This window comes from Arthrobacter sp. 05N429 (assembly GCF_056397045.1).
The window spans coordinates 505,768-560,767 of sequence record NZ_JBFTMQ010000001.1; the positions used below are offsets into that span (position 1 = coordinate 505,768).

A 55,000-nucleotide genomic window follows, 5' to 3' on the forward strand; every position below is an offset into this window, starting at 1 on the left:
TGAACCCCGGCGCTGACCACTCCGGCGCTCTGCCGGGCGGAAGGGATTTTAGGCCAATAAATGCCCTAGCGTTTAGAATGGATGAAGGTGCCCTGTGCCAAAGGGGCGTATCCGTCGTGCGTTCCGGTTGGAAATGTCGCGATACAACAGCTGACTTCACCACTGAATCGAGCAATAACGCATGTCTGAAACCACCACCAACACTGCGGTAGCCACTGCATCGCGCAGTGACCTGCGCAACGTCGCGATCGTGGCCCACGTTGACCACGGCAAGACCACGCTGGTCGACGCCATGCTCAAGCAGACCAACTCCTTTGCCGAGCACAACCACCTCGAAGACCGCGTCATGGACTCCGGTGACCTCGAGCGTGAAAAGGGCATCACGATCCTGGCCAAGAACACCACCGTGGCCTACAACGGACCGTCCTCCAAGGGCGAGACCATCACCATCAACGTCATCGACACCCCCGGCCACGCCGACTTCGGTGGCGAGGTCGAGCGCGGCCTGTCCATGGTCGACGGCGTTGTCCTCCTCGTTGACGCCTCTGAGGGCCCGCTGCCCCAGACCCGCTTCGTCCTCCGCAAGGCCCTCGCCGCCCACCTGCCGGTGATCCTGCTGGTCAACAAGACCGACCGCCCCGACGCGCGGATCGAAGAAGTTGTGCACGAGTCCATGGACCTGCTCCTGGGCCTGGCCTCCGACCTCGCCGACGAAGTTCCGGACCTCGACCTGGACAAGATCCTCAACGTCCCCGTCGTCTACGCCGCAGCCAAGGTTGGCCGCGCCTCCCTCGAGCAGCCCGCCGACGGCTCCGCTCCGGAGAACGAGGACCTGGAGCCGCTGTTCCAGGCCATCATCGAGCACATCCCGGCTCCGACGTACAACCCGAACGGTGTCCTGCAGGCGCACGTCACCAACCTGGACGCCTCCCCGTTCCTCGGCCGCCTCGCCCTGCTGCGCATCTACAACGGCACCCTGCGCAAGGGCCAGACCGTTGCCTGGGCCCGCGCCAACGGTGAGCTCAAGAACGTCAAGATCACCGAACTCCTCGCCACGAAGGCACTTGACCGCGTCCCGACCGATTCCGCCGGCCCCGGCGAGATCGTCGCCGTCGCCGGCATCGAGGAAATCACCATCGGTGAGACCCTGACCGACGCCGAGAACCCGCAGCCGCTGCCGCTGATCACCGTTGACGACCCGGCCATCTCGATGACCATCGGTATCAACACCTCCCCGCTGGCCGGCAAGGTCAAGGGCGCCAAGGTCACGGCCCGCCAGGTCAAGGACCGCCTGGACAAGGAACTGATCGGTAACGTCTCCATCAAGGTGCTCCCCACCGAGCGCCCCGACGCCTGGGAAGTCCAGGGACGTGGCGAGCTCGCGCTGGCCATCCTGGTCGAGCAGATGCGCCGCGAAGGCTTCGAGCTGACCGTCGGCAAGCCGCAGGTTGTCACCCGGACCGTTGACGGCAAGATCCACGAGCCGATGGAGCACATGACCATCGACGTGCCGGAAGAGTACCTCGGCGCCGTCACGCAGCTCATGGCCGCCCGCAAGGGCCGCATGACCAACATGGCCAACCACGGCACCGGCTGGTGCCGGATGGAGTTCATCGTTCCGGCCCGTGGCCTGATCGGTTTCCGCACCAAGTTCCTCACGGACACCCGCGGCGCCGGCATCGCAGCCTCGATCTCCGAGGGCTACGAGCCGTGGGCCGGCCCGATCGAGTACCGCACCAACGGTTCCATGATCGCCGACCGCGCCGGTGTTGTGACGCCGTTCGCCATGATCAACCTGCAGGAGCGCGGTTCCTTCTTCGTGAAGCCGACCTCCGAGGTGTACGAGGGCATGATCGTCGGCGAGAACTCCCGCGCCGACGACATGGACGTCAACATCACCAAGGAAAAGAAGCTCACCAACATGCGTGCGGCTTCCTCCGACACCTTCGAAAACCTGACGCCCCCGCGCGACCTCACCCTCGAAGAGTCCCTCGAATTCGCCCGCGAAGACGAGTGCGTTGAAGTTACCCCGGACTCCATCCGTATCCGCAAGGTCATCCTGGACACGAACGAGCGTGCCAAGGCCAACCGCGCCCGCGCGAAGGTCTAGTTTCCGCGTCCTGCGCTGAACAACGGGTCATTTGTGAATAAGAGAGCTGCCGGTATGGCAGGCGGTATTGCCGCCGCCGTGCCGGCAGCTCTTTTTGTTGCCCTCGCCGGCACGGTGCTGCACGGCCAGGACGTGCTCGTCGCCGGCGTCGAGGTGCCGTGGGGCGCCGCCGCCGCCCTGGTGCTGCTGGGCGCCGTCGAGCTGTGGCTCGGTGCCGCGTTCCGTTCCCCGCTTCCGACGGCGGCCTGCGGCGTCCTCTGCTACGCGCTGGCGGGCTGGTGGTCCACCCTCGGGGATGGCAAGCGCCTGATCATCGGCGACCTGGCCGGGAATCTCTGGATCTACGGCATCGCGGTGGTCACCCTCGTCATGCTGGCCTGGTGCCGCCGCTACAGGGAAACCCAGGCCTAGGGACCGCCGTCGTCCCGCGGCACCTCGGCCGTCCCACGGGACATGCCCATTATTCATCCCCGCCACGGGACATGCCGTTCGTTCATCCGCGCCACGGGACATGCCCACTCTTCACGGCTTCCCGTGGACATGGCGGCACTATGTCCATCGACGGCAGCCTCCGGGGGACATGCTCAATTTCCCCACCCGGGGGACATGCTCATTTGTGGCGGACGCGGGTGGGCATAGGGGCTGTATGTCCGCCTCCGACGCCGGCCGCGGGACATGCCCAGTGCTGGCCGCGGACCTGCCCCCAGCCTGGCCGCAGGGACATGTTCCTGGCCTTCCCCGAACAAGGGGCATGCCGTTTTGCACATAGCAGCGCCGGGCTCTGTTCCGCCCCCACGCTGCGGCGCCACCATGTCCGCATGGTCAATGTCATTAAAGTGCTTTCAACCTACGACGGCGTCGCCCGCGCCAAACACCTCGCTGCCGCGGGCGTCTCGGACGTCCAGCTCAGGTCGGCGCTGGCAAGCGGCGCAGTCTCCCGCGTGGCGCGCGGCGTCTACGCGCTGCCCGACGCCGATGCCCAGCTCACGGCCATTCGATCACTGCCGGCGGAACCCGCGTGCGTCACGGCAGCGCAAATCAGAGGACTCTGGGTCCTCGAGCCGCCCGGCCAGCCACATATTGCAGTCCCTCACAGCCGGCACTACCCAGGATTTGTCTGCCACCGGTCCGCCGCGCCGCCAACCCTGCTGGACACCGTGGTGCAAAGCCTTCGATGCCTGCCGGAACTCGACGGCCTCGTCATTGCCGAGTCAGCTGTCGTCGTCAAAGGCGTAACCCTCGCCGAGCTGCGGCAGCGGCTGACCGGCCGCAACGACGCGCGGGAGCGTCGAACGGTGAGCAGCATCGTCCCCCAATCGCAGTCCATCATCGAGTGTATGGCCCGGTACTGGCTACGGAGGGCCGGGTTCCATGTGGAGTCCCAGGTCAACATCCCGGGAATGGGCCATCTTGATCTCATGGTCGATGGCAGGCTCGGCATCGAGACCGACGGGGCAGGTTTCCATATGGACCGGACAAGCTTCGAGGAGGACCGGCGCCGGTGGAACGTCACCACGCGGCTCGGCATCCCGACCCTTGTGGTCAGCTACCCGTTACTCCTGAACCGGCCGGACGAGTTCATCGCCATGGTCCGCGAGGCACTAAACCGGCTCTCCGCGGCCGCATAACAATGGACATGCCCAGCTGGATCGCGACCGGCCCGAGGGGCATGTCCACTCTTCGCAGTCCCCGCTGGACATATCACTCGGTTCGCGGCCAAACCCAAATGAGCATGTCGACTGCTGACATTGGGGAGCGGACATAGTGGCATTATGTCCACTCGCCGAGGCCGGGGGAGAGCATGTCCGGGCGGAGGGCAACGAGGGGGTGGACAGAGGGGAGCGCATGTCCTTGGTTTGTGGCCGGGACCGCGGGGCTTGTCCAGTGGTGGCGGCGGAGGATGTACATAGCGGGGTTATGTCCAATGGCCGGCGCTAGGGGAGGGCATGTCCTCCGGGAGTGGTCCGCGGGGCCCGCCGCGGCGGCGCTGGCGGGACCTGCTTGGCGGCCACCACCAGCGGCAGGGGAATCACGACGTCGGACCGCCGGGTCCGCACGGTGCAGTCGCCGTCGGTGCGTGCCACCAGCTCGCCCAGCGCGTCCGTCATCCCGCCCTCGATCCGGTACCGGACCACCACCCGGGTGCCAATGCCGACGGCGGCCAGGAACGCTTGGGGCGGCGGCATCGAGGAACTCACTTGTTCATACTAGGTCCGGTAGATTCAAGAGTGCGGACCCGTGTGACGCCCGGCTAGGTTCGCGGGAACAGGCTGGGAGATAATAGGCTCAGAAGTCAGCAGCCGGCGCTCAGGCCGGGAGCAGTGATCCGGCGGTCGCCGGAACCAACGTGGAGAGGCCAGGGACGTGACGTACGTAATCGCGCAGCCGTGTGTAGATGTCAAAGACAAGGCATGTATTGAAGAGTGCCCCGTCGACTGCATCTATGAGGGCGAGCGTTCCCTGTACATCCATCCCGACGAGTGCGTGGACTGCGGTGCCTGCGAGCCGGTCTGCCCCGTCGAAGCGATCTACTACGAGGATGACACCCCCGAAGAATGGGCCGACTACTACAAGGCCAACGTTGAATTCTTCGATGTCCTGGGGTCCCCGGGCGGGGCCGCGAAGGTCGGCAACACCCACACCGACCACCCGATGATCGCTGCGCTTCCGCCGCAGAACCAAGAGAGCTAGGGCGGGTCGCCGGTGACCTCTGCGCTGCGCAGCTTCGGCCTCAGCCTGCCCGACTATCCGTGGGAAGCCATGGCGCCGTACCTCGCCAGGGCCGCCGAACACCCCGGGGGAGCAGCCAACCTGTCCATCGGAACCCCGGTGGACGCCACCCCCGAGGTGGTGCAGGACGCCCTGCGCGCAGCAGCCAACGCCCCCGGCTACCCCACGGTCCACGGCACGGCCGGGCTGCGGGAAGCCATCGCGGCGTGGTTTGAACGCCGCCGCGGCGTTCCCGGCCTGGACCCGCAGGACATTATGCCCACGGTCGGCTCCAAGGAACTCGTGGCCTGGCTCCCGTTCCTGCTGGGCCTCAAACCGGGCGACGTCGTCGTCCGCCCCACGGTCGCGTACCCCACGTACGACATCGGCGCCACGTTCGCCGGCGCGGAGCACATCGCCGCGGACGACCTGGATGAGCTCGACGCCGCCACCCGGGCGCGGGTGCGCCTGGTCTGGGTCAACTCCCCGGCAAACCCGACGGGCAGCGTCCGCGACGCCGAATCGCTGCGCCGGATCGTCCGGCAGGCCCGGGAACTCGGCGCCGTCGTGGCCTCGGACGAGTGCTACGCCGAACTCGGCTGGGGCGAATGGGATGTCCAGCGCGGCGGCACGCCGGTGCCCAGCATCCTGGACCCGCGCGTCGCGGAGGGCTCCCATGAGGGCCTCCTGGCGGTGTACTCGCTGAGCAAGCAGTCCAACCTGGCCGGCTACCGCGCTGCCTTTGTCGCCGGGGACCCCGCCATCATGGCGAACCTCGTCAACAGCCGCAAACACGCGGGCATGATCGTCCCGTACCCCGTGCAGGAAGCCATGCGGGTGGCCCTCGGCGACGACGCCCATGTCCAGGCCCAGAAGGATCTCTACCGCGGACGCCGGGAACGGATCGTGCCTGCGCTGGAGCGCTTCGGACTGGCCATCCACGAGTCGCGGGCCGGACTCTACCTCTGGGCCACCGCGGGCGAAGCCACCTGGGATACGGTCGGCCGGCTCGCGGACCGCGGGATCGTCGTCGGCCCGGGCGTGTTCTACGGCGACGCCGGCAACGGATTCGTCCGCGTCGCGCTGACGGCCAGTGACGAGCGGATCGACGCCGCGGCGGCCCGTCTGGCCACAGGGCCGTAACAATGCTGTGACGCGTACCACAACTGGCGCGTTTTAGGTGGTTCCGGAGGGCCTTGGATTAGTGCCACCCGGAAACTGCCGGTAGTTTTTAACTGACTATCAATGGTGGCTTTCCACAAGAAGGCAGCGCAGCCGTTGGAATCCGTGTCTAAAACAGGTTCCGTGGGCGGCTTCACCAGAAGTTGGACCAGCTTTCTACAGAGGCCCCGACGCCTCAGAGGAGACTCCATGACTGAGACCACCAGCGCAACCCTGCGCCATGCCGGCGGCGAGCTCGAACTCCCGCGCATCCAGGTTGTAGAAGGAAACGAAGGCTACGACGTTTCCAAGCTGCTGAAGCAGACCGGCGCCGTTGCCTTTGACCCCGGCTTCATGAACACCGCCGCAACCACCTCCGCCATCACCTACATCGACGGCGACGCCGGTGTCCTGCGGTACCGCGGCTACCCGATCGAGCAGCTCGCCCAGCACTCAAGCTTCCTCGAAGTTTCCTACCTGCTGATCTACGGCAACCTGCCGAGCGCCACGGAGCTGGAAGCGTTCGACCAGCGGATCCGCCACCACACCCTGCTGCACGAAGAGTTGAAGGGCTTCTTCAGCGGCTTCCCGCGCGACGCCCACCCGATGCCCGTGCTGTCCTCGGCCGTGTCCGCGCTCTCCACGTTCTACCAGGACTCGCTGGACCCCTTCAACGCCGAGCAGGTGGAAGTTTCCACCTACCGCCTGCTGGCCAAGATGCCGGTCATCGCCGCCTACGCCCTGAAGAAGAGCATTGGCCAGCCCATGCTCTACCCGGACAATTCCCACAACCTCGTGGAAAACTTCCTGCGCCTGAGCTTCGGCCTGCCTGCCGAGCAGTACGAGGTGGACCCGGTGGTCGCCAAGGCGCTGGACCTGCTCCTGATCCTGCACGCCGACCACGAGCAGAACTGTTCCACCTCCACGGTCCGGCTGGTCGGCTCCTCCAACGCGAACCTCTTCGCCTCCGTGTCCGCCGGCATCAACGCCCTCTTCGGCCCCGCCCACGGCGGCGCCAACGAGGCCGTGCTGAAGATGCTGCGCCAGATCCAGGCCGACGGCACCAGGCCCGAGGATTACATGGAAAAGGTCAAGAACAAGGAGGACGGCGTCCGCCTCATGGGCTTCGGGCACCGCGTCTACAAGAACTATGACCCGCGCGCCAAGATCGTCAAGGCCACGGCCCACGAGATCCTCACGAAGCTCGGCGGCAACGACGAACTCCTCGACATCGCCCTGCGCCTCGAAGAGAAGGCCCTGAATGATGACTACTTCATCCAGCGCAAGCTCTACCCGAACGTGGACTTCTACACCGGCCTGATCTACAAGGCCATGGGCTTCCCGGAGAAGATGTTCACCGTGCTCTTCGCGATCGGACGCCTTCCGGGCTGGATCGCACAGTGGCGCGAAATGATCAGCGACCCCAACACCAAAATCGGCCGCCCGCGCCAGCTTTACATCGGCGAGCCGGAGCGCAACTACCCTTCGGTGTAGTCCGCCACCACCACGGCAGCACGACGCCGGCCGCGCACCTTTCGAAGGTGCGCGGCCGGCGTCGTTGTGTCCGGGAGCAGCGCCGGGGACGGGAAATTTCGGTATTTGTGCAGGTGGGAAGCCTGCCGGCCGGTGTGGCCCGCCGCCGTCGGTGCACATCCGTGCTAAAAAAGACTAATGCCCAAATTTGTCGACGCCGCTTTGCGGCGCCAGGAAGTGGTCGAAGCGGTCTTCCGGATCGTCGCAGCAGACGGACTCGAAAGGGCTTCGCTCCGCGAAGTCGCGGACGAGGCGGAACTGGCCGTCGGATCGGTCCGGCACTATTTCGCCAGCAGTGATGAACTCCTGGCCCACTCCTTCGGCGTCGTCGTGGACCGGATCGTTGGCCGCCTGACAGTCGCGGATGACCGCCTCGCGGAGGCGCAGCCCGGCACCCCGGAACACCACCAGGGCGTGTTAACCCTGCTGGGTGAGCTGCTTCCCCTCGATGAGGAACGCGCGGTCGACGCCTGTGTCTGGATGGCGTTCAAAAACGCGGCCAGGACCAAGCCGTTCCTGGCCGCGGAAGCCGATCGGAGCCACCGCGCCGTCGCTGCGATCGTCGGGAGGCTCGTGATGGAGGTGTCGTCCGCCGCCAACACCGGAGCTGTGGACCAGCAGCGGCTGGTCACCGAGGCGGAGCGGCTGCTGGCCACCCTGGACGGGCTCACCATGCACGCCCTCCTGCAGCCCGAATGGATGACCGCGCAGATGTGCGGCGACGTGCTGGAGTCCCATCTCAGCGGACTGGGCAGCTACGCTGGCAGACATTAACGTGCGTTTGCTTGAGTAATAGACTGGGAACGTACGTCTTGCCAAGGGAGGCAATTGGATGCACCACACAGGCGGGCCGGGCTGGCGGATCACCATGGACACTTCGGGTCCGATGCTCATTGCACTTTACGTTCGCGACGCCGCCGGCCTGGACAGTGCTGGGCATCCGGCACTCTGCCACGCGGCACCGAAGATCCGTCCTGCGGACCACGGCCACCTCATTGCCGAGGTAGGCGGTCAGAGCGCGCTGAAGACCGAGTGGGAAGCCTGGTGGGAGCAGCTCCTGAAGGCGCATCCCGAGATGTCGCCGGAACTGGGCCCGCCCGGCTTCCGGAGCTTCAGCAATTCCCCCGCCCTCCGGCGTGTGCTGCAGGCGCATTTCGGGGCTGCCCTGTCGTGGGCCCGGGAGCGCCGCGGCGAGTACCTGGCCCTGGAAGCCGAACGCGAGGCCGCCGGCGGCGTGCAGTTGCTCCAGGACATGGTGGATGACCGGCTGCTCGAAGTCGGCCGGGCCGCCAACGACTTCTCTTTGACCATCATCGAGCTGCCACTGGCAGAGCCGCGGGCCTGGTATCTGGAGCCCGACAAAATCATCATGAGCTCCGACCTGCTGTCCCAGCCCGAACTTTTCCGCAGCTACGTGCAGCCCGTGGTGGACCTGCTGGTCTGAGCGGCTTACTGCGCCGGTGCGTCGGCGACAGTGATCCGGACCTGGCCCGCCGGCACCTCGGAGGGCTGCCAGCCGTTGCGGTCCTGCCGCGTCCAGCGGCGGCCATCCGCGTGGACGTCAATGATGGACAGCGCTTTGGCGTTGGCAACCGCCCACTGCGCCACGGCCCAGGCCCGGGGCCCCTCGGCATCCAGCACGAGGGTGCTGCCATCCAGGGAAGCCGGATCGCCGCCGAAGGCCGCGGCCAGCCGTTCCTGCACTACGGCCGGGTCTCCTGCCTCCTCGGGGGCGCGCAGCGAGCAGTCGAGGCCGGCGGCGGTCTGGCCGGTCAGCGAGGAAGCGAAGGCGCGGGCCATGACCTCGTGCTGGGCGTAGGCGTCGGGGTACGCGGAGCGCTGGACACGCTGGGCGGCGTCGGTGATGTCCAGCGTCTGGTAGCCGGGAACCTTCACGAGGGCATCGTAGAAGGCGTTGCTGGCGTGGTAGGGGTCCATCACCTGCTCCATGGTGCCCCAGCCCTGCGAGGGGCGCTGCTGGAAGAGCCCGCGGGAGTCCGGGCCGGCCTGGTCGCCGTGGCTGATGTTCCGGATCTTGGATTCCTGCATGGCCGTGGCCAGCGCGATGCTGGCTGCCCTGGCCGGGAGCCCGCGGCGGACGGCGACGGCGGTAATGAGGCCGGCGTTGGCGGCCTGGTCCGTCGCGAGTTCGGCGCTGCCGCCGCCGGCAGCCGTGCATCGTTCGCTGACGAGGACCTCGGACCGCTGCACGAAGGCAACCGCCGTGTAGATGCCGCCCACGACCATCGCCAGGGTCAGCAGCAGCACGATCCAACGGCGCAAGCTGCCTCTGCGTGCCACGAAACGACTCCCTCAGGCCCTTCCGGGCCGGTGCATTCTTCTAACGGTTCGGCTTTCCGCACCCAACCTTAGTTGGTGTGCAGCGCCTCGTTGAGTTCGACGGTCTGCCCCTTGCGCGGGAGGACCTCGACCTGGCCGGTGGAGGAGTTGCGGCGGAAGAGCAGGTTGGGGACACCGGAGAGCTCGACGGCCTTGACGATCTGGCTGGTGTCCTCGCCGTCGGCGTCCTTGGCCCCGACGACGCGGACGCGGGTTCCGGCGGTGACGTAGAGGCCGGCCTCGACGACGGAGTCGTCGCCGATGCTGATGCCCACGCCCGAGTTGGCGCCCAGCAGCACACGTTCGCCCAGGGAGATCTTTTCCTTGCCGCCGCCGGACAGGGTGCCCATGATCGAGGCGCCGCCGCCGACGTCGGACCCGTCACCGGTGACGACGCCGGCGGAGATGCGGCCTTCCACCATCGACGTGCCCAGGGTGCCCGCGTTGAAGTTGACGAAGCCTTCATGCATGACGGTGGTGCCCTCGGCCAGGTGCGCGCCGAGGCGGACCCGGTCGGCGTCGGCGATCCGGACGCCGGAGGGGATGACGTAGTCCACCATGCGGGGGAACTTGTCCACGCCGTAGACGGTGACGGCGCCGCGCCTGCGCAGCCGGGCGCGGGTCAGTTCGAAGCCTTCGACGGCGGCGGGCCCGAAGTTGGTCCACACGACGTTGGGGAGCTTGCCGAAGATCCCGTCCAGGTTGATGCTGTTGGGCTGCACCAGGCGGTGCGAGAGGAGGTGGAGGCGCAGGTAGGCGTCAGCAGTGTCGGCCGGTGCCTCGTCGAGGTGGATCTGCACGAACACGACCTGCTGCTCGGTGCCCCGGTCGGCGTCGGCCCCGGTGCTGGCGATGTCGAGCAGCGACTGGTCCGCGTTGGCCACGTCGCGGAGGTTCTCCGCTGCTGTTCCGAGTGCCGGTGCCGGGTACCAGACGTCCAGCACGGTGGCTGCACCGTTGCCGGTGGCGATTGTGGCGACGCCATAGCCATAGGCGGAGCGGGTGTCTGCGGGCACAGCGGAAGAAGCGGTTTCAGTCATGCCACAAGTCTATAGACGGCGCCCGCCCACCCCGAAACCCGTGACGAATGGGCAGGGGCCCGGGCAGGACAGCGGATAAAGTGGGACGGTGACTGCCCCGGACTTGAACGCGAACCCGAACTCCCGCCCCCACGCCGCCCGCCTGGACCTGCACCAGGACGTGGCGCTGCTGACCGCCAGGCTCCTCGACATCAACAGCGTTTCCGGTGCGGAGGGGGAGCTGGCCGACGCCGTGGAGCATGCCCTCCGCTCGATCCCGCAGCTGGAGCTGGTCCGCGACGGCGATTCGATCATCGCCCGCACCAACCTGGGCCGTGCCGAGCGCGTCATCCTGGCCGGCCACCTGGATACGGTACCCCTGCCGGCCACGGAAGGATCCCTTGGGACGGTCCCGTCGTACTGGCCCTCAGGAGCGCCCGGCGAGGGGATCCTCTACGGCCGCGGTGCCACCGACATGAAGGGCGGCGTCGCGGTGCAGCTGGCACTGGCCGCGGCCTTGTTCGACGGCGGGGCGGAGCCGGACAAGGACGTCACCTTTGTCTTCTACGACCACGAGGAAGTCGAGGCCGTCAAGAGCGGGCTTGGCCGGCTGGTCCGCAACCACGGCGGTCTCCTGGGCGGCGACTTCGCGATCCTGCTGGAACCCACGGACGGAACGGTGGAGGGCGGGTGCAACGGCACCATCCGCTTCGAAGCGACAACGGTGGGCGAAGCCGCGCATTCCGCCCGGGCCTGGATGGGCAGCAACGCGATCCACGCCGCGGCCCCGATCCTGGCCCGGCTTGCCGCGTACGAGCCCCGGACCGTCACCGTGGACGGCCTGGACTACCGGGAAAGCCTCAACGCCGTGAAGGTCAACGGCGGGACCGCCGGCAACGTCATCCCGGACCGGTGCGTCGTGGAGATCAACTATCGGTTCGCCCCGGACAAGACTCCTGACGAGGCGGAACAGCACGTTCGGGAACTGCTGGAAGGGTTCGACGTCGTCCGCACCGACAGCGCCGCCGGCGCCCGTCCCGGCCTCACCCACCCCGCCGCGGCGTCCTTCGTCGCCGCCGTCGGTGCCGAGCCGAAGCCGAAGTACGGCTGGACCGACGTCGCACGTTTCAGCGAGCTGGGCATCCCGGCGGTGAACTTCGGGCCCGGCGACCCCCTGCTGGCGCACAAGGACAACGAACACGTCGACGCCGATGCGATCCGCGAATGCCTGCGGGCGCTGCGGAGCTGGCTTACGGACTAGGGCCGGAGCTGATACCGCAGGTACCGCAACAGCAACACAAAAGGTCCGGAACCCCTCTCGGGATTCCGGACCTTTCTGTGTCAGGAGCAGCCTGCTGGCTGCGGATTACTTGGCGGGGATCCCGGCGACGGGAACGTGCACCACGCCGCCGGCGGCCTTCTTGGAGCCGCGCCTCTCGATCCAGATCGCCAGGCGGGACACGGAGAAGTTGATGGCAATGTAGATTGCCGCCGCCACGAAGAACACCGGGAACAGGTAATCCGGTCCGAGGAAGTCGGCCATGATCTGTACTTTGCGGAGCAGTTCCTCGTAGGACACGATGTAGCCCAGCGAGGTGTCCTTCAGGAGCACCACGAGCTGCGCCACGAGGGACGGCAGCATGCGCCGGATCGCCTGCGGCAGTTCAATGCTGCGCCGCGAGGCGAAGCTGGTGAGACCGATCGCGAGGCCGGCTTCACGCTGGCCCTTCGGCAGGGACTGGATGCCGGCGCGGATGATCTCGGCGAAGATCGCCGAGTTGTACAGCACCAGGCCGGCGACGACGGCGGTGAAGGAACCGGTCGCAAACACTAGCAGCACGAAGAACATCATGAGGACCACGGGCATGCCGCGCAGGAATTCCAGCACGATCCGGGTGGGGATGCGGATCCAGGCGACGTCGGAGATGCGCATGAGGCACAGCACCAGGCCCAGCGGGAACGCGATGACCGCGGCGACCGCGGCGGCGGTGAGGGTGGCGCCGATGCCGTTGCCGATCAGCACCCAGACATCCGGAATCTGGAAGACGGCCCAGCGTTCTGGTTCGAAGATGCCCTGCTGGGCGAGGATGGAGATGGCCCACCAGAGCAGCCCGGCAATCGCGACGACGCCGATGACGGAGCCGATCAGGGAGACACGGCGGGCCTTGGGGCCGGGGACGTCGTAAAGGACCGAAGTCATCGGGCAATCGCCACCTTTCGTTCAACCAGGTTGGCGAAGTAGCCAAGCGGGACGGTTATCAGCAGGTAGAAGAACGCGACACCGACGAGGACCCATAGCACGGCGTCGCCGTTGGCATTGGCGAGCTGACGGCCGGTGCCGAAGAGCTCCAGGACGTAGAAGGCGCCGGCCACCGAGGAGTTCTTCACCAGGGCGATGAGGATGTTGATCATGGGCGGGATCACCGTGCGCAGGGCCTGCGGCAGGATGATCAAGGTGAGGACCTGGCTGAACTTCATGCCGATGCTGCGGGCGGCTTCGGCCTGTCCGACCGGGACGCTGTTGACGCCGGAGCGCACCGCTTCGGCGATGAAGGCCGAGGTGTAGGCGCTCAGCGCGATGATGGCGGCGACCTCGAACTGCTGGAACGTCACCCCAAGCCGGGGAAGGACCACTGCGGCGAAGAAGAACGCGATAGTCAGCGGGGTGTTCCGGACGATCTCCACGTACGTCATGCTGAAGCCGCGCAGGGCGGCGATGGGCGAGACGCGGGCTGCTGCGAGCAGGGTTCCGAAAATCAGTGCGAAGATCCCCGAGACCACGGACAGGAAGAGGGTTCTGAGAAAACCGTCCCAATACGCGGGGAGGTTATCAATGATGACGTCCATAGGTTCCTTAGGCTGCCTTGACGGGAGTGGTGCGGGAGACGGGAATGGCGGTTGCCGGGGCCGCGTCGGGCGCGTGCCCCGGCAACCGCCACACCTGCCTAGTAACGGTTGATCGTGGGAAGTGCGGGAGTGGTCTTGATGACCGTTCCGGCGGTGGTTTCCCAGGCCTTCTTGTAGGAACCGTCCTTTTCGGAGGCTTCCAGCTGGTCGTTGATCCACATGCGGAACGCGGTGTCGTCCTTCTTCAGGCCGATGCCGTAGGGCTCCTTGGTGAAGGTCTGATCCGAGGCCAGCTTGAAGGCGTCCGGTTCCTTGGACACGAAACCGGCAAGGATGACGTTGTCGGTGGTGATCGCTTCGACCTGCTTGTTGCGCAGCGGCTCGAGGCAGGCGGAGTAGGTGGCAGCCGGGACGAGGACTGCTCCGTACTTCTCGACGATCGTGGCGGCCGGGGTGGAACCGGTCACGGAGCAGACGTTCTTGCCCTTGACGTCTTCGGGCTTGGTGATGGTGGTGTTGTCCTTGTTCACCATCAGGGCCTGGCCGGCCTCGTAGTACGGTCCGGCGAAGTCGACTTCGGTCTTGCGCTTGTCGTTGATCGTGTAGGTGGCGACGATCATGTCGACCTTGCCCTGCTTGATGAACTGCTCGCGGTTGGCGGAGACGGTCTCCACCCACTCGATCTTGTCGGCGGGGATGCCGAGCTTTGCGGCGATCAGCTTGCCGATTTCCACGTCGAAACCGATGGGCTTGCCGTCGAGGCCCTTCTGGCCGAACAGCGGCTGGTCGAACTTGGTGCCGATGACGATTTTGCCGGCGGATGAAAGCTTGGCCATGGTGGTATCGGCCGCGAAGCTCGGCTTCTCGGCGACAGGCGGGTTGGACGTGGTGCTGCTGCCGCCGCAGGCGCTCAGGCTGAGTGCCAGAGCCGCGGACGCGGCAACCAGAAGGGATTTCCTTCGGGTCAAAAATGCCTTCATGACATTCCTTTCATTGGACGGCCGCCTTGCGGCGGCCAGGGTGCGAACTCGTCAGGGATCAGTGGGTCAGCAGCTTGGAGAGGAAGTCCTTGGCGCGGCTGGTCTTGGGGTGGTTGAAGAACTCGTCGGGGGTGTCATCCTCGACGATCTGGCCGGCGTCCATGAAGATCACGCGGTCAGCGGCCTTGCGGGCGAAGCCCATCTCGTGGGTGACCACGATCATGGTCATGCCTTCCTTGGCCAGCTGGATCATGACGTCGAGGACTTCGTTGATCATTTCCGGGTCCAGGGCGGAGGTGGGCTCATCGAAGAGCATGACCTTCGGTTTCATGGCCAGGGCGCGGGCAATGGCCACGCGCTGCTGCTGCCCGCCGGAGAGCTGCGCCGGCAGTTTGGGGGCCTGGTGCCCGACGCCGACGCGTTCCAGCAGCGCCATGGCGTCCTTGTCGGCTTCGGTCTTCGAGAGGCCCTTGACCTTGATGGGGCCGAGGGTGACGTTCTCGAGGATCGTCTTGTGGGCGAAGAGGTTGAACGACTGGAAGACCATGCCGACGTCGGCCCGCAGCTTGGCGAGTTCCTTGCCCTCTTCGGGCAGTTCCTTGCCGTCGATCTTGATGACGCCGTCGTCGATGGTCTCCAGACGGTTGATGGCCCGGCAAAGTGTCGACTTGCCGGAACCCGACGGTCCGATGACAACAACAACCTCGCCCTTGCGGACGTTCAGGTTGATGTCCTTCAGGACGTGCAACTGGCCGTAATGCTTATTGACGGCGTTCAGGGAGACGAGCGCGTCGCCGGGCACTTGAGTAGTCATAAGAAGAATCTAGCGAACATTACGGGTTTATGACCGCAATCACTCCTACTTCCTACGGATCGTGATTCAAGAGATACCTGCAGGTCAGACTGCTTGAGAGGGGATCCGGCAGCGGGTGGTGCCGGACGGGCGATCCGGTGCCGCCGCCCGCGCACCAGTGCCGCGCCGGACGGGCGCGGGCGAATTTCCGCGCTAACCTGTGGGCATGAGTACCGATCCGCAGCCCCAGGGAGCCACAGCACCAGCCGGAAAGTCCGCCGGGAAGCCGGCCGGGGGGAAGGCTGGCCAGAGCGCCGGGCCGGCCGGCGGTAAGACCTCCGCCGAACCCCGCGACACGCCGCCCCCTGCCGGGATCCGGCATAAGGGGCCGCTGGAGCTGCGGCGCAAGGCCGCCAAGGTGACGATGTCGGACCGGACCCTGCTGGACACGAAGGGGCCCGGCCAGTTCGTCCACACGGACCCGTGGCGCGTATTGAGGATCCAGAGCGAGTTCGTCGAAGGGTTCGGCGCCCTGGCCGACCTTGGCCCGGCCGTCAGCGTCTTCGGCTCGGCACGGACCGTGCCCGGCAGCCAGAACTACGAACTCGCCGTCGAAGTCGGGCGCCAACTGGCCGAAGCCGGGCTGGCCGTCATCACCGGTGGCGGTCCCGGCTCGATGGAGGCCGCCAACAAGGGGGCGGTGCAGGGCAACGGGGTGTCAGTGGGGCTCGGCATCGAACTGCCCTTCGAGCAGGGGATGAACCAGTGGGTGGACCTGGGGATCAACTTCCGGTACTTCTTCGCCCGCAAGACCATGTTCGTCAAATACGCCCAAGGCTTCATCGTGCTGCCGGGCGGCCTCGGAACCCTGGACGAACTCTTCGAAGCAATGGTCCTCGTCCAGACCCGCAAGGTGACGTCCTTCCCGATTGTCCTGCTCGGAACGGCGTTCTGGAGCCCGATGGTGGAATGGATCCAGACCACGCTCGTTGCCGAAGGCATGGTGTCCGAGGAGGACCTGGACCTGCTGCAGGTTGTGGACGATCCGGCGCTCGCCGTGGAGCTGGTGGTGGAAGGGGCCGCCCGGCACCGGAACCCCAACGGCAGCAGCACCGGCAACGGGACCGGGCCCGCAAACCCCGGCGGCACGCGGGGCTGACAGCCCACCCGCCGGACCCGCCGCCGTCTGGCACGATGGGGGAGTGAGTTTCTTCCTGGTCTTCCTTGCGATTGCGCTGGTCGGCGCCGCGTTTCTCCTCGGTACCGGCAGGGCCTCGAAAGTCTTCCGCGGCCGACGCGGGGCGGACGGGCGGGGCCTGCGCGCCCTTGATGACGGCTTTGACCAGCCGGTCGCCAACCTCCCGCCCGTGCTGCTGCCGGCCAAGGTGGAACCGTCCGACGTCGACCGTCTCCGTTTCGCCGTGGGCCTGCGGGGGTACCGGATGGACCAGGTGGACCAGGTGCTTGACGAATTGCGGGACCAGCTCGCCGCCAGGGACCGGCGCGTAGCGGATCTGTCCGCCGAACTGGGACGCCTCCGGGACGAACCCGAGCAGGCTCCGTGAGCGGTGAACACCCCCGGGCGGAGGCGCCGGAAACTGTACCGCGGCAACACCGCGACGTTTTGGGAGCCCGGGCCGGGAGCCCGGCGCTGCAAGGCCCTACCGCTGCGGCCTGGGGCGTGGCCGCAGCAGCCGGCGCCCGCGTCGCGCGCTGGCCCTGGTGGGTCCAGGTGGGCGGACTCTATGTGGCGGCCCGGCTCGTCAGCGCCTGCATCTTTATGGCCGCCGCCCTGCACCAGGGCGTCAACCCCTGGTTTCCCGCCAAGCCGGACTATTGGTCCTTCGTCAATATCTGGGATGCCCGCTGGTACGGCGAGGTCCTCCAGAACGGCTACCCGGATGTCCTCCCGACCGACGGGGCGGGCAATGTGCAGGAGAACGCCTGGGCGTTCTACGCGCTGTTTCCGTTCCTGGGCCGGGCGGTCGCCGGGCTGACCGGCATGCACCCGGCGTTCACGCTCACGCTCATCGCCATGGTGTCCGGGCTGGGTGCGGCGCTGGTCATCTACCGACTGTTCCGGCTCAGGGCGTCGCACCGCACGGCGCTCTGGGCCACCGTGTTCGTGGCCACCTTTCCTGTCTCGCCGGTGCTCCAGGTGCCGTACGCCGAGTCCCTGAACCTGCTCCTGCTGGCCGCCGCCCTGCTGCTGGTGGTGGAACGCCGCTACCTGTGGGCGATGCCCGTCGTTGTGCTGCTGTGCCTGTCCCGGCCGACCGGCGTTCCGTTCGCGGCGACGGTGGGGCTGCTGTTCCTGTACCGGCTGTGGCAGGCCTACTCCGCCGGCCGGGAACGCGCACGCGGGGAGGCCCCCGGCGTGCGGGAAGCCGGGCAGCCCGGGCCTGTGCCGCACAGCGGCCGCCAGCTCTGGTCGCTGGCGGGGCTGACGGCGGTCAGCGGAATCGGCGCCCTTCTGTGGCCGGCCATCGCCTGGGCCGTCACCGGCGACATCCAGGCCTACACGAAGACCGAGACCGTGTGGCGCGGGCACGACCTGGTGCCGTTCAAGCCCTGGTTCGACACCGGCATCCTGCTCTTCGGCCCGGTACTGGGGGTGCTGGCGCCGTTCCTCTTCGTGGCACTGTTCACCCTGTTGATGATGTGCCGCCCGGTGCGCGCGTTGGGCATGGAGTTGCGGCTCTGGTGCGCCTGCTACATGGGCTACCTGCTGCTTTTTCTGCACCCGCAGACCAGCACGTTCCGGATGCTGCTCCCGCTCTTCCCGCTGGCCCTCAGCGCGGCACTCATCTCCCGGTCCCGCGCATACCGCGGCACGGTGGTCATCATGTTCCTGCTGCTGCAGATTGTCTGGATCGTCTGGCTGTGGGCCTGGGCGCCGCTGCCCGGCGGAGGGGACTATCCGCCGTGACGCGCGGCACCTTTTCCGGCTGCCGGCCCGGCCCCGCGCGGCGCGTCGGAAAGTCCAACGATTAGCTACAGCCGCGTTGTTACGCGATAATAGAAGGTAAGCAAGGACAAGAAGCAAACTGAGTATATGGCCCTGATGGCTTCCATCACGGCCCGCCGGGCAGCTTGATTGACTAAGCGGACGCAGCCCGGCCGGGCTGGTATGTCACTGGACTAATGGAGGGGATATTCCTTATGGCGGCTATGAAACCACGCACCGGCGACGGCCCGATGGAAGTTACCAAAGAAGGGCGCAGCTTGATCATGCGCGTCCCGCTCGAAGGCGGCGGGCGGCTCGTGGTCGAACTCAACTCCGCCGAAGCTACCAATTTGAAGGAATGCCTCGTCGGCGTTACCGAGTAGCCTCACTGCACGTTTTGACAGAGGGCGGGGTCCGCAGCCGGATGGCAGCGGACCCCGCCCTCTTTTTCGTGTCAGGCGTCTTTTGTGCCCGCTACTTCTTGACGGCGACCAGCAGGCCGTCGCCGGTGGGCAGCATGGCCGACGCGAGGCGGTCGTCTTCGCGGATCGACTTGCCCACCTGGCGGAGCACCACGGTGGTGGCCTCGCGGGCGGCCGGGTTGGCAACCCGGTCCTTGTCCAGCGCATCGTTGACGATCAGCAGGCCGCCGGACTTGAGCAGGCGGATGGCCTGTTCCACATAGCCAGGGTAGTTCGGCTTGTCGGCGTCGATGAAGACAAGATCATAGGCGCCGTCCGTCAGCCGGGGGAGGACGTCGCGGGCCCGGCCGGAAATGGTCCGCGTGCGGTTGGCCGGGCTGCCCGCTTCCTGGAACGCCTCGCGCGCGGCTTTCAGGTGCTCGACGTCGACGTCGATGGTGGTCAGCACGGCCTGCGGACCCAGTCCGCGCAGGATGCAGACGCCGGAGACGCCCGCGCCGGTGCCGATTTCGACCGCCGTCTGGGCCTTGGACGCCGCGGCCAGGACGGTCAGGACGGCTCCGACGCCCGGGCCAACCGGGGTCACGCCCAGTTCAAAGGACCGTTCGCGCGCGTGCAACAGAACCTCATCCTCGGCAGGCAGATCTTCTGCGTAGGACCAGCTCGTGGACTTATCGGCGCTCATGGAACTTCGCTTTCTGGGCGGCAGGGGAGTGTTTCCACCAGCCTACTGTGTCAGGTGGTGCCCGGCCGGGAGGCGCCCCCGCTGCGGAACGTGATGGCGGTCCCCGCGCGCATGCGGACACGGGGCTGCCGGCCGGCGCGGACGTGGCGGTGCGGCCTGCCGGTTCTGCCGTGGGCAGAAGGTGCCCGGGCGTCAGGTAATTCCCAGCTTATTTTGAAATGATGGAGATCCGCTCATCCGCGTGGTGATCGGCGCCGAATCAAGGGTGCAGGAGCTTGCAGCCGCAAGCACCGTCCACGGCGTAGGCACCATCCACGAGGGGAGCGGACAATGTCGGCACTGGCAGCTGTCCCTGCAACTGAAGAGTCCCAGCCTGCGGCGGAAACCGAGTGGGTCCGGCCCACCTGGGAGGAAGTGGTGACCAACCACTCCGCGAAGGTGTACCGCCTCGCGTACCGGCTCACCGGCAACAAGTACGACGCCGAGGACCTCACCCAGGAGGTGTTCGTCCGCGTCTTCCGCTCACTCGAGAACTTCAAGCCGGGCACCCTGGACGGATGGCTGCACCGGATCACCACCAACCTTTTCCTGGACCAGGCCCGGCGCAAGAGCCGGATCCGCTTCGACGCGCTGGCGGACGACGCCGAGTCGCGTTTGCCCGGACGCGAGCCGGGCCCGGAACAGAGCTTCGAATTCAACAACCTTGACGTCGATGTGCAGGCCGCACTGGAAGAGCTCCCCCCGGACTTCCGCGCCGCCGTCGTGCTGTGCGACCTTGAGGGGCTGTCCTACGACGAGGTGGCCGTGGCCTTGGGCATCAAGCTCGGAACTGTCCGCTCCAGGATCCACCGCGGCCGCACCATGCTGCGGGAGAAGCTGGCGCACCGCGACCCGCGGCCGCAGCAGGCCAAGACCTCGCTGAAGCCGCGGCTGAAGATGCCACGCATCGCCGGTCTCCTCTGAACCAGGCGATGCGTCTGTTCGAGCGACTGTTGGGCTGCCGCGATCCGCGGCGCCGGCACCTGGAGTCCTGTGAGGAGTGCCGGCAACAGCTGCGCCGGGAACGCCAGTACCTGGAGCGGCTGCGTGGCGCCGAGGTGCCCGTGGCCAGCGACGACCTGACGGCCCGCCTGCTGGCCCGCACCGAGGAACTGGCCCGTACCGGGGCGATGGCAAACACAGCACAGCCGGATCCCCGCCGGCCGTCTGCGCCGGGTGCCCGCGGCTTCACTCCCGCACTGCGGGCCGCCGTGCTGGTGGCCGGCAGCGCGGCAGCCGCCGCCGCCCTGCTCGGCGGGTCGGCCTATGTGATGGGCGGGGACACCGCCCCACAGGCGGCCGGCACACCGGCATCAGCCTTCCTGCAGCGGGACCTTGCCGTCTCCACGCCCGCTGCCGCCGGGGCGGGCGCCGGGACCCCCGCCGGCTGGAGCCTCACCGGCGGACCTGATTTCACTCCGGCGGGAGCTCTCACGGCGGCGCAGCTCGCGACCCTGCGCTCCGAGGGCTGGACCTGCCCCGAGCTCCGCGAACTCGGCTACCACCTGGTCTGGGCACGGGGAGGGATACTGGCCGGCGTCGACGTCGTGGAACTGCGCCTCACCGACGGCAGGAACTTCGCCACCATCCTCGAACAGCACGGTGAACTGCCCGGGCAGCCCGGCGCGCCGGAGAGCGGGCCGCGAGCCTCCCCTCCGGTCAATGTGCTCACGGGCCATCCCGCGACGTCGGACGGCTTCACCTCCGCGGTTGTCCCGGGCGGTGCTGCGACGGGCGCAGAGGCGGACGCCGGGAGAGCCGCAGGGCCCGGCAACGGGATCCTGTGGGTCAACCATGGTCCCCCCTTCGCTGCCATTTACCAGAAAGCCGATGCCACCTTCACCTACGTCTCGGACGAGCCCTCGGAGCAGGCCGACGACGGCGTGGCCGCCCTGGTGCACGCCGGCGCCGGGGCAAAGGCGGCCGCCGGAAACGCGGCCGGGTCCGGCGCGGGGGACAACTTCGCCACCCGGCTGGAGCGCGGTCTGGGCAGGATCGTGGAGCTGCTGGCCCCGTGACCGGAGGGTCCGCCGACGGCCGGCGCCGTGTGTCACGGCCGAATCGTCCCAGCTCCGGTTGAAAGGGTAATCTTCCTACAGTGCTTGGAATCAATGGACCGGAGTTCTTACTTCTGCTGATCATCGGACTTCTGGTGATTGGCCCCAGCAGGCTGCCCGAATACACCCAGAAACTGGCCAACATCGTCAAGGAAGTCCGCCGGATGGCATCCGGGGCGCGGGAGCAAATCAAGGAAGAAGTCGGCATCGATATCGATGACGTCGACTGGAAGAAATATGATCCCCGGCAGTACGACCCGCGCCGGATCATCAAGGAAGCGCTGCTGGACGATGACACCAAGCCGGTCAGCGCCGGCGCCCCGGCCGCGGCAGCCACGGCGGTTGCTGCCTCCGCGGCCGCGGAACGCCGTCCGGCCCGTGTGATGGAGCGCCTCGCCGACGGCGAGCCGGCGCCCTTCGACTCTGAGGCGACTTAGCGGGGCTGCAGGCCCAGGGACATTCCCCTCAGCCCCCGCGGGACCGCGGCGAGCTTCCCGGCGATGTCCAGCAGCGCCACGGCCGACGGGGTCTCGGGGCGGCCCAGCACCAGGGGCACCCCGGCGTCCCCGCCCTCCCGGAGGAGGATGTCCAGCGGGATCTGGCCCAGCAGCGGGACGTCGGTGCCCACCGTCGCGGACAGCCGCTCGGCCAGCACGGCGCCGCCGCCGCTGCCGAACAGTTCCATCCGGCCGCCGTCGGGCATTTCCAGGTACGACATGTTTTCCACGACGCCGGCGACGCTCTGGCCGGTCTGGGTCGCGATGGCGCCCGCCCGCTCGGCAACATCCGCTGCCGCGGCCTGGGGTGTGGTCACCACGAGGATCTGTGCCTTCGGCAGCAGCTGGGCCACGGAGATCGCGATGTCGCCCGTGCCGGGCGGAAGGTCCAGGAAGAGGGCGTCGAGGTCGCCGAAGTAGACGTCGGTGAGGAACTGTTCCAGGGCGCGGTGCAGCATCGGGCCCCGCCAGGCGACCGGCTGGTTGCCGGTGACGAACATGCCGATGGAGATGACTTTGACGCCGTAGGCCACCGGCGGCAGGATCATGTCGTCCACCCGGGTGGGGGCCTGCGTGATGCCCATCAGCGCCGGAACGGAGAACCCGTAGACATCCGCGTCAACGATCCCCACACGGAGCCCCTGGGCGGCGAGAGCGCATGCCAGGTTGACGGTGACGGAGGACTTGCCCACCCCGCCCTTGCCGCTCGCGACGGCGTACACCTTGGTCAGCGAGCCGGGCTCGTTGAACGGGATCCCGCGCTGTCCGCCGGGGCCCCGGAGCTGTTCCTTGAGGGCGTCGCGCTGCTCCTGCGTCATGACCTTGAGCTCGACGTCGACGCCGGTGACGCCGGGCACGGCGGCCAGCGCCGCCTCGCAATCAGCGGTGATGGTGCCGCGCAGGGGGCAGCCGGCGATGGTCAGCAGCACGGCGATCCGCACCCGGCCGCCCTCGGAGACCTCCACGGAGTCCACCATGCCCAGCTCGGTGATGGGACGGCGGAGCTCGGGATCGATCACGGTGGCAAGGGCGGCGTGCACGGCCTGCTCCAAGGCCGTGGCCGGGGACGTGCCGGGCGTGCTGGTTCCCTCGATACTGCTGTCCTGGGTGGGGTTCATGCGGTGAATGCTCAGCTTTCGGGGGAAGCAGGGTGTGCCGGGGCACCGGCGGTGTCCGCGGTCCCGTGCAGGGTGTCCGGCGCGGCGCCGGCTTTTTTGCGGGTGTTGGGGTCGTTCCTGCTGCCGGCCTTGACCCGGGGGATTTGCTGGGTCCGGGGGCTGCGCTGCTTGTCGCGGCGTTCCTTCAGCTTTTCCTTGACCTTGTCCCGCGGCGACTCGTGCGCGCCGGCGGAGGGGTCGTGGGTGCGCAGTTCCTCCTGCGCTTCGAGCATGTCCTCGAGCAGGCTGCGCAGTTCGGCCCGGACGTAGTCGCGGGTGGCGACTTCCCGCAGGGCAATCCGCAGCGAGGCCAGTTCCCGGGTGAGGTATTCGGTGTCGGAGAGGTTGCGTTCCGCGCGCTGGCGGTCCTGCTGGAGGGAGACGCGGTCACGGTCGTCCTGCCGGTTCTGGGCCAGGAGCAACAGCGGCGCGGCGTAGGAGGCCTGCAGCGAGAGCATCAGGGTCAGCAGGGTGAAACCGAGGGCACGGGAGTCGAACTGCCAGTCCTCCGGGGCAAAGGTGTTCCAGGCGAGCCAGATGACGACGAAGATCGTCATGTAGACCAGGAACTGCGGCGTGCCCATAAAGCGGGCGAAGCCTTCTGTGGTCTGCCCGAAGGCGTCCGGGTTCGGGGAGAACTTCGGCAGGATCCGCTGGCGGCCGCTCAGCGGCGTATCGAGGCCTCCCTTGTCCGATTTGCTGCCCGCCCGGATGTGGGGGTTCCGTGGTGCGCTGTTATCAGCCAATGCGGCCTCCAAGCTTCCTTATCGGGGCATCGTCCTCGTGGGCGCGCCAGTCATCGGGCAGCAGATGATCCAGCACGTCGTCAACAGTCACCGCCCCCACAAGCCGACCGTCGCTGTTGACGACGGGGAGCGAGTTGAGGTTGTAGGTGGCCAGCGTGCGGGCCACTTCGCTGATGTGGGCCTGGTCCGACACCGGCTCCAGGGTCTTGTCCACCAGGTTGCCCAGCGGTTCGGGCGGCGGGAAGCGCAGCAGCTGCTGGATGTGGACGACGCCGAGGAAGCGGCCGGTCGGCGTCTCCAGCGGGGGCCGGGCGATGAAGATCGACGACGCCAGGGCGGGGGAGAGCTCTTCGCGGCGCACGTGCGCCAGGGCCTCCGCCACGGTGGCTTCCGGGGGCAGGATGACCGGAACCGGGGTCATCAGGCCGCCGGCGGTGTCCTCGTCGTATTCGAGCAGCCGCCGGACGTCCTCGGCACCCTCAGGCTCCATGAGCTGGAGCAATTCTTCGGCCTGGGCGCTCGGGAGTTCGGCGAGGAGGTCTGCGGCGTCGTCCGGGTCCATCTCCTCAAGCACGTCCGCGGCGCGGTTCACGTCGAGTGCGGAGAGGATCTCCACCTGGTCGCCTTCGGGCATCTCCTGCAGGACGTCCGCCAGCCGTTCGTCCTGCAGTTCGCTGGCGACCTCGAAGCGGCGCTTGTCGCTCATCTCCTGCAGCGCTTCGGCGAAGTCGGCAGGCTTGAGGTCCTCGTGGGTCGCGACGAACTGGGTGGCGGCCTGGGGCTCGGTGCGGGCGCCCTGCTGCGCGTCGGTCCAGTCGATGATCAGCGTCTCGTTGCGGCGCAGTCTGCTCAGCGGGGACAGGGAGTGGCCGCGGCGGACAAAGAGCTTGCTGACGAACCAGTCACCGGAGCGGTGCTTGTCCATCGCGATGTCCTCGATGGTGGCGTCCCCGCTGCCGTCGGCGAGTGTGACGCGGCGGTCGAACATTTCGGCCACGACGAGGGTCTCGGCGCCGCGCTGTTCGAAACGGCGCAGGTTCACCAGCCCGGTGCAGATGACCTGGGTCTGGTCGATCGAGGTGATCCGGGTCATCGGCACGAAGACCCGCTTCTTCCCGGGGACCTCGACGACGATGCCCACCACGTGCGGGGCGCCGCGGGTGCCGCGGGAGAGCACGACAACATCGCGCAGCCGGCCCAGGCGGTCGCCCAGTGGGTCGAAGACGTCGAGGCCGAGCAGGCGCGCGACAAACACCCGCGAAACATTTGTGCTCACCTGTACAGGCTACCGAGTCCGCTCTCTTTTAGCTGAATTTACAGCCGGTGCCCAGCAGGATAGGTAAGAATAGGCGTATGTCAAACATTTTTGGTGCTCCCAGGGCTGGCGCCCCCAATGGCCCGGACGAGGCCCGCAGTGTCCCCAAGGGCGACACGGTTGGTTCCTACAACTCCTACCTGGACGCCCAGAAGGCGGTGGACTACCTCGCGGACCAGCAGTTCCCGGTGCAGATGGTCTCGATCGTCGGCAACGACCTGAAGATGGTGGAACGGGTCACCGGCCGGCTGACGTACCCGCGGGTGGCCCTGTCGGGCGCGCTGAGCGGCATGTGGTTCGGCTTGTTCGTCGGCATCATGCTGTCCTTCTTCGCCACGACGCCCGGGTATTTCTCCATTGTGACGTCCGTGCTCATGGGCGCGGCGTTCTTTATGCTGTTCGGCATCGTCACGTACGCCATGCAGCGGGGGAAGCGCGACTTCACCTCGACGAGCCAGGTGGTGGCGACCAACTACGACGTCGTGGTGTCCTTTGAGGCCGCGAACGAGGCACGGCGGCTGCTCCACCAGCTGCCCATGACTCAAGGTGACGCCTCGGCCTCCGCAGGAACGGCCGCATACTCCCAGCGGGACTACCAGCACCAGCCCTACCAGCCCGGTCCCGGGCAGGGTTCCGACCAGCCCGGCCAGCCGGGCCAGGCCCCGCAGCGTCCCGCGGGCTGGAACGACCCCTACGGCCAGCGGGCTCCCGAACAGGGCGTTCAGCAGCCCGGTACGCAGCAGCCTGGTGGACCGCAGGCAGGCAACCAGCCGGCCGGAGGCCAGCAGGCAGAGCCACACCTTCGACCGGTGGGATCTACCGAAACCGCGGCGGAGACCGAAGAGGTCGCCAAGCCGGCCGGGTTCTCCTACCCGGATCTGCCCGACGGCCGCCCGCAGTACGGGGTCCGCGTGAACGACGCGCCCAAGCAGGAGCCCGGACAGGGCGGCCCGCAGCAGTAGCCTGCAGCCGTTACCCGGAAATGCTGAAGGCCTCCGCCCGGAACGATCCGGGCGGAGGCCTTCTGCGTACCGGCGGCCGCGCCGCCGGTAAAAGCTGAGCTACGCCGTCTGGCCGTCCACTTCCTGGTAGATGCCGGCCATCCAGGACTCGACGTCGTCGGCCTTGCGGGGCAGGGCGGCGCTGAGGTTCACCGGACCGTCGGCGGTCATGAGGATGTCGTCCTCGATCCGGACACCGATTCCGCGGTATTCCGCGGGGATGGCGAGGTCCTCGTCCTTGAAGTACAGGCCGGGTTCGATCGTGAAGACCATGCCGGGGGTGAGTACACCGTCGAGGTACAGTTCGCGCTTGGCCTGGGCGCAGTCGTGCACGTCGAGGCCCAGGTGGTGGCTGGTGCCGTGCGGCATCCAGCGGCGGTGCTGCTGGCCCTCGGCGCTGATCGCTTCCTCGACGGAGACCGGCAGCAGGCCCCAGTCGGCCAGCCGTTCCGCCAGTACGGTGGTCGCGGCTGTGTGGATGTCGCGGAACCTCGTGCCCGGCTGCGCGGCGGCAAATCCGGCGTCGGCGGCGTCGAGCACTGCCTCGTAGACCTTGCGCTGGACGTCGGAGAACGTGCCGTTGGCCGGCAGGGTGCGGGTGATGTCCGCGGTGTACAACGAATCCGCCTCGACTCCGGCGTCGAGCAGCAACAGTTCGCCGGCGTTGACCTTGCCGGTGTTCCGGGTCCAGTGCAGCACCGTGGCGTTGTTGCCGGAAGCGGCGATGGTGTCGTAGCCGAGCTCGTTGCCTTCTTCCCGGGCACGGGCGAAGAACGCACCTTCGACGACGCGCTCGCCGCGCTGGTGGGTGAGTGCCCGCGGCAGGGACTTGACGACCTCGGTGAACCCCTGGACGGTCGCGGCGACGGCAATCTTCATCTGCTCGACTTCCCACTCGTCCTTGAGCAGGCGCAGTTCGGAGAGGGCCTCGGTGAGCTTTTCGTCGAGGGCGTCAAGGATGCCCAGGTCCAGGTTCTCCGGGTCCTTGGCCGTGTTGTAGCGCGCGGTGTCCACGAGGGCATCGATGTTCTCGTCGACCTTCCGCACCAGCCGGATGGAAATCCCGCCGATTTCGGGGGCACCCACGTTCTTGGTGATGCCGAGTTCGAGTTCGCCGATGTCTGCCGTGTCCAGGCCGAGGCGGGCCTTGAACTCGGACAGGGTGGGACGGGCGCCGATCCAGAACTCGCCGGAGCGGGAGTCCGCGTAGAACTGTTCGGTATCGCGGCCGGCCAGCGGGCGGAAGTACAGCGTCGCGCGGTGGTGGCCGCCGTCGTCGCCCTTGCCTTCCTCCACGGGTTCCAGGATGAGCACGGCGTCGGGCTCGTGGTCCAGGCCGAGGCCGGTCAGGTGCGCGAAGCCGGAGTGCGGGCGGAAGCGGTAGTCGCAGTCGTTCGAGCGGACCTTCAGCGGACCGGCGGGAATGACCAGGCGTTCGCCTTTGAACTGCTCTGAAATGGCGCGGCGGCGGGTGGCCGCGTGGCCGGCGACGGCGTCGCGTTCCGGCAGCTGCTCGCGGGACGGGGCCCAGTTGCTGGCCATAAACGCCTTGAAGGCATCGGAGCTGGGCCGCTGTGAGCGGTTGTTGACGCGCTCGTCGAGGGGCTGGGAAGCGGAGACTTGGGTGTTATCTGCATCGTTCACCGTCCCATAGTCTCACCAGCGGAGCGGCTTAGGCCAACAGGCAGGGGCGTTCATGCGCTGTATCCCTCCCGGGGTCTGCCGCGTCGATCTACTAGGCTGGTGGGGTGAGGATCGACCTGCATGCCCACTCGAATGTTTCCGACGGCACCCAAGCGCCCGGCGCGGTGATGGCCTCGGCGGCTGAGGCGGGTCTCGACGTCGTCGCCCTGACCGATCACGACTCCACCGACGGCTGGGTCGAGGCAGCCGCAGGCGCCCGGGAACACGGCGTCGCGCTGGTGCCCGGGATGGAGATCTCCTGCCGGACGGTGGAGGGCATCAGTGTGCACCTCCTCTGCTACCTGCATGACCCGGCGCACGCCGGGCTGCTGGAGGAAATCACCAAGGCCAAGGACGCCCGGTTCACCCGCGCCGAGCGGATGGTCAGCCTGCTCGCGGAGGACTACCCGCTGAGCTGGGACGATGTCATCCATCACGTGGCCCCCGGCGCGACGCTTGGCCGGCCGCACATCGCCGACGCGCTCGTCGCTGCTGGTGTGGTCGCTGACCGCACCGAGGCGTTCGAATCCATCCTGACCTCGCGTTCACGCTACTTTGTGCAGCACTACGCGCCGGACCCGGCGTTCGCCGTCGAACTGGTCCGCGCGGCCGGCGGCGTGCCGGTGTTCGCCCATCCCGTGGCGTCCGCCCGCGGGCGGATCGTGGGGGAGCGCACGTACGGGGAGATGATCGACGCCGGGCTGGCCGGGCTGGAAATCTACCACCGGGACAATCCGGAGGAGGGCCGGGCGTTCTTGCGCAAGCTCGCGGACCGGCACGGGCTGCTGGTCACGGGCTCCTCCGACTACCACGGGGCCGGGAAACCGAATCTGCTGGGCGAGAACCTGACCTCGCCCGAGGTTTTTGCCCGGATCGAGGAACTGGGAACCGGAACCCCCGTGGTGCGCTGACCCCCGCACCCTCGCCTGTTGAGCTATCAGGTTTGGTCCTTTTCGGGCCCGAATAGCCACCACAAGTGATAGCGCAACGGGGGTTTAGTTGCCCGGGAAAGCGGTGAACGCGGCGTGCGGGGCGAGCCGCTTCTCCATGACGTCGATCGCGGGCTGGTTCTGGTCCACGCAGACGAACCTGCGGTCCAGCTTCGCTGCGACGGCGCCCAGCGTCCCGGAACCCGCGAAGAAGTCCAGGCACCAGTCGCCGGGGCGGCTGGACGCTGCCACGACACGACGGATCAGCCCCTCCGGTTTCTGCGTGGGGTAGCCGGTCTTCTCCTTGCCGGTGGGGGAGACAATCGTGTGCCACCAGACATCCGTGGGCAGCTTGCCGAGCTCGCGCTTGGCCGGAGTGACAAGGCCGGGGGCCATGTACGGCTCCCGGTCCACCTCGGCGCTGTCGAAGTGGTATTTCGTGGGGTTCTTGACGTACACGAGGATGTTGTCGTGCTTGGTGGGCCAGCGGTATTTGGCGCGGGCACCGTAGTCGTAGGCCCAGATGATCTCGTTCAGGAAACACTCGCGGCCGAAAATGGCGTCGAGCATGACCTTGGCGTAGTGCACCTCCCGGTAGTCCAGGTGCAGGTACAGGGTGCCGTCGTCGGCGAGCAGCCGCCAGGCCTCGACGAGCCGCGGCTCGAGGAAGGTCCAGTAGTCGCTGAACGCGTCGTCGTACTTGTGCAGCGCGCCCTTGATGGTGTCGTAGGACCGGCCCTTGAACCCGACCCGGTCGCCCTCGCCGCCGGCGTTGAGCACCATCTTTGTTTCCTGGCGCTTCTGGACCCGGCCGGTGTTGAAGGGCGGGTCCACGTAAATCAGTGTGAAGGCGCCGTCCGGCAGCGTCGGGAGGTACTCGGCGTTGTCCGCGTGTACCACCAGGTTGCTGCCGTCCGGCGCCCAGACGGTGTCAGTCATAAAGGGGTTTAGGCCTCGGTGCTGCTGGCCGGAGCCCCGGCCTGTGCCTCGCCTGCGACGACTTCGCCGTTGCGGCGGCGGGTCCGGGTGCGGCGGCGGGCGCGCGTGGCGCGGTCCACCTCGGTCGGGACGCTGGCCGTTGCCTTGGCCGGGGCGTCGGCGGCGGGGCCGGTGCTGGCTTCGGCCTCGGCGGGACGACGACGGCGGTCTCCCGACCGTGTGCTGTCCTGTCCGCCGGCGGCGCCACCGCTGCGGCGTCCGTCGCGGCCGCCGGAGCGTCCGCCGCTACGGGTGCTGTCGGCATCGCCGGAGCGTCCGCCGCTGCGGCTTCCGTCGCGTCCGCCCGTGCTGCCGCCGGCGGCACCACCGCTGCGGCTTCCGCCGCTGCGGGTGCTGTCGCGTCCGCTGTCCTGTCCGCTGGCGCGGGTGTTCTTCTTGCCGGTCTCGCCCAGGTCCTCAAGAACCTCGGCGTCGACGCCGGCCAGCACCCGCTTGTCGCGGGGCAGGCGGCCCTTGGTGCCCTCGGGGATGTCGAGTTCCTCGAAGAGGTGCGGCGAGGAGGAGTAGGTTTCCACCGGCTCCGGAACGCTCAGGCCCAGGGCCTTGTTGATCAGGCCCCAGCGGGGCATGTCGTCCCAGTCGACGAAGGTCACGGCGGTGCCCTTGTTGCCGGCGCGGCCGGTGCGGCCCACGCGGTGCAGGTAGATCTTTTCGTCTTCGACGCACTGGTAGTTGATGACGTGTGTGACGTCGTCGACGTCGATGCCGCGGGCGGCGACGTCGGTGGCGACGAGAACGTCCACCTTGTTGTTGCGGAAGGCGCGGAGGGCCTGCTCGCGGGCGCCCTGGCCGAGGTCGCCGTGGATGGCGGCGGCGGCGAAGCCGCGGTCCACGAGTTCCTCGGCAACCTTGGCGGCGGTGCGCTTGGTCTTGGTGAAGATGATGGTGCGGCCGCGGCCGCGGGCCTGCAGGATGCGGGCCACTACCTCGATCTTGTCCATGCTGTGGGCACGGTAGATCAGCTGGCGGATGTCGCGCTTGGTGAGGCCCTCGTCGTCCGGGTCGGCGGCGCGGATGTGGGTCGGCTGCGTCATGTAGCGGCGCGCCATGGCGATGACCGGGCCGGGCATCGTGGCGGAGAACAGCAGCGTCTGGCGGACGGGCGGCGTGCCGGCGATGAGGGTCTCGACGTCGGGCAGGAAGCCGAGGTCCAGCATCTCGTCGGCCTCGTCAAGGATGACCATCTTGACGTTTTTCAGGACGAGGTGCTTCTGCTTGTAGAGGTCGATGAGGCGGCCGGGAGTACCGACGACCACCTCGACGCCCTTCTGCAGCGCCTCGACCTGCGGCTCGTAGGCGCGGCCGCCGTAGATCGTGGTGATCCGGGCGTTGCGCTTGCGGGCGGCGTTCTGCAGGTCGCTGGCAACCTGGACAGCCAGTTCGCGGGTCGGGACGATCACGAGGGCCTGCGGGGCGCCGGGGGCGGGGAGTTTGTCGAACCCGGCGTCGTCCGGCCCGATGACGCGCTGCAGCGCCGGGATGCCGAAGCCGAGGGTCTTACCCGTTCCGGTCTTGGCCTGGCCGATGATGTCGTGGCCGCTCAGGGCGACCGGCAGGGTCATGGCCTGGATCGGGAAGGGGTGGGTGATGCCGGCGTCGGCAAGGGATTCCACGATATCGGCGCGTACGTTGTAGTCCGCGAAGGTCTTCTCGGCAATCTCGTGCGGCTTTTCGTCCGAGATGATGGTCTCTTCCGGCTCGATCGTTTCCGTTCCGGAGTCGTCGGTCAGAAGCTGGTGCGTGTGCAATTCACTCACAGGGGAGTTTCCTTATTCATTTGGGCTGCGCTGCTTGCTCAACGGGGCCGGCCGGGTGGCCGTTCCGGAGCACGCTCAGGGGCGCAAGCAAATCCAGTGGAAGCCGATCGCGGGCTATCTAAATGCTGGCACTGGGGACCAGCGGGTCAATCTCAAGATCGCGTAGGGGCGGGCTTGTTGAATTCGAAAATCAAGGAAATCAACGACCGGGCATCCATATCTACCCTTCCAGTCTAGCTGTACGCGGCCCGGATCCTTGACGGACCGTGCGGTGTCATCAAAGATGGGCGCGCGGACACCACGCCGATTGCTCAGCCCACCAGCGCCAGCCGGACCTCGCGGGTGGCAATGTCGGCGGAAACAATCCGCACCCGGACGTGCGTGCCGGGTTCCAGTTCGCCGGGGCAGCGGGCCGTGACCGCAGGCTCCGCGATCTGCACGATCCCGGAGGGACCGTTTCCGTTGCCGCCCCCGTTGCCGTTCCCGTTCTTTCCGTTCCTGGCGGGTTTGGAACCAGAGATCACGACGGCGTCGAACTCCTGGCCGACGTGGTTGACCAGCAGTGCCGCCTCGACGGTGTCGAGGGAGAGCCGCTCCAGCCGGGCGGCCAGTTGGTCCGAGGCGGCCATGATCGCGGGCAGGGACGGCAGGGCTTCGCGGGCCCAGGCCGGGACCACCGCGCCGTTGCTGAGTGCCTCGCAGATCACCAGGACAAAACGGTCGATCAGCCGGCGCAACGGGGCAGTGGAGTGGGCGTAGGCGGCCCCGATCGCGGCCTGGATGGCGGCGTCGGGAACCGTTCCGTCGAACGGGGTGTACCCGGCGCCGCGGAACAGCATGCCGGCCGAGTGCACGATCGCCAGCTGCTGCGGGTCCGTCGGATCCAGGGTGCGCAGATATTCGCCGTAGCTCATTTCGCCGTCCCAGGGCTTGCCCAGGGCGCGGGTCTGGCGGTGGAAGTGCGCCAGCGAGGCGGCATCCGGGGCCGGCATGGTGCGCAGGATCCCGACTTTGCCCTGCAGCATGATCCCCGCGGCGGCCATCCCCGTCATCAGGGAAATCTGGGCGTTCCAGTCCTCCACGGGCAGCGGCGGGGCGGCGACAATCCGGTAGCCGCCGTCGGGCAGTTGCTCGATTTCCTGTTCCGGCATGTTGAGGCTGGCGCCGCCGCGGAGCCGTTCCAGCTCCACCCGCTTCATTCCGACTTCCTTGAGCAGCTGCAGTACGGGCGCGGCGGTGCCGGCGTCGAGCTCGGCCTGCACGCCCGGGTAACTGAGCTTGGCCCGGCTGCGGACGGCGGCCCGACGGACCCGCACCGTGGACACTTCAGCGGCGGCGTCCAGCTCGAATTCCCACACAAACGCGGCGCACAGCTGGCCGGCCAGCAGGCTTCCCGCCTCCTCGCTGATGACTTCCGGGTGCAGCGGGATCCGGCCATCCGGGGTGTAAAAGGTCTGGCCGCGGCGGCGGGTCTCGGCGTCGAGCGCACCGCCGGGGGCAACAAACGAGGGGACGTCGGCGATCGCGTAGAACACCGTGTAGCCCTCGCCGGAGCGGTCGATGAACAGGGCCTGGTCAAGATCGGTGGACGACGCCGGATCGATGGTCACGAACTCGATGTGCGTGAAATCCAGGTCCGGCAGCTCGTGGCGCGCGACTGCCTCCTTGGCCTCCCGGAGCGCGTCCTCGGGAAAGGGGCCGGGCAGTTCAAGCGTTGCCCGCAGCGCGCTGAGCGCCTCGGCCAGTTGGTTCTCTTGCCGGTGGACGCTCGGGGTCAGGCGGTGATGGGACACGAAAATCAGATTAGCTTCATTTGCGCCATTAGTCTTGGATCATGAGCACATCCCCGGCTGATCCCGCCCGATACAACAGCTTTCTGAGGGATCTGCTCGGCGTGATGGCCTACGGCGAGCTCTCCGCCTTCGAACGGCTCTCCTCCGACGCACGGTATTCACCGTCCCTGCATGACCGCGCGGTGCTGGGCAGGATCGCCGTGATCGAGTTCCAGCACTACGAACTCGTGAGCGCCAAGCTCGATGCCATGGGCCTGGACCCGGAGGCGGCCATGCTCCCGTTCCAGCCATCCGTGGACCACTTCCACGAACGAACCCGCCCGGCGGACTGGTACGAATCCCTCATGAAGGCGTACGTGATCGATACCGTCTCCGCCGATTTCTACCGCGCGATTTCACGCTACGTCGACGCCGGGACCCGGGACCTGGTGGAGCAGATCCAGGCCGATGAAGAGGCCACGGCGGTGCTGCGGGAACGGCTCAAGTCCGCCCTGGCCGATGACCCGCGGCTGGCGTCACGGCTGGCACTGTGGGCCAGGCGGCTCCTCGGGGAAGCCCTGACCCAGGCCCAGCGGGTGAGCTTCGAGCACGCGTTCATCGGAGGCCTGGCCGGCGCGGATGAGGACGGGTCCACGGACGACGGGTCCAGGGAACTTGTCCGCGGGCTCATGGCGGAACTGGCAGCCAACCACTCACGCCGGATGACGGCGCTCGGTCTGGCCGGTTGAGCCTGGCCGGCTGAGCTGCGCGCTCAGTTGCCGGCGGCGTCGAGTGCGGCGAGCAGGGCCCGGGCGGCGCCGGCGGGATCGTCGGCTTCGGTGATGGCCCGGACCACCACGATCCTGCGGGCGCCGGCTTCCACCACCTGTTCCACATTTCCGAGGTCGATGCCGCCGATCGCGAACCACGGCACCGTGCTCTCCTCAGTCTTCCCCTCGGTTGTCTTCCCCTCGGTTGTCTTCCCCTCCGGGGCTTCGGCCCGGCGGCCCGCGTCCGCCGCATAGCGCACCAGATCAAGTCCGACGGCGGCGCGGCCGGGCTTCGTGGGAGTGGCCCACACCGGCCCGACGCAGAAGTAGTCCAGGCCGTCGCGGCCGGCTGAGGACACAAGGGCCGCGTCCACCTGCTCCGGGCTGTGCGTGGACAACCCGATCACGGTGTCCTTGCCCAGGAACTTTCTGGCGGCGCCGGTGGAGATGTCCTTCTGCCCGATATGGAATACCGGAGCCCCGGAGAGCGAGGCGAGGTCCGCCCGGTCGTTGACAGCCCAGAGGCGGTTATGGCGGCGGGCTGCCTGGTGCAGGACCTCCAGCAGTTCCAGTTCCTCGGCCGCCTCCAGCGACTTGTCGCGCAGCTGGATGATGTCGACGCCGCCGGCAAAGGCCTCGTCCACGAAGTCCGCAAAGTCGCCGCGGCCCTGCCGGGCATCGGTGCAAAGGTATAGGCGGGCGGTGGTGTGGACGGCATCCTGGCTCATGCCTCCAGCCTAGTTCCTCTAAACTGGGCCAATACCGCGGGAGCCCGCCGCCGTCGACGCCACCAGCGTCCGGCGCCGGCAGGCTGAGAGGGCGTCAGAGCCGACCGCTTGACCTGATCCGGTTAGTACCGGCGTAGGGAAGGAATCCTTCATGGGCACCACATCCGTCCGCGGCACGGCCGCGGGTACTGACGCCGCGGCGCCTGCGGCCGCCGCTGATGACACCGAAGCCGGGAAATGTTATGACGTTGCCGTGATCGGCGGCGGCGTCGTGGGCCACGGAATCGCCTGGGCGGCGAGACGCTCGGGCCGGACGGTCGCCCTTATCGACGACGCCCCGGGCAGCGGCGCCAGCTGGGCCGCCGCCGGCATGCTCGCCCCCGTAAGTGAGCTGCACTACCAGGAGGAACCGCTCCTGGAGCTCATGCTCGAGTCCGCACGCCTCTGGCCGGCATTTGCCGCCGGGCTGGACGACGGGGGTGACGGGCCGGATACCTGCGCCGCCGCCGGTGCCGCCAGCAGCACGGGGTACCTCACGACGCCGACCCTCGCCGTGGGCGCCGACGCCGCCGACCGCCGGGCGCTCGCGGCCCTGCGCACCGTCCAGCAGGCGTCCGGCCTGGCCGTCGAGCCGCTGACCGTACGGGAGGCGCGCACCCGCGAACCCCTGCTGAGCCCCGGCATCTCCTGCGCCTTCGACATTCCCGCCGACCACCAGGTGGACCCCCGCCGACTGCTCGCCCGGATCGGGGAACTCCTGGCCGCGGACAGCCACTGCGACACCATCGGGCGTCGAGCTGCCGGGCTGTTCTGGCAGGACGGGCGCGTGGCGGGGGCCACCCTCGCCGGCGGCGGCACGGTCCGGGCACGGGAAACCATCGTCGCCAACGGCCTCGGCGCCGCCGCGCTCCACGGCCTGCCCGCCGGACTCCGGCTGCCCCTGCGGCCGGTCCACGGCGATATTCTCCGGCTCCGGGTGCCGGAGAAGCTGCGGCCGCTGCTGACGTCCACCGTGCGGGGACTGGTCCGCGGGGTGCCGGTCTACATCGTTCCCCGGCAGGACGGCACAGTGGTGATCGGGGCCACGCAGCGGGAGGATGCCCTCGGCGAAAACGGCCACGCACCGGACGGCGCCACGCCCGGCTCCGCAGTGTCCGCCGGGGGCGTCTACCAGCTGCTGCGCGACGCCCAGCAGCTGGTCCCCGCCGTCGCCGAACTGGAACTGCTCGAGGCCACCGCCAGGGCCCGGCCCGGGACCCCGGACAACTCGCCCCTGCTGGGCCGGGTGGCGGAACCGGGAGGCCCGGGGGACATTGCGGGGCTGATTATCGCCACCGGCTTCTTCCGGCACGGGATTCTCCTCACGCCCGCCGCCGCGGAGATCTGCCGGCAGCTGCTCGACGGCGCCGGGGACCCCCGCTGGTCCCGGTTCCGGCCGGACAGGTTCGCCGCCGGTACCGGGCCCGCCGGCCCGGCCTCATCCCGACAGCAGAACATGACCACCCGGGCCACCAATCCCAACCCTGAGCACAAGGAATCGGTATGAACATCACATTGAACGGAACCTGGCACACGCTTCCGGACGGCGCCTCGGTGGGCACCCTCGTCAGCGCGGTCACCGGCCGGCCGCTGGCCCCGAACGGCCAGTCTGCGGACGGCGGGAAACTCGGGGTCGCCGTCGCCCGCAACGCGGAGGTGGTTCCCCGCAGCCAGTGGCACGGCACCGCGCTCGCCGACGGCGACGACGTCGAGCTGGTTACGGCGGTGCAGGGAGGATGAGCAGCGTGGAAAACACCACACTGGCAGCGGCACCGGGGGCGTCAACGGCTGGCGCGGATCCGTTTGAGGTGGATGGCGTGCAGCTGGGGTCGCGGCTGATCATGGGCACCGGCGGGGCGCCAAGCCTGGACGGTCTGGGGGCTGCGCTGCTGGCGTCCGGTACCGAGCTCACCACCGTCGCCATGCGCCGCTACTCGCCTGCGGAGGCGGGTTCGCTGTTTCAGCTGCTGCTGGACCACAACATCCGGGTGCTGCCCAACACCGCCGGCTGCTTCACCGCCAGGGACGCCGTGCTGACCGCCGAACTGGCCCGCGAAGCCCTCGAAACGGACTGGGTGAAGCTGGAAGTCATCGCGGACGAGCACACCCTGCTGCCGGACGCCGTCGAACTCGTCGAGGCCACCGAGCAGCTCGTGGGCCGGGGGTTCAAAGTCTTCGCCTACACCAACGACGACCCCGTGCTTGCCCTGCGGCTGGAAAACCTTGGCGCCGCCGCGGTGATGCCGCTGGGCGCGCCGATCGGCACCGGCCTGGGCATCCTGAATCCGCACAATATCGAACTCATCGTCTCGCGTGCCTCCGTGCCCGTGGTCCTCGACGCCGGCATCGGCACGGCTTCCGACGCCGCCCTCGCAATGGAGCTTGGCTGCGACGCCGTGCTGCTGGCCACGGCCGTGACCCGGGCGCAGAATCCGGTGTTGATGGGGGAGGCCTTCAAGCACGCGGTGATCGCCGGTAGGCTGGCCAAAAGGGCCGGCAGGATCCCGCGCCGGGAGCATGCGTTGGCGTCCTCGGCCGTGGAGGGACGGGCCGAATTCCTGTAGGCCCGTCGGCACAGCAAAGGAGCCTGCCATGGCAGCCACAGAGGACGTCCTCAACGAGGGCCAGGTCGACGCGGCCTTGGCGGGGCTGCCGGACTGGAGGCACCGGCTCGGCGGTCTCGTCACCGTCTACAAAGCGCCGACGGCGGCCGCGGCGCTGGAACTGATCGCCGCCGTCGGACGCCTGGCCGAAGAACAGAACCACCACCCCGACCTGGACTGGCGCTACCGCAGGGTCTTCCTGCGATACAGCTCCCACGACGCCGGGGACAAAGTCACGCGGCGGGACGTCGCCGCCGCAACGGCCGCCGGCGCGGCCGCCGCCCGGCTAAGCGCTGTCGCGGAACCTCCGCCGCAGTAGGTCCGGGGCGGGTCCCGGGCCGGCGGAAACAGCGGCGATCGGGGCCTTAACGAACCGTGACCACGCACCCGGGCGGGCGGTGGTCACGGATGCAGGGCTGCTGCCCGGCGAACGGCTAGTAGCGCAGGATGGCGGTGAGCCGGGCGGTGTCGCGGCCGGTGCGCGTCTTGCCGAGGTAGAGCACGGCCGCCACGGCGGCGGCAGCGCCCAGGACCATGGGCAGTATCCACGGAATCCAGGTCAGCCCGGGCTGGTAGCCCAGCCCGGCGGCGATGAAGATGATCCAGCTCAACATCCCGGCGGTGAGCGATACCCCTGCCGGGACCGCGATGCCGTACTTCGCGTGCCGCTTGTCATTGGCCCAGACCACAAAGCCCGCGGCCACGGTTACCAGGGCAACCACAATCAGGGAAAGCATGTTTGGACTCCTAGCGGATCTGGGAACTGGGTGGGCAGCGGCCGGTAATGCTTAGAGCGCGCCGAAACCGACGCGGCGTACTTCCTCGGCGCCGATTTCAACATAGCCCAGGACATTCGCGGGAATGATGATCTGGCGGCCCTTTTCGTCCGTCAGCCGCAGCTCCGTGCCCTTTGCGATGGCCTCGCCGACCACCTTGGCCACGGCGTCGGCATCCTGGGCCGATTCCAGGACAATCTCGCGGCCGATGTTCTGAATGCCGATCTTTACTTCCACAGCAAGGCCTCCCAGCCAATCAAAGTCCAAAAAAAATCAAAGCGTCATCTCTATTTGTAGTCTAGGTTTCCTTGGGGAAGCGTGAGATTCCGCGCCAAGCTAAACGGTAGATCAGGTCGCTGGCCACATCGAGGTCAAGATTGCCGTCGGTTTCCAGCCAGTACCGGGCGCTGACGTGCGCCAGTCCGGCGAGTCCGCGGCCCAGCAACTGGGACTCCAGTTCGGGCAGCTTCGTGTCCTCGGCGATGACCCGGGCGACGGCGTCGGCGAACGTCTTGTTGAACGTTTCAAGCCGGGCGCTGACGTCGGGGTCGTTGACGAGATCGGACTCGAAAACCAGGCGGTGGGCCTGGTCGTCGCTGGCGATGAAGCGGAAGTAGGCACGCATGACGGCCTGGACGCGCTCATCGTTGTCGGTGGTGGAGTTCAGGGCCCCCAGCAGCAGCTCGGTCAGCTTGCTCAGCTGGCTGTCCAGCAGCGCGATATACAGCTCGCGTTTGGACGGGAAGTGCTGGTACAGCACGGGCTTGCTGACGTGGGCGGTCTCGGCGATCTCATCCATCGCGGCGCCGTGATACCCGTTGGCGACGAACACTTCCTGGGCCGCCGCGAGCAGCTGTGCCCGGCGTTCATCGCGGGGCAGCCGTGCCGACCGCTGTCCGCCTCGTGCCGGTGCCTCCGGCGACTTACCTGCGTGACCCCGCTCAACCGGTGCCTGATGAACCACTGTCGGCCTTCTTTCGCTTGCTGTTACTTCCACTTTACGTGTCAGTAATATGACCTGGCGGCAACTTCGGGCATAGATTGAAGTATGGCTTCCAAGTTCACCTCCAATGCAGCCCCCGCAACCCCGGAAACGGCGCCCGGACCGCTGGTGGAGCCGGCGGACGGCTTGAGCACGGAAGAAGTCGAACGTTACTCCCGCCACCTCATCATTCCGGAAATCGGGGCGATCGGGCAGCGCCGCCTGAAAAACGCCAAGGTCCTCGTGATCGGCGCCGGCGGCCTCGGCTCTCCCGCGCTGCTTTACCTGGCCGCTGCCGGCGTGGGCACCCTGGGCATCGTCGACGACGACACCGTGGACCTGAGCAACCTCCAGCGCCAGGTGATCCACGGCGTCGCCGATGTGGGCCGGCCCAAGATCGAGTCCGCCCGGGACGCCATCGCCGCGCTGAACCCGCTGGTGGAGGTACGCCTCCACAATGTCCGCCTCGACGCCTCAAACGCGCTGGAACTGTTCGCCGGCTACGACCTCATCCTCGACGGCGCCGACAACTTTGCCACCCGGTATCTCGTGAACGACGCCGCAGCGATCCTCGGCAAGCCCTACATCTGGGGTTCGATCTTCCGTTTCGACGGGCAGGTCAGCGTCTTCTGGGAACAGCACGGCCCCACCTACCGCGATCTGTACCCGGAGGCGCCGCCGGCAGGGTCCGTGCCGTCCTGCGGGGAAGGCGGCGTGTTCGGGATGCTGTGCGCTGCCGTCGGCTCGCTCATGGTGACGGAGGCCGTGAAGCTGATCACCGGCGTCGGGCGCTCACTGCTGGGCCGGGTGGCGCTCTTCGACGCCCTCGGCGGGACCTGGCGCGAAATCAAGGTCTCCCGCGATCCCGAGGCGGAGCGGATCACGGAACTGACCGACTATGAGGCGTTCTGCGGCATCGCCCCCGCCGCGGATGCTGGCACCGAACATACCGTGACGGCGGCGCAGCTGGCCACGATGCTGGCCTCCCGCACGGCCGGGCTCAAGGATTTCCACCTCGTCGATGTGCGCGAGACCGGGGAATTCGAGATCGTCCGGATCGACGGGGCGGTGCTGATCCCGCAGGGCCGGATCCTGGCCGGGGAGGCGTGGCACGAGCTTCCGCAGGACCGGGACATTGTGTTCCTCTGCAAGGGCGGGACCCGGTCCGCGGCCGTCCTCGCCGCCGCCCGGACTGCCGGCTATGAGCGCGTCAGCCACCTCGACGGCGGAATCCTGGCCTGGGTGCGGGACGTTGAGCCCGGGAAACCGGTCTACTGACGCAGCGCGCGTGGGAGCGGCGGGAATTAGTTGATGGCCTCCAGGCCGAGCCGCTTGAGTTCCTCACGATGGTTCCGCATGTTCTGAAGCACCTCGGGGGAGCGTCTGCACCTCTTTCACCCGCGTTGGGTGATGACTGCCCCCACTGGAACCGCTAGCTTGGCGAACATGTGATTGACCAGCCTCTGTCGCCTGTGAGTCCTCACTAAAAGCTCCCGCAGTCCGGCGGACGGCCAGCGGAAGGAGAAGGGATGCCCAACTGCAACCACGGTCGCGCCGACCCCGTTCCCGCGGCGCCTCCGTTTGCTGGGAGCCGTCTTTCGGGCGGACGCGGGCTAATGTCGCCCCGCTCTGGAAGTAAGACATTCGGGGTGGCCCGAATCGTCACAGCCGCGCCGGGTTGCCGGTAATGAGTGAGCCCGCCGCGTCGCCGCCCAGCTTCGATCCGGCTGTCGTGATTCGTTCCAGGCCGTACATCGCTGCGCTACTGCTGGCAGCGGTCTTGGGCGTTCCCATCTCGGCTGTTGCGTACGGCTTTCTCGCTTTGGTCGCGGCGGTCCAGCGCTACATCTTCGACGGGCTGCCGAATCAAGTCCTCGGGGGTCCTGCTCCTGCGTGGTGGCCGGTTCCGTGGTTGGTGCTGTGTGGGCTGTTGACGGCGTTGACCATCCGGTACCTCCCGGGAACCGGGGGCCACTCACCTGCTTTCGGATTCAAGACGGGCGGCGGTCCGCCCACCGGTCGGGAGCTCGTGGGCATCTTTCTCGCGGCGCTGGCGACGCTCAGCCTGGGTGCGGTGCTCGGACCCGAGGCGCCGCTGATCGCAATCGGTGGCGGCCTCGGGGCGTTGGCGGTGCGCCTGGTAAGGAAGGACGCTCCGCCGATGGCCCTGACGATCATGGCGTCGGCAGGCAGTTTCGCAGCGATCAGTACCCTGCTCGGGTCTCCTGTGCTCGGGGCATTCCTGATCATGGAGGCGGCCGGGATCGGGGGAATGACTCTGAGCCTGATGGCCCTGCCCGGCCTGCTCGCTTCCGGCGTCGGGGCGCTGGTGTTCGTCGGCTTGGACGGCTGGACCGGGTTGGGCAGCTTCTCGCTGGCCCTGCCTGTGGTGCCGCCTGCGGAGCCGCCGACATTGGCTACGTTGGGCTGGGCGGTGGTCATGGGCGCGGTCGGTGCACTCTTGGGCTGGTTGATCCGCTGGGTCGGTCTGTCGCTTCGTCCGATTGTGCATCTGAACCGGGCGTTGGTGACGTCCGCGCTCGGCCTGCTGATCGGTCTTATCGCGATGGCATACCAGTTGATCTCCGGGCACAGCTTCACGCAGGTGTTGTTCTCGGGGCAGGACGCACTTCCGGAACTGGTCGAACACGCCGCGGACTACTCGCTTCCTGTCCTGATCCTGCTGATCTCTTGTAAGACCTTGGCCTACGGGCTCTCGCTGAGCGCATTTCGTGGTGGTCCCGTGTTCCCGTCGATGTTCATCGGTGCCGCGCTCGGTATTGCCGCGAGTGCGTTGCCCGGAATGAATCTCGCGGCAGCCATCGGCATGGGCATAGGAGCCATGTGCGCAGCCATGCTGCGGCTGCCGTTGACATCGACCCTGCTGGCCACGCTGCTGCTGGGGGTGGATGGTGTGGCCGTCACACCCCAGGTGGTGGTGGCTGTGGCGGTGGCCTTCGTGATCACCAATGTGCTCCCGGCCCCGGGCCCGACGGCGGCGGTGGCGCCCGCCGACGCCGGCAGCGTCCAACAGCGGGCTCCCCGGAGGGCAACGTGAGCGCGGGCCGTTCGACCGTACGGGACCGGTGGACCGCCTGGTTGTTCATTGTTGGTTCGAGTCTGTTCGCCTTGGGCGCGGTGCCGTTATACGCCGAGGCCGTGGGATTGCGCTGGTGCGGAGTCACCTTCTTCGTCGGTTCGCTATTCTTCACCTGTGCTGCGTTCCTGCAGTACCGCGAAGCCGTTGACGCGCTTCCGGCCGCGGGTGCCCGGCGACGCCGTTCGTTGTGGGTATGGGCTCCGCGGGATCTCGTCTGGCTCGCTGGTGCGATTCAACTTGCCGGCACGCTGTGGTTCAACTGGAGCACGGCGAACGCACTGCTGGTCAATCTCAGTGCGGCGCAGACCGAGCAGCGGGTGTGGCGACCCGACGCCTTCGGCTCAGTCGCCTTCCTCGTGTCCAGCGGTGTTGCGTTGCGGTATGCCGGCCTCGGGACCACTTCCGGCCGGCCCAGGCCCCGGGCATGGAAGATCGGCGTGATCAACGTGGCCGGCTCTGTTGCGTTCGGCATCTCGGCTGCCGCTGCCTTTGTCATACCGTCGAGCGGCAGTGTCTGGAACGCCGAACTGTCCAACCTCGGCACCCTCGTGGGAGCCCTGTGCTTCCTCGCCGGCGCGGTTCTGATGCTCAGTCCAGAATCCACCGACGCCTCGGTTCCCGCGGACCGGGGAACTCAGCCGTAACCCTTTCAATAGTCCTTAAAGGAGAAGTGATGTCACCAAATTTCCAGCCGGCTGATGCCGACGTGGCACTGTTCGGCAACCGATTCGTGACCCAGGAGGTTCCGAGCCGGGAGTTCCCGGAAACCGGCATTCCTGCCCAGGACGCTTTGCGGCTGGTGTCTGAGGACCTGGCGCTGGAGGGTGATCCGGCCCGGAACCTGGCGACCTTCGTGACGACATGGATGGAGCCGCAGGCCCAGCAGATCATCGCCGCGAACCTGCACCGCAATTTCATCGACCACGCCGAGTACCCCCGCACGGCCGAGATCGAGCAGCGCTGCATCCGGATGCTCGCCGACCTCTTCCACGCGCCCGGCGAGACAACGGGAGCCCGAACCCAGGGATCCTCCGAGGCGATCATGCTCGGTGGTCTGTCCCTGAAATGGAACTGGCGCAAGCGTCGCGAGGCCGCCGGCGCGTCGACGTCGAACCCGAACCTGGTGTTCGGCGGCGACGTGCATGTCGTGTGGGAGAAGTTCTGCCGCTACTTCGACGTCGAACCGCGGATCGTGCCGCTGCAGCCGGGGAAGTACACGATCGGCCCGGACGACGTGCGGGCCCATGTCGATGAGAACACCATCGGTGTCGCAGCCGTGCTGGGTACGACGTTCACCGGGCACAAGGACGACATCGCCGGTATCAACGACCTGCTGCTACAAATCAAACGTGAGCGGGGCCTTGATGTGCCGTTGCACGTGGACGGGGCAAGCGGAGGGTTCGTCTGGCCGTTCCTCTACCCGGACTCCGCGTGGGACTTCCGGCTCGAGCAGGTGCGCTCGATCAATGTCTCCGGGCACAAGTTCGGACTGGTCTATCCCGGCATCGGCTGGCTGATCTTCCGGGAGAAGGCCGACCTGGCCAAGGAGCTCGTCTTCGAGGAGAACTACCTCGGCAAGACCGACTCGACGTTCACCCTGAACTTCTCCACCGGCTCATCGATGGTTCTCGCCCAGTACTACAATTTCGTGCGCTATGGCCGCGCCGGTTACACCTACATCATGCGGAACATGCAGACCAACGCCCGCGTCCTCGCCGAGAAGCTGGAGGCCATGGGCCGGTTCGAGATCATCGGCCCTGACGAGGAGCAACTTCCCCTGGTCGCGTTCCGGCTGGCCGCCGACCCCGGGTATGACGAGTTCGACATTGCCTGGCAGCTCTCGGCCGAACGCGGCTGGATGGTGCCGGCCTACACCCTGCCGCACAATGCCCAGGACGTGACGATCATGCGGGCCCTGGTCAAGGAAACGATGAGCCGAGAGCACGTCGACACGCTCGCCCGGGACATCGAAGAGGCGTGCTCCACGCTGGCGAAGAAGGGCGGCGCACACGAATCCGAACGAAACAAGATCGTCACCGGACCCGGCCATTGACCCGTGCCACGGTGACACGTCGGCGAAGTCGACCTATGGTCGATGCATGACAACACCGCTGGACGCCCTCCCCAGGATCGGAGCGCCAGCCACGCGCGCTTTGAGCGGTGCCGGCTATCTGTCGCTCAGGGAGCTCACCGGCGTCCCGCGGTCCGAACTGGCCAAGTTGCATGGCGTCGGGCCCAAGGCCCTGCGAATGCTTGAGCAGGCGCTTGCAGAACACGGACTGGGGCTGAAATAGGGGCGAGGAAATCCCTCCACATTAAGGCCGCCCAGGCCTTCGCTTCGGGGGACCGGCCCGGTGTCAAAGTTTCAGGCCAGCTGAGTGAGGATGACGGGTCCGGATTCCGTGACGGCGATCGTGTGCTCGGAGTGCGCAGTCCGGCGGCCATTGGAACTGCGCAAAGTCCACCCGTCGGCAGCTGTGACGAGTTTGCTGGTGCCGTCCATGACCCAGGGTTCTATTGCCAACAGCAGGCCCGGGCGGAGCACGTAGCCGCGTCCGGGTTTGCCGGTGTTCGGTATATGCGGGTCCTGATGCATGGTGCTGCCAACGCCGTGTCCGCCAAATTCGGTGTTGACCCGGAAGCGGGCCGATTCGAGGACCGAGCCAATTGCGTGGGAGATATCGCCGATACGCGCCCCGGACTGCGCTGCCTGAATACCAGCCAGCAGTGCGTTCTCCGTGGTTTCAATCATGTGCCGGTCAACGGGCGCAGATGAATCCCCGACAACGAAGCTGATTGCCGAATCAGTGACCCAGCCGTCGACACTTGCCGCGAAATCAAGCGTCAGGAGATCCCCGTCCCCCAGGACGTAGTCATGGGGGAGTCCGTGGAGAACGGCATCGTTGACGGACGTGCAGATGACTTTTCCGAAAGGGCCGCGCCCAAATGACGGGGCGTAGTCGACGTAACACGAGCGGGCACCTGCGGCCCGGATCATCGAGGCTGCCCAATCGTTAATTTCCAGGAGATTGGTCCCGGGCTCGATTCTCGCCCGCAAGTCCGACAGGGTCTTCGCCACGAACTGGCCAGAGAGACGTGCCTCGTCAACTTCCCGGGGTGTGAGCAGTTCTATCAATGTTCCTCCAAACATGGGACCGGTATTATTATAACGGTACTATGCTTGGAAGATGGTTAGAGTCCCCCTGAGCCCAGAAGACGTCCGTGCCGGGAGGCTGCTCGGAGAGATGCTCCGTAATGCGCGGGGGGAACGGACCCTGGTCCAGGTAGCTCTTGGTGCGGGTATATCCCCTGAGACACTGAGGAAAATCGAGACGGGTCGGATCGCGACTCCGTCTTTTATGATCGTGGCTTCCCTCGCCGAGGAACTGGCCCTCTCCCTGGACGCCATCCAGGGAACGCTGCGAAGGACAGCGGGTGAGAAGCTCGACGTAGCTTCCTGAACGCACGTGCCGGGCCAAGCAGCCCCCGGGCCACAGTATTGCCGATAGGGGAGCGGCGCGCAGCCTAGGCCGAGTGCCGGCGGTCTTCATCCCCGGCGTCGGGGACAACCGCATCGTGGACGACGGGGCACTCGGCGCCGGCGGTCTTTGCGGCGGCCGGCTCGACCGTGATCCCGTACAGCGCCTCAAGGGCGGCGACGTAGTCTTCCTGCTGGCCGTTGGCGGCGAGCTCACGGGCCCGGACCGTGGGGACGTGCAGCAGCTGCTTGACCATCCGGCGGAGCGCGAATTCAACTTCTTCGGCCGCGGCGGTGCAGCCGTGGCGGGCCCGGACCTTTTCCATTTCCGTGTCGAGCACGTTCATGGTGTGCCGGCGCAAGGCGACGATCGCCGAGTCCACCGAGCGGGCCTCGCGCTCCTGCTCGAAGGCGCTGGCCGCACCGGCCACGATGCTGCTCGCCTGGGCCAGCGATTCGGACTGTTCCTGCGGGGCGGCAAGGCGGACCGATTCCAGCGTGAGCAGTTCGACACCGTCGAGACCGCCGACGGCGGGATCAAAGTCATGCGTGAGGGCGAGGTCGATGGCGATCAGCGGCTGGGGTGACGCCGCCCGCACTGTGGCCAGTTCCGCGGCCTCGACGCGGGTGTCCGCTCCGCTGCAGCCGATCATGACGTCGGCCGCGGCGACGGCGGCTGGAAGGGTTTCGCCGTCGAGCGCGGTCCCGCCGCGGGTGGCGACGAAGCCTGCCGCCCGGCCGGAGGAGGAGTAGACGGAAACGTCCGTGCAGCCGCGTTCGCGCAGCAGCGACATGGTGGCGCCGGCGTAGGCGCCGGTGCCGAAGACGACGACCTTCTTGGTGGACCAGTCAGGGTCCTCGGAGAGCTCGGTGGCGAGGTCCAGGGCTACCGAAACGACGGAGAGGCCGCGGGCGCCCAGGGCGGTCTGGGCTCCGACGTCCTTGGCGGTCTTCGACGCGGCCTGGAACAGCCGGACCAGGCCCGAGCTGGCCGTGCCTTCATGCTGGGCGGTAATCAGGGCCCGGCGCACCTGGCCGGCGATCTCGCGTTCACCGACGACGGCGGAGTCAAGACCGGAGCTGACCGAGAAGAGGTGCCGGGTCACGTCCGCTCCGGTGCGGGTGTTGAAGGACTGCGCGACGAGCTGTTCGTTGAGTCCGGTGGAGCCGCTGAGTTGGGCGATGAGGGCCGCGCGGGCGTCGTCGACGTCATCCGGGCGGTGGGCTTCGCCGTAGATCTCGAAGCGGTTGCAGGTGGCCAGGACAATGGCACCCGCCACGGCCGGCGACCCGGCAAGGGCGGATGTGGCGAGCTCTGAAGCGCCGGTGCTCAGTTGAGCAACGGTCTCGAGATCGATGTCGGCGTGGGTCGCCACCAGAGAAAAAAGAACCACAGCAGGACAATCATAGCTTTTTCGTACCCGTGTAGAACAACTGTCCGGCGTGGAACCGCACACGCCGGGGTGTGATTCCCGCCACCGCGCCGGGGTGGCCCGCGTGCGTGCCCGGGCCGGTGACAGGCTGTCGTTATCTTTTGGGGCTGATTTTCGGCACAATCGAAGTCATGACTCCTAGCACTGCGGCAACTCCCGAAATCTCCGGCCTCGACGCCGGGCACCCGCTGATGGACGGCCGCACTGCGGATTCCCCCCTGATTACGGCCTACCGCGGCGGCAAGCCCTCCCGCCGCCCGGTCTGGTTCATGCGCCAGGCCGGCCGTTCGCTGCCCGAATACCTCAAGGTGCGCGAGGGCGTCGCCATGCTGGATTCCTGCCTGCGCCCCGAGTTGGCTTCGGAAATCACCCTGCAGCCGGTCCGCCGCCACGACGTCGACGCCGCCATCTTCTTCTCCGACATCGTCATCCCGCTCAAGCTGGCCGGCGTCGGCGTGGACATCGTCCCCGGCGTCGGTCCCGTGCTGGACACGCCGGTCCGCACCGCCGCGGACGTCGCCGCCTTGCCCCAGCTGACCTGGGAAGCCCTGGAGCCGATCCGCGAAGCCGTCAAGCTCACCGTGGCCGAACTCGGCAACACCCCGCTGATCGGCTTCGCCGGCGCGCCGTTCACCCTGGCCGCCTACATGGTCGAGGGCAAGCCGTCCCGCGACCACCTCGGCCCGCGCACCATGATGCACGCCGATCCCGAAACCTGGACGGCCCTGGCCAACTGGGCCGCGGACGCCTCCGGCATGTTCCTCCGCGCCCAGCTGGAAGCCGGCGCCTCCGCCGGCCAGCTCTTCGACTCCTGGGCGGGCTCCCTTGGCCTGGCCGACTACCAGCGTTTTGTCGCTCCCGCTTCCGCCCGCGCCCTGGACCACGTCCGGGACCTTGGGGCGCCGCTGATCCACTTCGGCACCGGCACCTCGGAACTGCTCGTCGCCATGCGCGACGTCGGCGTCGACGTCGTCGGCGTGGACTACCGGCTGCCGCTCGACGAAGCCAACCGCCGGCTGGGCGGCACGGTGCCGCTGCAGGGCAACATCGACCCGGCCCTGCTGTCCGCGCCGTGGGAGGTGCTCGAAGCCCACGTCCGTGAAGTCATTGCCGCCGGCGCCTCGGCCCCCGGCCACGTGCTGAACCTCGGCCACGGGGTGCCGCCGGACACCGATCCCGCCGTGCTGACGCGCGTCGTCGAACTTATCCACTCCATCTCCCCGGAGTAAGGGCATGGAGGCAACGGGCGCGCCTGTGGGGACAGGGCAGACCGCAGTGGTGGTGGGCGGCGGAGTCTCCGGCCTGCTTGCCGCCCGGACGCTGGCCCGGGCCGGTGTCCGCACCACGGTCCTGGAGGCCTCCGGCGCGTGGGGCGGCTGTGTCGGCAGCCATACAGTGGCAGGCCTGACGCTGGACAGCGGCGCAGAATCTTTCGCCACCCGTTCCTCCGCAGTGGCGGACCTCGCCGCTGAGCTGGGCATTGGCGACGGCATCGTCGCACCGAATCCCGGCGGCGCCTGGGTCCAGCTGCCCGACGGCCCGCGCGAACTGCCCCGCACCGGCGTCCTCGGCATCCCGGCCAATCCCTGGGATCCGGAAGTCCGCCGCTCCCTTGGCCTCGCCGGTTCACTCCGGGCCTCGCTGGACAAGCTGCTGCCCGCCTCGCTGGGCACCACAGCCGAGGCCACCAGCGTCGCTGCACTGGTCCGCGCCCGGATGGGGCGGCGCGTCCTCGAACGGCTCGTGGCACCTGTCGTCGGCGGGGTCCACTCCGCGGACCCGGACGTACTCGACATCGACATGGTGGCACCCGGCCTGCGCGCCGGGATCAGGGACCATGGGTCCCTCGCCAGCGCCGTCGCCGCCCAACGCGGGGGAGGCCAACGCAGCGCAGACGGACGGGCCGGGGCCGCCGCGGCGTCGCCGGCGCCGGGGCTGCAGAAGGCCGGGTCCGCGGTTGCGGGACTGCGCGGCGGGATGCATACCCTCATCTCCGCGCTGATCGCCGACCTGCGCGGCCAGGGCGTGACGCTGCTCGGCGGCACCCGGGCAGACTCCGTCGAGCGGACTGCCGGCGGCTGGCGGCTCTCCTCCGGGGACTCGACCCACGACGCCGGGCTGCTGGTCGTCGCCGTGGAGGGTCCGGCCGCCGTCGGGCTGCTCTCCGGCGCCCTGCCGGACCTTGACCGGCTCCGCCCCGAGGCCGGACCCGACGTCAGCCTGGTCACACTCGTGGTGGACCTGCCCGCGCTCGACGCCAGGCCCCGCGGCACCGGGGTCCTGGTCGCGCCGCAGAGCCCGGGAATCCAGGCGAAGGCCCTCACCCACGCCACCGCCAAATGGGAGTGGCTCGCAGACCGGACCGGCCCCGGCACCCACGTTGTCCGGCTGTCCTACGGACGCGGCGACGCCCGGCACGGTGCCCAGGCGCGGCCAGAGCCCCGCACCGACGACGAGCTGTTCGCGGCTGCCTTGAGGGACACCTCCACCCTGCTGTCCGTTCCGGTCACCGCCGGGGACGTGGTGGACTGGGACGTCGTGCGCTGGGGCGGCGCCCTGCCGTTCGCCTCACTCGGCCACAAGGCCCGCGTCGCGGAAGTGCGCAGCATCTGCGCGGCGGACGGCACCCTGGCCGTCGTGGGCGGCTGGCTGTCCGGCAACGGACTCGCAGCGATCGTTGCCGATACCCCGAAACAGGTCCGGCAGCTGCTGTCCTGAGCGGCGCGGGCGCCCGGAATCCGGCCGGAAACTGCCCGGAAACTGCCCGCCGGAGCGGCATCGCTCCGGGCAGCGGATACCCGGAAAAAGGGGGAACGGCAAATTTTCCCCCGCGTCCTTTGGCGGCTAAGGTCGATGACCATGCTTACTCACAGGTCCAACGTCCAAAGAACGCCGGCCGGTCACCATGGGGGGCTTCGGCGCGGCACGGCAGCTGCAGCGCTCGCCGTGGTGCTGGCTCTGTCCGCGGGCGCGCCCGCCTCACACGCGGCCGCGGGCGTCAACGCCGCCGTTCCAGCCGCGACGGGCACGCTGTCCGTTGACCTCGATGGCCTGGTTGACGGACTGCTGGGTCCGTCGAAGACGCCCACCCCTTCGCCCTCGAGCCCCTCACCCCAGCCGACCGGCTCCGAGGAACCCGACGAGCCGGAGCCGAGCCGGACCCCGACGCCGTCCCCCACCCGCACGATCGCTCCGCAGCCAGTGGCGCCCCCGGCGCCGGGGACTCCGCAGCCCACCACCCCATCCGCGCCCGCGCCGGCCGTGCCCGCGGTTCCCGGGCCGGGCCCGGCAGCCGCATCGCGGGCCCCGGCCGGCGGCGCCCCGGCCGTGATCCTGGCCCCGGCGGAAGCCGCCCCGTCGCCGTCGACCAGCGTTCCGGCATCGCCGTCGGCCGCCGCCGCCTCCCCGACGGCTACTGGCGGCCCCGCAACGGCGTCGGCCAAGCCCCGGTCTGGCAGCACTTCCATGGAGGCTACGTCGACGCGCCAGGCCGCGGGGCCGTCTCCGTTGCTGGGCGCGGGTATCGGCCTCGTTGCGCTGTCCCTCATCGCCGGTGCTGTGGTCCTGCGGATGAGGCGCGTCTGACGGCGCTGACGCCCCCCTGCCCGGAGCACCGGATCCGGAGCGTGAAGCCCCATCGATGTGAAATAAAGCACTTCTACGCGCTGTAGAAGTGCTTCATTTCGACTTAGCTGAGGGGAAGGGGCAGACTGGTATCCATGAGCCACACTTCTGCCGAAACTGTCACTAAAACTGAATCAGCAAGCGAAGAAGCAGCCGAGCAGTTCTTCACGCTCTGGACGGTTTTCAAGCGCTCCGCCGACGTGCTCCGCAGCGGCGATGCTGCCGAAGAGTTCGACGCCCTCATTGCGCGGCTGGCCGAGGCAGGGGTGGTCCACCGCGGCAGCTATGACGTGTCGGCGATGCGCGCAGATGCGGACATCATGATCTGGCTGCACGGCCCCCAGCCCGAAGCCCTTCAGCGGGCCATCCGGGACATCCGCCGCAGCAAGCTTTTCACCGGCACCGAGATCGCCTGGTCCGCCATGGGCGTGCACCGCGAGGCCGAGTTCGCCAAGAACCACACCCCCGCCTTCTCCCGCGGCGTGGAGCCGGCCGAGTGGCTCTGCGTGTACCCCTTCGTCCGCTCCTACGAGTGGTACCTGCTGCCGGACGCCGAGCGCGGCGCAATGCTCCGCGACCACGGCATGCTGGGCCGTGACTTCCCCCAGGTCATCTCCAACACTGTGTCCTCCTTCGCCCTCGGCGACTGGGAATGGATCCTCGGCCTGGAAGCCCCCGACCTCGTGGACCTCGTGGACCTGATGCGCCACCTGCGCGCCACCGAAGCCCGCCACCACGTCCGCGAAGAGATCCCGTTCTACACCGGCCGCCGGGTGGGCGCCGCCGAGATCGCAGAGGTCCTGTCATGAGCCCGCTGGATCCGGCGGAAACTGCAGCTGGCGTCACGGCCGTGAACCCCGTCACCGAAGCCGGCCGGATGGCCCCCAAGGAGTACGACGCCGTGCTCCTCGCCTCCTTCGGCGGCCCCGAAGGCCAGGACGACGTCATTCCGTTCCTGCGCAACGTCACCCGCGGCCGCGGCATCCCGGACGAGCGGCTCGAGGAAGTCTCGCACCACTACCGCGCCAACGGCGGCATCAGCCCGATCAACCAGCAGAACCGGGACCTCAAGGCCGGCATCGAGGCCGAGCTCGACGCCCGCGCGATCGAACTGCCGGTGTTCTGGGGCAACCGCAACTGGGCCCCGTACATCCCGCAGACCCTCCAGGACATGTACGACGCCGGGCACCGCAAGGTCCTCATGGTCACCACGAGTGCCTACTCCTGTTACTCCAGCTGCCGCCAGTACCGCGAGGATATCGGCATCGCGCTGACCGAGTCCGGCCTTGACGGGAAGCTCGAAGTAGACAAGATCCGCCAGTACTTCGACCACCCCGGCTTCGTCGAACCGTTCATCGAGGGCACAGCCGCCGGCCTCTCCGACGTCCGGGCCAAGCTGGCCGCGGACGGCACCCCCGACGCGCCCGTGCACATCCTGTTTGCCACGCACTCGATCCCCACCCGCGACGCCGAGGCGGCGGGCCGCTCCGACGCAGAGCCGCGCCACTTCGCGGAAGACTCCGCGTACGTCGCGCAGCACCTCGCGACCGGCACCGAGGTCATCCGCCGGGTGGAAGCCGAGACCGGTGACACCGCCCCCTGGTCCCTCGTCTACCAGTCACGCTCCGGTGCCCCGCACGTGCCGTGGCTGGAACCCGACATCAACGACGCCATCGAGGAACTCGCCGGCCAGGGCGTCAAGGGCATCGTGATCGTGCCGCTCGGCTTCGTCAGCGACCACATGGAAGTTGTCTGGGACCTCGACACCGAAGCCTTGGAAACCTGCGCCAGGCTGGGCCTCGCCGCGAGCCGGGTCCCCACGCCCGGGACGCACCGCAAGTTCGTCGGCGGCATCGTGGACCTCATCTGCGAGCGGACCGCCGCCAACAACATCGCCGACCGGCCGCACCTGACCAATCTCGGCCCCTGGTACGACGTCTGCCGCCCCGGCTGCTGCGCCAACTTCCGCGGCGAAAAGCCGACCATCGCAGGAGCCGACACCACCACCGGAACCGGCCACGATCCCTACCCGGCGGCCTCCGCCGCGGCAGGCGCTTCCGCTCCGGCGGGCTCTTCCGCTCCGGCGGGCTCTTCCGCTCCGGCAGGCCGGAACGCATCATGACCGTCCGGATCGGAACCCGCGCCAGCAAACTGGCCCTCACGCAGACCCAGCAGACCGCTGACCAGCTCGCCGCCGTCGGCGGGTTCCCGGTCGAGCTGGTCCACATCCGCACCGACGGCGATGTCCTCAAGGGCTCGCTGTCCCAGATGGGCGGCACCGGCGTCTTCGTAGCGGCCCTGCGCGATGCGCTGCTGCAGGACGCATGCGACGTCGCCGTGCACTCGCTCAAGGACCTGCCCACGGGCCCGGCCCTCGGACTGACTCTCGCCGCCACGCCGAAACGCGTCGACGTCCGGGACGTGCTCTGCGCCCGCGACGGGCTCAAGCTCGCCGACCTGCCCGCCGGCGCCACCGTTGGCACAGGTTCCCCGCGACGCGCTGCCCAGCTGCGCGCCGCCCGCCCCGATCTGGACATCCGGGACATCCGCGGCAACGTGGACACCCGGCTCGGCCGCGTCCCCGGACTGCCCGGCAACACCACCGACGCCGTGGTGGAAGGCAAGAGCTGCGACCTCGACGCCGTCGTGCTCGCCGCTGCCGGGCTGCACCGGATCGGCCGGCTCGACGCGGTCAGCGAGTACCTCGAAACCGACGTCATGCTGCCCGCAGCAGGGCAGGGCTCCCTCGCGATCGAATGCCGCTCGGCCGATGCGCCGCGCAAGGCGGGATCCACCGAAGGATCGCAGGGGGTGCTGGCGCAGGCCCTCGCCGCCCTCGATGATCCCGACACCCGACTCGCCATCACCGCCGAGCGGGCGCTCCTGGCCCGGCTGGAAGCCGGCTGCGCCGCGCCGGTAGGTGCATACGCCTACCGCAAGGGCAGCCTCCTGCACCTCGAAGCCGTTGTTTGTGCCGTCGACGGAACAGCCTCCGTCCGGGACCAGAAGGCCACGGACGGACTGACCGAAGTTGGGGCAACCCTGCTCGGGATTGAGCTCGCCGAAGTCCTGCTGGCCCGCGGCGCCGCCGACATCGCGGACCTGGCCGCTTCCTGAACCGCGGAATCCATCAGGTCATGGGACGGCACAGCGCCCGAAACGACAGCGCCCGAAACGACAGCGCCCGAAACGACGAGGTCCGGCACGACGGCGCCCGGAATGATCCGGCCTGCAGCGGGCAGCCCGGCATGATGGCTCCGGGCGCCCGGGTCCTCGTTGCCCGCAGCCCGGACCGCGCGGCGGAGCTCGTGACCGCCTTGCGCGCCGCCGGTGCCGAGCCGCTGCTGCTGCCGCTCATCGATTTCGAACTCGCCAGCGACCAGCACTCGCTGGATGTGGCTTTCGACGCCCTAGGCGCCGGTGCCTACGCCTGGCTGGTGGTCAGCAGCGTGACCACGGTCCAGGCGCTCGAGGCCAAAGCCGCCGAGCGGGGCACAACCCTCAGCAACTGGCTCCCGGGCAGCCTCCTCGTGGCCACGATCGGACCCGCGACCCGCCGTTTCCTGGAAGGCCGCGGAGTCGCCGTCGACCTGGCGCCGACCGGGCAGCAGTCCGGCGCGGGGCTCATCGACATCTGGCCCGCACACCAAGGCAGCGTGCTCCTGCCGCAGGCCGACATCGCCGACCCCCGGCTCCGCCGCGGTTTGGAGGCCCGGGGCGCCTCCGTCCAGGCCGTGACCGCGTACCGCACCGTGGATTACCCGGCCGACCCGGGCCGCAGCCTCGCCGTGTGCCAGCCGGCAGCGCCGCCCGGGGACCCAGCACAGTGGGACAACCGGGCACAGCGGGACAACGGAGCCACCGTGCTCACCCCGGACCAGGCGAAGGCCGAAATCGTTGCCGGCAGGCTGCACGCCGTCGTCGCCGCTTCCCCGAGCGCTGCCCGGCGCATCCGCGAGGACCTCGCCC

57 protein-coding genes and 1 riboswitch (1 of these 58 cut by a window edge) are annotated in these 55,000 nt (G+C 68.2%); of the genes, 36 read left to right on the top strand and 21 right to left on the bottom strand.

All coding sequences use genetic code 11. The features are described from left to right. Window positions 1–181: 181 nt before the first annotated feature. The 3 genes from typA to AC1DF4_RS02465 all read left to right on the top strand — a co-directional run bounded on the left by typA (window position 182) and on the right by AC1DF4_RS02465 (window position 3,738). A complete protein-coding gene (typA, locus tag AC1DF4_RS02455; RefSeq protein WP_056425584.1) occupies window positions 182–2,110 on the top strand; it encodes a translational GTPase TypA in 1,929 nt (642 codons plus the stop codon). A 54-nt stretch (window positions 2,111–2,164) separates the two neighbouring features. Next, on the top strand, window positions 2,165–2,521 hold the full coding sequence (locus AC1DF4_RS02460) for a hypothetical protein (RefSeq protein WP_476911382.1): 357 nt from the start codon (window positions 2,165–2,167) through the stop codon (window positions 2,519–2,521). Window positions 2,522–2,928: 407 nt separating this feature from the next. Continuing rightward, the gene (locus AC1DF4_RS02465; RefSeq protein WP_476911383.1) at window positions 2,929–3,738 is read left to right on the top strand and encodes a type IV toxin-antitoxin system AbiEi family antitoxin domain-containing protein; all 810 of its coding nucleotides are present in this window, start codon (window positions 2,929–2,931) and stop codon (window positions 3,736–3,738) included. 306 nt (window positions 3,739–4,044) lie between these two features. Here AC1DF4_RS02465 and AC1DF4_RS02470 read toward each other — a convergent pair whose 3' ends face one another. Beyond that, window positions 4,045–4,308, bottom strand: coding sequence for a putative acetyltransferase (locus AC1DF4_RS02470; protein ID WP_476911384.1), 264 nt, complete (start codon window positions 4,306–4,308; stop codon window positions 4,045–4,047). A gap of 166 nt (window positions 4,309–4,474) precedes the next feature. Between AC1DF4_RS02470 and fdxA the strand changes: the two genes are divergently transcribed. The 5 genes from fdxA (at window position 4,475) to AC1DF4_RS02495 (ending at window position 8,957) form a co-directional block, all read left to right on the top strand. Then, window positions 4,475–4,801, top strand: coding sequence for a ferredoxin (fdxA, locus tag AC1DF4_RS02475; protein ID WP_056425597.1), 327 nt, complete (start codon window positions 4,475–4,477; stop codon window positions 4,799–4,801). Window positions 4,802–4,813: 12 nt separating this feature from the next. Next, window positions 4,814–5,962 carry a succinyldiaminopimelate transaminase gene (dapC, locus tag AC1DF4_RS02480; protein WP_476911385.1) on the top strand — a complete coding sequence of 383 codons (1,149 nt, stop codon included), beginning with the start codon at window positions 4,814–4,816 and terminating at the stop codon, window positions 5,960–5,962. A gap of 228 nt (window positions 5,963–6,190) precedes the next feature. Then, window positions 6,191–7,474 carry a citrate synthase gene (locus tag AC1DF4_RS02485; protein ID WP_441404467.1) on the top strand — a complete coding sequence of 428 codons (1,284 nt, stop codon included), beginning with the start codon at window positions 6,191–6,193 and terminating at the stop codon, window positions 7,472–7,474. A 177-nt stretch (window positions 7,475–7,651) separates the two neighbouring features. Next, complete coding sequence (locus tag AC1DF4_RS02490) at window positions 7,652–8,287, top strand: TetR/AcrR family transcriptional regulator (RefSeq protein ID WP_476911386.1); 636 nt, start codon at window positions 7,652–7,654, stop codon at window positions 8,285–8,287. A 58-nt stretch (window positions 8,288–8,345) separates the two neighbouring features. After that, entirely contained in the window at window positions 8,346–8,957 is a 612-nt protein-coding gene (locus AC1DF4_RS02495; RefSeq protein ID WP_476911387.1) for a hypothetical protein, read from the top strand. A gap of 5 nt (window positions 8,958–8,962) precedes the next feature. Here AC1DF4_RS02495 and AC1DF4_RS02500 read toward each other — a convergent pair whose 3' ends face one another. Continuing rightward, window positions 8,963–9,814 carry a hypothetical protein gene (locus AC1DF4_RS02500; RefSeq protein ID WP_476911388.1) on the bottom strand — a complete coding sequence of 284 codons (852 nt, stop codon included), beginning with the start codon at window positions 9,812–9,814 and terminating at the stop codon, window positions 8,963–8,965. A gap of 68 nt (window positions 9,815–9,882) precedes the next feature. Then, entirely contained in the window at window positions 9,883–10,893 is a 1,011-nt protein-coding gene (dapD, locus tag AC1DF4_RS02505) for a 2,3,4,5-tetrahydropyridine-2,6-dicarboxylate N-succinyltransferase (protein WP_476864057.1), read from the bottom strand. Window positions 10,894–10,981: 88 nt separating this feature from the next. Here dapD and dapE point away from each other — a divergent pair, with 88 nt between their 5' ends. After that, complete coding sequence (gene dapE, locus AC1DF4_RS02510) at window positions 10,982–12,133, top strand: succinyl-diaminopimelate desuccinylase (protein ID WP_476911389.1); 1,152 nt, start codon at window positions 10,982–10,984, stop codon at window positions 12,131–12,133. Window positions 12,134–12,238: 105 nt separating this feature from the next. Here the strand turns inward: dapE and AC1DF4_RS02515 are convergent, their stop codons facing one another. The 4 genes from AC1DF4_RS02515 to AC1DF4_RS02530 form a co-directional block, all read right to left on the bottom strand. Further along, window positions 12,239–13,072 carry an amino acid ABC transporter permease gene (locus AC1DF4_RS02515; RefSeq protein WP_476911390.1) on the bottom strand — a complete coding sequence of 278 codons (834 nt, stop codon included), beginning with the start codon at window positions 13,070–13,072 and terminating at the stop codon, window positions 12,239–12,241. Continuing rightward, entirely contained in the window at window positions 13,069–13,719 is a 651-nt protein-coding gene (locus AC1DF4_RS02520; RefSeq protein ID WP_476911391.1) for an amino acid ABC transporter permease, read from the bottom strand. Before AC1DF4_RS02520 ends, AC1DF4_RS02515 begins: the two co-directional genes overlap by 4 nt. Window positions 13,720–13,817: 98 nt before the next feature. Continuing rightward, complete coding sequence (locus AC1DF4_RS02525; RefSeq protein WP_476911392.1) at window positions 13,818–14,699, bottom strand: glutamate ABC transporter substrate-binding protein; 882 nt, start codon at window positions 14,697–14,699, stop codon at window positions 13,818–13,820. A 58-nt stretch (window positions 14,700–14,757) separates the two neighbouring features. Further along, on the bottom strand, window positions 14,758–15,513 hold the full coding sequence (locus tag AC1DF4_RS02530; RefSeq protein WP_476911393.1) for an amino acid ABC transporter ATP-binding protein: 756 nt from the start codon (window positions 15,511–15,513) through the stop codon (window positions 14,758–14,760). 205 nt (window positions 15,514–15,718) lie between these two features. On the opposite strand from AC1DF4_RS02530, the gene AC1DF4_RS02535 reads away from it, so the two are divergent. The 4 genes from AC1DF4_RS02535 to AC1DF4_RS02550 all read left to right on the top strand — a co-directional run bounded on the left by AC1DF4_RS02535 (window position 15,719) and on the right by AC1DF4_RS02550 (window position 18,822). Then, window positions 15,719–16,651, top strand: a complete 933-nt coding sequence (locus tag AC1DF4_RS02535; protein WP_476911394.1) for an LOG family protein — start codon at window positions 15,719–15,721, stop codon at window positions 16,649–16,651. Window positions 16,652–16,694: 43 nt separating this feature from the next. Further along, window positions 16,695–17,057, top strand: a complete 363-nt coding sequence (locus AC1DF4_RS02540) for a DivIVA domain-containing protein (protein WP_476911395.1) — start codon at window positions 16,695–16,697, stop codon at window positions 17,055–17,057. A gap of 116 nt (window positions 17,058–17,173) precedes the next feature. Beyond that, the gene (locus AC1DF4_RS02545) at window positions 17,174–18,421 is read left to right on the top strand and encodes a hypothetical protein (protein WP_476911396.1); all 1,248 of its coding nucleotides are present in this window, start codon (window positions 17,174–17,176) and stop codon (window positions 18,419–18,421) included. Between the two features lie 233 nt (window positions 18,422–18,654). Continuing rightward, window positions 18,655–18,822 carry a DUF3117 domain-containing protein gene (locus AC1DF4_RS02550; RefSeq protein ID WP_069949162.1) on the top strand — a complete coding sequence of 56 codons (168 nt, stop codon included), beginning with the start codon at window positions 18,655–18,657 and terminating at the stop codon, window positions 18,820–18,822. 91 nt (window positions 18,823–18,913) lie between these two features. On the opposite strand, the gene AC1DF4_RS02555 is transcribed toward AC1DF4_RS02550, so the two are convergent. After that, entirely contained in the window at window positions 18,914–19,546 is a 633-nt protein-coding gene (locus tag AC1DF4_RS02555) for an O-methyltransferase (protein ID WP_476911397.1), read from the bottom strand. A 330-nt stretch (window positions 19,547–19,876) separates the two neighbouring features. Between AC1DF4_RS02555 and sigE the strand changes: the two genes are divergently transcribed. From sigE to AC1DF4_RS02570, 3 genes are all read left to right on the top strand, one after another. Next, complete coding sequence (gene sigE, locus AC1DF4_RS02560; RefSeq protein WP_476911398.1) at window positions 19,877–20,509, top strand: RNA polymerase sigma factor SigE; 633 nt, start codon at window positions 19,877–19,879, stop codon at window positions 20,507–20,509. An 8-nt stretch (window positions 20,510–20,517) separates the two neighbouring features. Beyond that, a complete protein-coding gene (locus AC1DF4_RS02565; protein ID WP_476911399.1) occupies window positions 20,518–21,603 on the top strand; it encodes a hypothetical protein in 1,086 nt (361 codons plus the stop codon). Window positions 21,604–21,683: 80 nt separating this feature from the next. Further along, window positions 21,684–22,079: a twin-arginine translocase TatA/TatE family subunit gene (locus tag AC1DF4_RS02570; RefSeq protein WP_441404480.1), complete on the top strand. Its 396-nt coding sequence runs from the start codon at window positions 21,684–21,686 to the stop codon at window positions 22,077–22,079. On the opposite strand, the gene AC1DF4_RS02575 is transcribed toward AC1DF4_RS02570, so the two are convergent. Genes AC1DF4_RS02575 through AC1DF4_RS02585 form a run of 3 tightly spaced genes read right to left on the bottom strand, consistent with a single transcriptional unit; the run spans window position 22,076 to window position 25,318 of the window. Then, on the bottom strand, window positions 22,076–23,257 hold the full coding sequence (locus AC1DF4_RS02575) for an Mrp/NBP35 family ATP-binding protein (protein ID WP_476911400.1): 1,182 nt from the start codon (window positions 23,255–23,257) through the stop codon (window positions 22,076–22,078). The genes AC1DF4_RS02570 and AC1DF4_RS02575 overlap by 4 nt on opposite strands. A gap of 11 nt (window positions 23,258–23,268) precedes the next feature. Next, the gene (locus tag AC1DF4_RS02580; RefSeq protein WP_476911401.1) at window positions 23,269–24,054 is read right to left on the bottom strand and encodes a DUF1003 domain-containing protein; all 786 of its coding nucleotides are present in this window, start codon (window positions 24,052–24,054) and stop codon (window positions 23,269–23,271) included. After that, window positions 24,035–25,318 carry a magnesium transporter MgtE N-terminal domain-containing protein gene (locus AC1DF4_RS02585; protein ID WP_476911402.1) on the bottom strand — a complete coding sequence of 428 codons (1,284 nt, stop codon included), beginning with the start codon at window positions 25,316–25,318 and terminating at the stop codon, window positions 24,035–24,037. Before AC1DF4_RS02585 ends, AC1DF4_RS02580 begins: the two co-directional genes overlap by 20 nt. A gap of 77 nt (window positions 25,319–25,395) precedes the next feature. On the opposite strand from AC1DF4_RS02585, the gene AC1DF4_RS02590 reads away from it, so the two are divergent. Continuing rightward, entirely contained in the window at window positions 25,396–26,319 is a 924-nt protein-coding gene (locus tag AC1DF4_RS02590; protein WP_476911403.1) for a YflT domain-containing protein, read from the top strand. A 99-nt stretch (window positions 26,320–26,418) separates the two neighbouring features. Here AC1DF4_RS02590 and AC1DF4_RS02595 read toward each other — a convergent pair whose 3' ends face one another. Next, window positions 26,419–28,002: an aminopeptidase P family protein gene (locus tag AC1DF4_RS02595; protein WP_476911404.1), complete on the bottom strand. Its 1,584-nt coding sequence runs from the start codon at window positions 28,000–28,002 to the stop codon at window positions 26,419–26,421. Window positions 28,003–28,106: 104 nt separating this feature from the next. On the opposite strand from AC1DF4_RS02595, the gene AC1DF4_RS02600 reads away from it, so the two are divergent. Then, window positions 28,107–28,952 (top strand): PHP domain-containing protein, encoded by an 846-nt coding sequence (locus tag AC1DF4_RS02600; protein WP_476911405.1) that lies wholly within the window; start codon window positions 28,107–28,109, stop codon window positions 28,950–28,952. Window positions 28,953–29,036: 84 nt separating this feature from the next. On the opposite strand, the gene AC1DF4_RS02605 is transcribed toward AC1DF4_RS02600, so the two are convergent. The 3 genes from AC1DF4_RS02605 to AC1DF4_RS02615 form a co-directional block, all read right to left on the bottom strand. Next, window positions 29,037–29,909: a DNA-methyltransferase gene (locus AC1DF4_RS02605; protein WP_476911406.1), complete on the bottom strand. Its 873-nt coding sequence runs from the start codon at window positions 29,907–29,909 to the stop codon at window positions 29,037–29,039. 8 nt (window positions 29,910–29,917) lie between these two features. Continuing rightward, a complete protein-coding gene (locus tag AC1DF4_RS02610) occupies window positions 29,918–31,726 on the bottom strand; it encodes a DEAD/DEAH box helicase (RefSeq protein ID WP_476911407.1) in 1,809 nt (602 codons plus the stop codon). A 311-nt stretch (window positions 31,727–32,037) separates the two neighbouring features. Further along, complete coding sequence (locus AC1DF4_RS02615; RefSeq protein WP_476911408.1) at window positions 32,038–33,519, bottom strand: RNB domain-containing ribonuclease; 1,482 nt, start codon at window positions 33,517–33,519, stop codon at window positions 32,038–32,040. A gap of 41 nt (window positions 33,520–33,560) precedes the next feature. Between AC1DF4_RS02615 and AC1DF4_RS02620 the strand changes: the two genes are divergently transcribed. Then, window positions 33,561–34,247, top strand: a complete 687-nt coding sequence (locus AC1DF4_RS02620; RefSeq protein ID WP_476911409.1) for a ferritin-like fold-containing protein — start codon at window positions 33,561–33,563, stop codon at window positions 34,245–34,247. Window positions 34,248–34,270: 23 nt separating this feature from the next. On the opposite strand, the gene AC1DF4_RS02625 is transcribed toward AC1DF4_RS02620, so the two are convergent. Beyond that, complete coding sequence (locus tag AC1DF4_RS02625; protein ID WP_476911410.1) at window positions 34,271–34,996, bottom strand: thiamine phosphate synthase; 726 nt, start codon at window positions 34,994–34,996, stop codon at window positions 34,271–34,273. A gap of 26 nt (window positions 34,997–35,022) precedes the next feature. Beyond that, window positions 35,023–35,154: riboswitch (TPP riboswitch) on the top strand. On the opposite strand from AC1DF4_RS02625, the gene thiO reads away from it, so the two are divergent. From thiO to AC1DF4_RS02645, 4 genes are all read left to right on the top strand, one after another. Beyond that, a complete protein-coding gene (thiO, locus tag AC1DF4_RS02630) occupies window positions 35,148–36,542 on the top strand; it encodes a glycine oxidase ThiO (protein ID WP_476911411.1) in 1,395 nt (464 codons plus the stop codon). It overlaps the preceding riboswitch by 7 nt. Further along, window positions 36,539–36,775 carry a sulfur carrier protein ThiS gene (gene thiS, locus AC1DF4_RS02635; RefSeq protein WP_476911412.1) on the top strand — a complete coding sequence of 79 codons (237 nt, stop codon included), beginning with the start codon at window positions 36,539–36,541 and terminating at the stop codon, window positions 36,773–36,775. Before thiO ends, thiS begins: the two co-directional genes overlap by 4 nt. Next, window positions 36,772–37,599, top strand: a complete 828-nt coding sequence (locus tag AC1DF4_RS02640) for a thiazole synthase (protein WP_476911413.1) — start codon at window positions 36,772–36,774, stop codon at window positions 37,597–37,599. Before thiS ends, AC1DF4_RS02640 begins: the two co-directional genes overlap by 4 nt. Window positions 37,600–37,627: 28 nt before the next feature. Beyond that, window positions 37,628–37,957, top strand: a complete 330-nt coding sequence (locus tag AC1DF4_RS02645) for a 4a-hydroxytetrahydrobiopterin dehydratase (RefSeq protein WP_476911414.1) — start codon at window positions 37,628–37,630, stop codon at window positions 37,955–37,957. Window positions 37,958–38,072: 115 nt separating this feature from the next. Here the strand turns inward: AC1DF4_RS02645 and AC1DF4_RS02650 are convergent, their stop codons facing one another. From AC1DF4_RS02650 to AC1DF4_RS02660, 3 genes are all read right to left on the bottom strand, one after another. Next, entirely contained in the window at window positions 38,073–38,375 is a 303-nt protein-coding gene (locus AC1DF4_RS02650) for a hypothetical protein (protein WP_476864077.1), read from the bottom strand. A gap of 51 nt (window positions 38,376–38,426) precedes the next feature. Beyond that, on the bottom strand, window positions 38,427–38,651 hold the full coding sequence (locus AC1DF4_RS02655) for a DUF3107 domain-containing protein (RefSeq protein ID WP_224047113.1): 225 nt from the start codon (window positions 38,649–38,651) through the stop codon (window positions 38,427–38,429). A 61-nt stretch (window positions 38,652–38,712) separates the two neighbouring features. Next, on the bottom strand, window positions 38,713–39,378 hold the full coding sequence (locus AC1DF4_RS02660) for a TetR/AcrR family transcriptional regulator (RefSeq protein WP_441404498.1): 666 nt from the start codon (window positions 39,376–39,378) through the stop codon (window positions 38,713–38,715). Between the two features lie 84 nt (window positions 39,379–39,462). On the opposite strand from AC1DF4_RS02660, the gene moeB reads away from it, so the two are divergent. The 5 genes from moeB to AC1DF4_RS02685 all read left to right on the top strand — a co-directional run bounded on the left by moeB (window position 39,463) and on the right by AC1DF4_RS02685 (window position 44,790). Then, window positions 39,463–40,674, top strand: coding sequence for a molybdopterin-synthase adenylyltransferase MoeB (moeB, locus tag AC1DF4_RS02665; RefSeq protein ID WP_476911415.1), 1,212 nt, complete (start codon window positions 39,463–39,465; stop codon window positions 40,672–40,674). Window positions 40,675–41,083: 409 nt separating this feature from the next. Continuing rightward, a complete protein-coding gene (locus tag AC1DF4_RS02670; RefSeq protein ID WP_476911416.1) occupies window positions 41,084–42,454 on the top strand; it encodes a chloride channel protein in 1,371 nt (456 codons plus the stop codon). An 80-nt stretch (window positions 42,455–42,534) separates the two neighbouring features. Then, complete coding sequence (locus AC1DF4_RS02675; protein WP_476911417.1) at window positions 42,535–43,140, top strand: hypothetical protein; 606 nt, start codon at window positions 42,535–42,537, stop codon at window positions 43,138–43,140. 29 nt (window positions 43,141–43,169) lie between these two features. Beyond that, window positions 43,170–44,549, top strand: a complete 1,380-nt coding sequence (gad, locus tag AC1DF4_RS02680) for a glutamate decarboxylase (RefSeq protein ID WP_476911418.1) — start codon at window positions 43,170–43,172, stop codon at window positions 44,547–44,549. A 46-nt stretch (window positions 44,550–44,595) separates the two neighbouring features. Continuing rightward, window positions 44,596–44,790, top strand: a complete 195-nt coding sequence (locus tag AC1DF4_RS02685) for a helix-hairpin-helix domain-containing protein (protein ID WP_476911419.1) — start codon at window positions 44,596–44,598, stop codon at window positions 44,788–44,790. Between the two features lie 71 nt (window positions 44,791–44,861). Here AC1DF4_RS02685 and map read toward each other — a convergent pair whose 3' ends face one another. Further along, the gene (map, locus tag AC1DF4_RS02690; RefSeq protein WP_476911620.1) at window positions 44,862–45,632 is read right to left on the bottom strand and encodes a type I methionyl aminopeptidase; all 771 of its coding nucleotides are present in this window, start codon (window positions 45,630–45,632) and stop codon (window positions 44,862–44,864) included. A 52-nt stretch (window positions 45,633–45,684) separates the two neighbouring features. Here map and AC1DF4_RS02695 point away from each other — a divergent pair, with 52 nt between their 5' ends. After that, the gene (locus AC1DF4_RS02695; protein ID WP_476911420.1) at window positions 45,685–45,957 is read left to right on the top strand and encodes a helix-turn-helix domain-containing protein; all 273 of its coding nucleotides are present in this window, start codon (window positions 45,685–45,687) and stop codon (window positions 45,955–45,957) included. A gap of 64 nt (window positions 45,958–46,021) precedes the next feature. Here AC1DF4_RS02695 and AC1DF4_RS02700 read toward each other — a convergent pair whose 3' ends face one another. Then, a complete protein-coding gene (locus AC1DF4_RS02700; RefSeq protein WP_476911421.1) occupies window positions 46,022–47,368 on the bottom strand; it encodes a glutamyl-tRNA reductase in 1,347 nt (448 codons plus the stop codon). Window positions 47,369–47,538: 170 nt separating this feature from the next. Here AC1DF4_RS02700 and hemE point away from each other — a divergent pair, with 170 nt between their 5' ends. The 7 genes from hemE to AC1DF4_RS02735 form a co-directional block, all read left to right on the top strand. Continuing rightward, on the top strand, window positions 47,539–48,636 hold the full coding sequence (gene hemE, locus AC1DF4_RS02705) for a uroporphyrinogen decarboxylase (RefSeq protein WP_476911422.1): 1,098 nt from the start codon (window positions 47,539–47,541) through the stop codon (window positions 48,634–48,636). A gap of 4 nt (window positions 48,637–48,640) precedes the next feature. Then, window positions 48,641–50,125 (top strand): protoporphyrinogen oxidase, encoded by a 1,485-nt coding sequence (hemG, locus tag AC1DF4_RS02710; protein ID WP_476911423.1) that lies wholly within the window; start codon window positions 48,641–48,643, stop codon window positions 50,123–50,125. 141 nt (window positions 50,126–50,266) lie between these two features. Next, complete coding sequence (locus tag AC1DF4_RS02715; protein WP_476911424.1) at window positions 50,267–50,992, top strand: hypothetical protein; 726 nt, start codon at window positions 50,267–50,269, stop codon at window positions 50,990–50,992. Between the two features lie 134 nt (window positions 50,993–51,126). Continuing rightward, window positions 51,127–51,840, top strand: coding sequence for a hydrogen peroxide-dependent heme synthase (gene hemQ, locus AC1DF4_RS02720; protein WP_441404514.1), 714 nt, complete (start codon window positions 51,127–51,129; stop codon window positions 51,838–51,840). Then, the gene (locus AC1DF4_RS02725) at window positions 51,837–53,153 is read left to right on the top strand and encodes a ferrochelatase (protein ID WP_476911425.1); all 1,317 of its coding nucleotides are present in this window, start codon (window positions 51,837–51,839) and stop codon (window positions 53,151–53,153) included. Before hemQ ends, AC1DF4_RS02725 begins: the two co-directional genes overlap by 4 nt. After that, window positions 53,150–54,148 (top strand): hydroxymethylbilane synthase, encoded by a 999-nt coding sequence (gene hemC / locus AC1DF4_RS02730; protein ID WP_476911426.1) that lies wholly within the window; start codon window positions 53,150–53,152, stop codon window positions 54,146–54,148. The genes AC1DF4_RS02725 and hemC overlap by 4 nt, the downstream gene beginning before the upstream one ends. A gap of 134 nt (window positions 54,149–54,282) precedes the next feature. Beyond that, a protein-coding gene (locus AC1DF4_RS02735; RefSeq protein WP_476911621.1) for a uroporphyrinogen-III synthase crosses the window boundary here: on the top strand, window positions 54,283–55,000 show its 5' portion. 197 nt of this gene lie beyond the right edge of the window; only the first 718 of its 915 coding nucleotides appear in the window; it begins with the start codon at window positions 54,283–54,285; its stop codon lies off the right edge, out of view.

Excerpts from the sequence above, each read along its gene's own strand:
- AC1DF4_RS02520 (WP_476911391.1), bottom strand. The coding sequence starts at position 13,719 with ATGGACGTCATCATTGATAACCTCCCCGCGTATTGGGACGGTTTTCTC.
- AC1DF4_RS02525 (WP_476911392.1), bottom strand. The coding sequence starts at position 14,699 with ATGAAGGCATTTTTGACCCGAAGGAAATCCCTTCTGGTTGCCGCGTCC.
- AC1DF4_RS02695 (WP_476911420.1), top strand. The coding sequence starts at position 45,685 with ATGGTTAGAGTCCCCCTGAGCCCAGAAGACGTCCGTGCCGGGAGGCTG.
- typA (WP_056425584.1), top strand. The coding sequence starts at position 182 with ATGTCTGAAACCACCACCAACACTGCGGTAGCCACTGCATCGCGCAGT.
- AC1DF4_RS02485 (WP_441404467.1), top strand. The coding sequence starts at position 6,191 with ATGACTGAGACCACCAGCGCAACCCTGCGCCATGCCGGCGGCGAGCTC.
- AC1DF4_RS02620 (WP_476911409.1), top strand. The coding sequence starts at position 33,561 with ATGAGCACATCCCCGGCTGATCCCGCCCGATACAACAGCTTTCTGAGG.
- hemC (WP_476911426.1), top strand. The coding sequence starts at position 53,150 with ATGACCGTCCGGATCGGAACCCGCGCCAGCAAACTGGCCCTCACGCAG.
- hemQ (WP_441404514.1), top strand. The coding sequence starts at position 51,127 with ATGAGCCACACTTCTGCCGAAACTGTCACTAAAACTGAATCAGCAAGC.
- AC1DF4_RS02640 (WP_476911413.1), top strand. The coding sequence starts at position 36,772 with ATGAGCAGCGTGGAAAACACCACACTGGCAGCGGCACCGGGGGCGTCA.
- AC1DF4_RS02465 (WP_476911383.1), top strand. The coding sequence starts at position 2,929 with ATGGTCAATGTCATTAAAGTGCTTTCAACCTACGACGGCGTCGCCCGC.
- hemE (WP_476911422.1), top strand. The coding sequence starts at position 47,539 with ATGACTCCTAGCACTGCGGCAACTCCCGAAATCTCCGGCCTCGACGCC.
- AC1DF4_RS02565 (WP_476911399.1), top strand. The coding sequence starts at position 20,518 with ATGCGTCTGTTCGAGCGACTGTTGGGCTGCCGCGATCCGCGGCGCCGG.
- AC1DF4_RS02715 (WP_476911424.1), top strand. The coding sequence starts at position 50,267 with ATGCTTACTCACAGGTCCAACGTCCAAAGAACGCCGGCCGGTCACCAT.
- AC1DF4_RS02590 (WP_476911403.1), top strand. The coding sequence starts at position 25,396 with ATGTCAAACATTTTTGGTGCTCCCAGGGCTGGCGCCCCCAATGGCCCG.
- AC1DF4_RS02490 (WP_476911386.1), top strand. The coding sequence starts at position 7,652 with ATGCCCAAATTTGTCGACGCCGCTTTGCGGCGCCAGGAAGTGGTCGAA.
- thiO (WP_476911411.1), top strand. The coding sequence starts at position 35,148 with ATGGGCACCACATCCGTCCGCGGCACGGCCGCGGGTACTGACGCCGCG.
- sigE (WP_476911398.1), top strand. The coding sequence starts at position 19,877 with ATGTCGGCACTGGCAGCTGTCCCTGCAACTGAAGAGTCCCAGCCTGCG.
- AC1DF4_RS02605 (WP_476911406.1), bottom strand. The coding sequence starts at position 29,909 with ATGACTGACACCGTCTGGGCGCCGGACGGCAGCAACCTGGTGGTACAC.
- AC1DF4_RS02460 (WP_476911382.1), top strand. The coding sequence starts at position 2,165 with ATGGCAGGCGGTATTGCCGCCGCCGTGCCGGCAGCTCTTTTTGTTGCC.
- AC1DF4_RS02530 (WP_476911393.1), bottom strand. The coding sequence starts at position 15,513 with ATGACTACTCAAGTGCCCGGCGACGCGCTCGTCTCCCTGAACGCCGTC.
- AC1DF4_RS02650 (WP_476864077.1), bottom strand. The coding sequence starts at position 38,375 with ATGCTTTCCCTGATTGTGGTTGCCCTGGTAACCGTGGCCGCGGGCTTT.
- AC1DF4_RS02645 (WP_476911414.1), top strand. The coding sequence starts at position 37,628 with ATGGCAGCCACAGAGGACGTCCTCAACGAGGGCCAGGTCGACGCGGCC.
- AC1DF4_RS02575 (WP_476911400.1), bottom strand. The coding sequence starts at position 23,257 with ATGAACCCCACCCAGGACAGCAGTATCGAGGGAACCAGCACGCCCGGC.
- thiS (WP_476911412.1), top strand. The coding sequence starts at position 36,539 with ATGAACATCACATTGAACGGAACCTGGCACACGCTTCCGGACGGCGCC.
- AC1DF4_RS02550 (WP_069949162.1), top strand. The coding sequence starts at position 18,655 with ATGGCGGCTATGAAACCACGCACCGGCGACGGCCCGATGGAAGTTACC.
- AC1DF4_RS02725 (WP_476911425.1), top strand. The coding sequence starts at position 51,837 with ATGAGCCCGCTGGATCCGGCGGAAACTGCAGCTGGCGTCACGGCCGTG.
- AC1DF4_RS02515 (WP_476911390.1), bottom strand. The coding sequence starts at position 13,072 with ATGACTTCGGTCCTTTACGACGTCCCCGGCCCCAAGGCCCGCCGTGTC.
- AC1DF4_RS02685 (WP_476911419.1), top strand. The coding sequence starts at position 44,596 with ATGACAACACCGCTGGACGCCCTCCCCAGGATCGGAGCGCCAGCCACG.
- AC1DF4_RS02625 (WP_476911410.1), bottom strand. The coding sequence starts at position 34,996 with ATGAGCCAGGATGCCGTCCACACCACCGCCCGCCTATACCTTTGCACC.
- hemG (WP_476911423.1), top strand. The coding sequence starts at position 48,641 with ATGGAGGCAACGGGCGCGCCTGTGGGGACAGGGCAGACCGCAGTGGTG.
- gad (WP_476911418.1), top strand. The coding sequence starts at position 43,170 with ATGTCACCAAATTTCCAGCCGGCTGATGCCGACGTGGCACTGTTCGGC.
- AC1DF4_RS02670 (WP_476911416.1), top strand. The coding sequence starts at position 41,084 with ATGAGTGAGCCCGCCGCGTCGCCGCCCAGCTTCGATCCGGCTGTCGTG.
- AC1DF4_RS02535 (WP_476911394.1), top strand. The coding sequence starts at position 15,719 with ATGAGTACCGATCCGCAGCCCCAGGGAGCCACAGCACCAGCCGGAAAG.
- moeB (WP_476911415.1), top strand. The coding sequence starts at position 39,463 with ATGGCTTCCAAGTTCACCTCCAATGCAGCCCCCGCAACCCCGGAAACG.
- AC1DF4_RS02495 (WP_476911387.1), top strand. The coding sequence starts at position 8,346 with ATGCACCACACAGGCGGGCCGGGCTGGCGGATCACCATGGACACTTCG.
- dapD (WP_476864057.1), bottom strand. The coding sequence starts at position 10,893 with ATGACTGAAACCGCTTCTTCCGCTGTGCCCGCAGACACCCGCTCCGCC.
- AC1DF4_RS02555 (WP_476911397.1), bottom strand. The coding sequence starts at position 19,546 with ATGAGCGCCGATAAGTCCACGAGCTGGTCCTACGCAGAAGATCTGCCT.